The 46,046-nt window shown below is 69.8% G+C and carries 44 protein-coding genes; 19 read left to right on the top strand and 25 right to left on the bottom strand.

Going from position 1 to position 46,046, the window contains the following annotated elements; genetic code table 11:
• Positions 1 to 31 precede the first annotated feature (31 nt).
• Genes EZM51_RS19985 through EZM51_RS19965 form a run of 5 tightly spaced genes read right to left on the bottom strand, consistent with a single transcriptional unit; the run spans position 32 to position 4,729 of the window.
• The gene (locus EZM51_RS19985) at positions 32 to 1,294 is read right to left on the bottom strand and encodes an ABC transporter substrate-binding protein (protein ID WP_136710068.1); all 1,263 of its coding nucleotides are present in this window, start codon (positions 1,292 to 1,294) and stop codon (positions 32 to 34) included.
• A complete protein-coding gene (locus tag EZM51_RS19980; RefSeq protein WP_136710067.1) occupies positions 1,291 to 2,364 on the bottom strand; it encodes a branched-chain amino acid ABC transporter permease in 1,074 nt (357 codons plus the stop codon). Before EZM51_RS19980 ends, EZM51_RS19985 begins: the two co-directional genes overlap by 4 nt.
• A complete protein-coding gene (locus tag EZM51_RS19975) occupies positions 2,364 to 3,245 on the bottom strand; it encodes a branched-chain amino acid ABC transporter permease (RefSeq protein WP_136710066.1) in 882 nt (293 codons plus the stop codon). The genes EZM51_RS19980 and EZM51_RS19975 overlap by 1 nt, the downstream gene beginning before the upstream one ends.
• 4 nt (positions 3,246 to 3,249) lie before the next feature.
• Positions 3,250 to 3,960, bottom strand: a complete 711-nt coding sequence (locus EZM51_RS19970; protein WP_136710065.1) for an ABC transporter ATP-binding protein — start codon at positions 3,958 to 3,960, stop codon at positions 3,250 to 3,252.
• A complete protein-coding gene (locus EZM51_RS19965; protein WP_136710064.1) occupies positions 3,947 to 4,729 on the bottom strand; it encodes an ABC transporter ATP-binding protein in 783 nt (260 codons plus the stop codon). The genes EZM51_RS19970 and EZM51_RS19965 overlap by 14 nt, the downstream gene beginning before the upstream one ends.
• 335 nt (positions 4,730 to 5,064) lie before the next feature.
• Here EZM51_RS19965 and EZM51_RS19960 point away from each other — a divergent pair, with 335 nt between their 5' ends.
• Positions 5,065 to 5,943: an IclR family transcriptional regulator gene (locus tag EZM51_RS19960; RefSeq protein ID WP_136710063.1), complete on the top strand. Its 879-nt coding sequence runs from the start codon at positions 5,065 to 5,067 to the stop codon at positions 5,941 to 5,943.
• A 50-nt stretch (positions 5,944 to 5,993) separates the two neighbouring features.
• Positions 5,994 to 7,112 (top strand): 5-methyltetrahydropteroyltriglutamate--homocysteine S-methyltransferase, encoded by a 1,119-nt coding sequence (locus EZM51_RS19955; protein ID WP_136710062.1) that lies wholly within the window; start codon positions 5,994 to 5,996, stop codon positions 7,110 to 7,112.
• An 18-nt stretch (positions 7,113 to 7,130) separates the two neighbouring features.
• On the opposite strand, the gene EZM51_RS20750 is transcribed toward EZM51_RS19955, so the two are convergent.
• Entirely contained in the window at positions 7,131 to 7,928 is a 798-nt protein-coding gene (locus EZM51_RS20750; protein ID WP_169054012.1) for a DUF1932 domain-containing protein, read from the bottom strand.
• Between the two features lie 105 nt (positions 7,929 to 8,033).
• On the opposite strand from EZM51_RS20750, the gene EZM51_RS19940 reads away from it, so the two are divergent.
• The gene (locus EZM51_RS19940) at positions 8,034 to 8,732 is read left to right on the top strand and encodes a GntR family transcriptional regulator (protein ID WP_248305756.1); all 699 of its coding nucleotides are present in this window, start codon (positions 8,034 to 8,036) and stop codon (positions 8,730 to 8,732) included.
• Here the strand turns inward: EZM51_RS19940 and folE are convergent.
• On the bottom strand, positions 8,707 to 9,405 hold the full coding sequence (folE, locus tag EZM51_RS19935; protein ID WP_248305755.1) for a GTP cyclohydrolase I: 699 nt from the start codon (positions 9,403 to 9,405) through the stop codon (positions 8,707 to 8,709). The genes EZM51_RS19940 and folE overlap by 26 nt on opposite strands.
• A gap of 120 nt (positions 9,406 to 9,525) precedes the next feature.
• A complete protein-coding gene (locus EZM51_RS19930; protein ID WP_136710060.1) occupies positions 9,526 to 10,929 on the bottom strand; it encodes an aminomethyltransferase family protein in 1,404 nt (467 codons plus the stop codon).
• 160 nt (positions 10,930 to 11,089) lie between these two features.
• Here EZM51_RS19930 and EZM51_RS19925 point away from each other — a divergent pair, with 160 nt between their 5' ends.
• From EZM51_RS19925 to EZM51_RS19900, 7 genes are all read left to right on the top strand, one after another.
• A complete protein-coding gene (locus EZM51_RS19925) occupies positions 11,090 to 11,839 on the top strand; it encodes a PIG-L deacetylase family protein (RefSeq protein WP_211196003.1) in 750 nt (249 codons plus the stop codon).
• Positions 11,836 to 12,540 (top strand): 4-carboxy-4-hydroxy-2-oxoadipate aldolase/oxaloacetate decarboxylase, encoded by a 705-nt coding sequence (locus EZM51_RS19920; protein ID WP_136710058.1) that lies wholly within the window; start codon positions 11,836 to 11,838, stop codon positions 12,538 to 12,540. Before EZM51_RS19925 ends, EZM51_RS19920 begins: the two co-directional genes overlap by 4 nt.
• Entirely contained in the window at positions 12,527 to 13,606 is a 1,080-nt protein-coding gene (locus tag EZM51_RS19915) for a 4-oxalomesaconate tautomerase (RefSeq protein WP_136710057.1), read from the top strand. The genes EZM51_RS19920 and EZM51_RS19915 overlap by 14 nt, the downstream gene beginning before the upstream one ends.
• Before the next feature lie 76 nt (positions 13,607 to 13,682).
• The gene (locus tag EZM51_RS19910; protein WP_136710056.1) at positions 13,683 to 14,636 is read left to right on the top strand and encodes a VOC family protein; all 954 of its coding nucleotides are present in this window, start codon (positions 13,683 to 13,685) and stop codon (positions 14,634 to 14,636) included.
• Between the two features lie 98 nt (positions 14,637 to 14,734).
• On the top strand, positions 14,735 to 15,823 hold the full coding sequence (locus EZM51_RS21295) for an aldehyde dehydrogenase family protein (RefSeq protein ID WP_211196002.1): 1,089 nt from the start codon (positions 14,735 to 14,737) through the stop codon (positions 15,821 to 15,823).
• On the top strand, positions 15,720 to 16,346 hold the full coding sequence (locus EZM51_RS21290; protein WP_282568157.1) for an aldehyde dehydrogenase family protein: 627 nt from the start codon (positions 15,720 to 15,722) through the stop codon (positions 16,344 to 16,346). The genes EZM51_RS21295 and EZM51_RS21290 overlap by 104 nt, the downstream gene beginning before the upstream one ends.
• 41 nt (positions 16,347 to 16,387) lie before the next feature.
• A complete protein-coding gene (locus EZM51_RS19900) occupies positions 16,388 to 17,647 on the top strand; it encodes an MFS transporter (RefSeq protein WP_248305754.1) in 1,260 nt (419 codons plus the stop codon).
• Here EZM51_RS19900 and EZM51_RS19895 read toward each other — a convergent pair.
• From EZM51_RS19895 to EZM51_RS19860, 8 genes are all read right to left on the bottom strand, one after another.
• A complete protein-coding gene (locus EZM51_RS19895) occupies positions 17,644 to 18,534 on the bottom strand; it encodes a sugar phosphate isomerase/epimerase family protein (protein WP_136710055.1) in 891 nt (296 codons plus the stop codon). The genes EZM51_RS19900 and EZM51_RS19895 overlap by 4 nt on opposite strands.
• Before the next feature lie 18 nt (positions 18,535 to 18,552).
• Positions 18,553 to 19,335: an SDR family NAD(P)-dependent oxidoreductase gene (locus tag EZM51_RS19890; RefSeq protein ID WP_136710054.1), complete on the bottom strand. Its 783-nt coding sequence runs from the start codon at positions 19,333 to 19,335 to the stop codon at positions 18,553 to 18,555.
• Positions 19,336 to 19,416: 81 nt separating this feature from the next.
• Positions 19,417 to 20,409, bottom strand: a complete 993-nt coding sequence (locus tag EZM51_RS19885) for a sugar ABC transporter substrate-binding protein (protein WP_136710053.1) — start codon at positions 20,407 to 20,409, stop codon at positions 19,417 to 19,419.
• Positions 20,410 to 20,515: 106 nt separating this feature from the next.
• Positions 20,516 to 21,511, bottom strand: a complete 996-nt coding sequence (locus EZM51_RS19880; RefSeq protein WP_136710052.1) for an ABC transporter permease — start codon at positions 21,509 to 21,511, stop codon at positions 20,516 to 20,518.
• Positions 21,495 to 23,030 carry a sugar ABC transporter ATP-binding protein gene (locus EZM51_RS19875; RefSeq protein WP_136710051.1) on the bottom strand — a complete coding sequence of 512 codons (1,536 nt, stop codon included), beginning with the start codon at positions 23,028 to 23,030 and terminating at the stop codon, positions 21,495 to 21,497. The genes EZM51_RS19880 and EZM51_RS19875 overlap by 17 nt, the downstream gene beginning before the upstream one ends.
• Entirely contained in the window at positions 23,027 to 24,091 is a 1,065-nt protein-coding gene (locus EZM51_RS19870; protein WP_136710050.1) for an alcohol dehydrogenase catalytic domain-containing protein, read from the bottom strand. The genes EZM51_RS19875 and EZM51_RS19870 overlap by 4 nt, the downstream gene beginning before the upstream one ends.
• Before the next feature lie 31 nt (positions 24,092 to 24,122).
• Positions 24,123 to 25,088 carry a transketolase C-terminal domain-containing protein gene (locus tag EZM51_RS19865; protein ID WP_136710049.1) on the bottom strand — a complete coding sequence of 322 codons (966 nt, stop codon included), beginning with the start codon at positions 25,086 to 25,088 and terminating at the stop codon, positions 24,123 to 24,125.
• Complete coding sequence (locus EZM51_RS19860) at positions 25,088 to 25,966, bottom strand: transketolase (protein ID WP_136710048.1); 879 nt, start codon at positions 25,964 to 25,966, stop codon at positions 25,088 to 25,090. The genes EZM51_RS19865 and EZM51_RS19860 overlap by 1 nt, the downstream gene beginning before the upstream one ends.
• 242 nt (positions 25,967 to 26,208) lie before the next feature.
• Here EZM51_RS19860 and EZM51_RS19855 point away from each other — a divergent pair, with 242 nt between their 5' ends.
• From EZM51_RS19855 to EZM51_RS19830, 6 genes are all read left to right on the top strand, one after another.
• Complete coding sequence (locus EZM51_RS19855) at positions 26,209 to 27,696, top strand: aldehyde dehydrogenase family protein (protein ID WP_211196000.1); 1,488 nt, start codon at positions 26,209 to 26,211, stop codon at positions 27,694 to 27,696.
• Positions 27,697 to 27,807: 111 nt separating this feature from the next.
• Positions 27,808 to 28,341, top strand: coding sequence for a MarR family winged helix-turn-helix transcriptional regulator (locus tag EZM51_RS19850; RefSeq protein ID WP_136710046.1), 534 nt, complete (start codon positions 27,808 to 27,810; stop codon positions 28,339 to 28,341).
• A gap of 249 nt (positions 28,342 to 28,590) precedes the next feature.
• Positions 28,591 to 29,397 (top strand): methylenetetrahydrofolate reductase, encoded by an 807-nt coding sequence (locus EZM51_RS19845; protein ID WP_136710070.1) that lies wholly within the window; start codon positions 28,591 to 28,593, stop codon positions 29,395 to 29,397.
• 10 nt (positions 29,398 to 29,407) lie between these two features.
• Positions 29,408 to 30,280: a formyltetrahydrofolate deformylase gene (purU, locus tag EZM51_RS19840; protein WP_136710045.1), complete on the top strand. Its 873-nt coding sequence runs from the start codon at positions 29,408 to 29,410 to the stop codon at positions 30,278 to 30,280.
• Between the two features lie 82 nt (positions 30,281 to 30,362).
• Positions 30,363 to 31,781, top strand: a complete 1,419-nt coding sequence (locus tag EZM51_RS19835) for an aminomethyl transferase family protein (protein ID WP_248305753.1) — start codon at positions 30,363 to 30,365, stop codon at positions 31,779 to 31,781.
• Between the two features lie 81 nt (positions 31,782 to 31,862).
• Positions 31,863 to 32,498, top strand: a complete 636-nt coding sequence (locus tag EZM51_RS19830; protein WP_136710043.1) for a PadR family transcriptional regulator — start codon at positions 31,863 to 31,865, stop codon at positions 32,496 to 32,498.
• 122 nt (positions 32,499 to 32,620) lie between these two features.
• Here EZM51_RS19830 and EZM51_RS19825 read toward each other — a convergent pair whose 3' ends face one another.
• Both EZM51_RS19825 and EZM51_RS19820 read right to left on the bottom strand, forming a co-directional pair.
• On the bottom strand, positions 32,621 to 34,417 hold the full coding sequence (locus EZM51_RS19825) for an acyl-CoA dehydrogenase (protein WP_136710042.1): 1,797 nt from the start codon (positions 34,415 to 34,417) through the stop codon (positions 32,621 to 32,623).
• 224 nt (positions 34,418 to 34,641) lie between these two features.
• Positions 34,642 to 35,463 carry an NAD(P)-dependent oxidoreductase gene (locus EZM51_RS19820; RefSeq protein WP_136710041.1) on the bottom strand — a complete coding sequence of 274 codons (822 nt, stop codon included), beginning with the start codon at positions 35,461 to 35,463 and terminating at the stop codon, positions 34,642 to 34,644.
• A 418-nt stretch (positions 35,464 to 35,881) separates the two neighbouring features.
• Here EZM51_RS19820 and EZM51_RS19815 point away from each other — a divergent pair, with 418 nt between their 5' ends.
• Positions 35,882 to 37,072 carry a hypothetical protein gene (locus EZM51_RS19815; protein ID WP_136710040.1) on the top strand — a complete coding sequence of 397 codons (1,191 nt, stop codon included), beginning with the start codon at positions 35,882 to 35,884 and terminating at the stop codon, positions 37,070 to 37,072.
• 83 nt (positions 37,073 to 37,155) lie between these two features.
• On the top strand, positions 37,156 to 37,614 hold the full coding sequence (locus tag EZM51_RS19810; RefSeq protein WP_136710039.1) for a DUF4190 domain-containing protein: 459 nt from the start codon (positions 37,156 to 37,158) through the stop codon (positions 37,612 to 37,614).
• Positions 37,615 to 37,788: 174 nt separating this feature from the next.
• Here EZM51_RS19810 and EZM51_RS19805 read toward each other — a convergent pair whose 3' ends face one another.
• From EZM51_RS19805 to EZM51_RS19790, 4 genes are all read right to left on the bottom strand, one after another.
• Positions 37,789 to 38,307 (bottom strand): hypothetical protein, encoded by a 519-nt coding sequence (locus EZM51_RS19805; protein WP_136710038.1) that lies wholly within the window; start codon positions 38,305 to 38,307, stop codon positions 37,789 to 37,791.
• A 63-nt stretch (positions 38,308 to 38,370) separates the two neighbouring features.
• On the bottom strand, positions 38,371 to 39,375 hold the full coding sequence (locus EZM51_RS19800; RefSeq protein WP_136710037.1) for a DUF2510 domain-containing protein: 1,005 nt from the start codon (positions 39,373 to 39,375) through the stop codon (positions 38,371 to 38,373).
• A 231-nt stretch (positions 39,376 to 39,606) separates the two neighbouring features.
• On the bottom strand, positions 39,607 to 40,410 hold the full coding sequence (gene ppk2, locus EZM51_RS19795) for a polyphosphate kinase 2 (RefSeq protein ID WP_136710069.1): 804 nt from the start codon (positions 40,408 to 40,410) through the stop codon (positions 39,607 to 39,609).
• Between the two features lie 35 nt (positions 40,411 to 40,445).
• Complete coding sequence (locus tag EZM51_RS19790) at positions 40,446 to 41,498, bottom strand: hypothetical protein (protein WP_136710036.1); 1,053 nt, start codon at positions 41,496 to 41,498, stop codon at positions 40,446 to 40,448.
• 194 nt (positions 41,499 to 41,692) lie between these two features.
• Here EZM51_RS19790 and EZM51_RS19785 point away from each other — a divergent pair, with 194 nt between their 5' ends.
• Entirely contained in the window at positions 41,693 to 42,394 is a 702-nt protein-coding gene (locus EZM51_RS19785; protein WP_136710035.1) for a hypothetical protein, read from the top strand.
• Between the two features lie 79 nt (positions 42,395 to 42,473).
• On the opposite strand, the gene EZM51_RS19780 is transcribed toward EZM51_RS19785, so the two are convergent.
• The 3 genes from EZM51_RS19780 to EZM51_RS19770 all read right to left on the bottom strand — a co-directional run.
• Positions 42,474 to 43,787, bottom strand: coding sequence for a hypothetical protein (locus tag EZM51_RS19780; protein WP_169054011.1), 1,314 nt, complete (start codon positions 43,785 to 43,787; stop codon positions 42,474 to 42,476).
• A gap of 125 nt (positions 43,788 to 43,912) precedes the next feature.
• Positions 43,913 to 45,439, bottom strand: a complete 1,527-nt coding sequence (locus EZM51_RS19775; protein ID WP_169054010.1) for a plasmid pRiA4b ORF-3 family protein — start codon at positions 45,437 to 45,439, stop codon at positions 43,913 to 43,915.
• Between the two features lie 112 nt (positions 45,440 to 45,551).
• Positions 45,552 to 46,046: HNH endonuclease signature motif containing protein (locus EZM51_RS19770; RefSeq protein WP_136710032.1), on the bottom strand; the 495-nt coding region annotated here is incomplete at its 5' end.

The raw sequence follows: 46,046 nt of genomic DNA, 5'->3' as shown, positions 1-46,046 counted from the left end.
ACCCTGCCCACTTGACAAACGAAGCTACATATCAGCCGAAGGTCTCGGCCGGGGCGTAACCCGTGCCGTTGTACTTCTGCACGATCACCGTCGAGACGGCCGGCTGCCCGTCTTCCGTGGTGTTCACCACGGTGCCCTCGAGCATCAGCGGCGCCTGGAAGTCGGAGATGTCGCGCAGCGCCTCCATGAAGCTGTCGCGCGTCGGCTCCTCCATGTTCTGGAACGCCTGCTCGAGCGTCGCCCCGATCATGTAGCTCCACATGCAGTGCGGGAACGCGGGCATGTCGGGGTAGTTCGCGTACTCCTTGAGGTCGGAGAGGAACTTCACGACATCCTCGTCCTCGGCGAAGGCCGGGCTCTGCGGGGCCTTCGAGAACGACACCGAGTAGACGCCCGGGAATGCCGTCGCCCCACCGGGCTCCAGGATCGCGACCGGGCTCGAGGTGTTCGACGGCAGGAACCAGCTCGGGAGCCAGCCGATCTGCTGCGCCTTCTGCAGCGACGAGATCACCAGCGGGGTGATCGACATCGCGTTGAAGAAGACGTCGGCACCGGTCGCGGCGAGCTCCGTGAGCTGCGCGTCGACCGACGTGTCGGTCGCCTCGTAGGTCAGCTCTCCGACGACCTCGATGTTGTCGGCGCCCTCGATGGCCTCCTTGAAGCCCTCGACGTAGCCGGCGCCGTAGTCGTCGTTCTGCGACAGGATCGCGACCTTGTGGTCGGCGTCGGACGCGGCGAGCAACTCACCGAAGGCGGCACCCTCGTTCTGGTAGATCGGCACGAACCCGAGCTGCCAGGGGCTCTCCTCCTGGTCGCTGAACAGCGGGTCGCCCGTCATGATGAGCACCTGCGGGAACTCCTCGTCGATCGCCGCCTCGCGCCAGGCGCGGTTGGTCGGCGTGCCGAGTCCGGATGTCGCGGCGAAGACGTCGTCGGAGACCATCTGCTGGAAGTTGGCGAGCGCCTTCTGCGGGTCGTACGTGTCGTCGTAGGTGTTGATCTCGACCGTGCGGGTCACGCCGTCGCCGAACTCGATGCCGCCGTCGGCGTTCACCGCGCCCATGTAGGCCTCGAGGCCCGCCACGGTGCAGGTTCCGGGACCGGCCGTCGGGCCGCTGAGCGGGGTCGACACGCCGAGCGTGATCGACTCGTCGGTGATGCCGGGGCTCGCCGCGGCACCATCGCCGCCGTCGCCGCCACCGCCGCGTGTGGTGCAACCCGAGACGGCGAGCGCGACGATCGAGGCCATTGCCACGATGCCGACGACGCCACCTGCCTTCTTTCGAATGTTCATGGTCGAATCTGCCTCTCTGTGTTTTCGGGTCCCTCCTGCGCGGCGTCCGCGGGCGGAGGCTCTGCAGGAGTGGTCTGCGGGGAATCTCCCTGCGGTGAGCGGGTCGTGCGTCGGCGGGTGAGCCGGCGGATGACCCGCGGGAGGCTGACGAGCCCCCCTGGCAGCAGGAACAGCACCGCGAGCAGGATCACGCCCTGGCTGATCGCGGTGAAGCTCGGGTCGATCGCGTTCGTGAGCTGCGGCACGAGCACGTAGTAGGCGCCGCCGATGAGCGATCCCGCGATGCTGCCGGCACCCCCGATCACCATGGCGATGACGAGGCCGATGGAGTGGGGGAAGCTGAGCGTCTCGGGCGACGTGTACTGCACGGCGACGAGGTAGAGGAAGCCGCTCGCGCCGCCGAAGATCGAGGCGATCGTGAAGGCGAGCACCTTGTAGCGGTACGGCGAGATGCCCATCGACGACGCCACGGCCTCGTTCTCGCGCACGATGGTGAAGGCACGGCCGTACTTCCCGCGCACCAGGTTGCGGGCGAGGATGAACGCCGCGGCGGCCACCACGAGCACGATGTAGTACTGCCACTGGTCGTTGTAGAGGCCCGTCCAGTCGGGTGCGCTCGAGAACCTCGCGGACGTGCCCTGCGATCCGCCGGTGAAGTCGGACAGGCGCTTCGCCAGTGGCACGCCGACGATCGGGAGCGCGATGGTGACCATGGCGATCGCGAGCCCGCCGAGCCGCGCCGCTGCGAGCGCGATGAGCAGGCCGACCACCCCGGGCACCACCAGGGACGCGATGAACACCACGAGGATGTTCCAATCCTGGTTGACGCCGTACGCGGCGACGTAGGCGCCGAGGCCGACGAAGAAGATCTGCCCGAGGTTCACCTGGCCGGCGTAGCCCATGATGAGGTTCAGCCCGAGCACGGCCACCGCGTAGACGCCGATGCGGATGAGGGTCTGGTTGGCGAAGACGGGGAGCACCAGGGGCGCATAGAGGAGGAGCGCCGCCACCACGACGACGAGGCCGAGCTGCACCCACCGGTTGCGCATGAGGGTCGAGAACCTGTTCATCAGACGCGCACCACGACCTTCCGCCCGAACAGGCCTTGAGGACGGACGACGAGGATCACGAAGATCAGGATGAACGGCACCGCGATCTTCAGGTCGTGCCCGATGAACGGCACGTAGACGGCGGCGAGGTTCTCGAGGATGCCGATCATCCAGGCCGCGACGACGGTGCCGAGCGGGCTCGAGAGGCCGCCGAGGATGACCGCGGCCAGCGCGTAGACCAGCGCCGTGTCCATCATGCCCGGGGTGAGGGTGAGCTGCGGCGCCACGAGCGAGCCGGCGATCGCGCCGAGGCCGGCGGCGAGACCCCAGCCGACCATCAGCAGCCGTCCGACCGGGAGGCCCGAGAAGGCCGCCGATGACGGGTTGTCGGCCACCGCGCGCAGGGCGAGCCCGAGCTTGGTGCGGAGGAAGAGCAGTTGGAGCACGATCATGATCGCGACGATCGTCAGCGTCGTGGCGATCGAGCGGACGCTCACGACCGCGCCGAGGATCTCGACGCTCGACAGCGGGAACAGCGACGGGAATTGGCGGTTGTTGTACCCCCACAGCCACGCTGCGATGCCCGTGATGAGCGTCAGCAGGCCGATGGTCACGACGACGGCGGTGTCGGGGTCGCCGCGCTCGAATCGGCGCATCAGGAAGCGCTCCACCACGGCGCCCATGACGAACGAGATCACGACGGCCAGGAGGATGGAGAGCAGCACGGGCAGTCCCGCCTGCGTGAACGCGTAGGCGATGTACGCGGACAGCACCGCCATGGCGCCCTGGGCGAAGTTGATGAGCCCGGTCGCCTGATTCACGAGCACGATGGCGAGGGCGAGGGCGGCGTAGATCGATCCGGTCGAGAGACCGTCGACGACGAGTTGGATGAAGGTATCCACGGTCTCAGCCCCCCAGGTAGGCGCGTCGGATCTCGTCCATGCCCTTGAGCTCGTCGGCCGAGCCGGTCAGGACGTTGCGTCCCGTCTCGAGGACGGTCGCCGTGTCGACGAGGGTGAAGGCGAGGTTGGCGTTCTGCTCGACGACGAGCATCGCGATGCCCGACTCCTGCCGGAGCCGTCGGATGGCCGCGTACACCGCCTTGGCCGTGCTCGGCGCGAGGCCGAGCGACGCCTCGTCGAGCAACAGGAGGCGGGGCTTCGCCATGAACGCCCGGCCGACGGCGAGCATCTGCTGCTCGCCGCCCGACAGTGCGGCGGCCCGGGAGTTGATGCGGTCCTTCAGCTGCGGGAAGAGGTCGAGGCAGTAGTCGAGGTCGGTCGCGATCGCCTTGCGATCCTTGCGCAGGTACGCCCCGACCCGCAGGTTCTCGCGCACGCTCAACTGCGCGAGGGTGCCGCGTCCTTCGGGAACGTGCGCGATGCCGAGCGAGGCGACCTTGTCGGGACGCGAGCCGCGGATGTTGCGTCCGTCGAACGTGATGCGGCCGCCGGTGCGCACCGTGCCGCTGATCGCGCGGAGCGTGGTGGTCTTGCCGGCGCCGTTCGCGCCGAGGATGCCCACCGCACCCCCCTCGGGAACGCTGAGCGAGACGCCCTCGAGCACCCGCACCGGTCCGTACGAGGCCGTCACGTCGGTGAGCTCAAGCAGCGTCATCGGCGGCGTCCTTTCCGATGTAGGCCTCGATGACGCGCCGGTCGGACTGCGCCTCGGCCGCGGTGCCCTCCATGAGCTTCGCGCCGTGATCGAGCACGACGACGCGCTCGGTGAGGGCCGAGATGAGGCCCATGTGGTGTTCCACGATCACGACCGTGATGTCCTCCTCGGTGCGGATGCGCCGCACGGTCTCGATGAGGTGCTCGACCTCGGCGTGCGAGAGGCCGGCCGCGGGCTCGTCGAGCAGCAGCAGCGCCGGCTTCATGAGCAGCGCGCGGCACAGCTCGACGCCCTTGTGCAGGCCGTGCGAGAGCTCGTCGGCGGGAAGGTGGGCGGCCCAGCCGAGGCCGGCGCGCTCGAGCAGCTCGAGGGCCTCGGCACGGATGTCGCGCTCGGAGCGGCCGGTGAACGGCAGGCGCAGCGACCACGAGGCGGGGTCGCCCGGCAGGCGGGTGTGCCCGCCGAGGAGCACGTTCTGCAGCACGGTCGCCTCGAGCTGGAGGGCCGGATGCTGGAAGGTGCGGGCCAGGCCGAGGCGGGCGAGACGAGACGGCGCGAGGCCGACGACCTCGGTGCCGTCGATCGTGATCGATCCGGCGCTCGGCTTGTAGTGCCCGCTGATGCAGTTGAACAGCGAGGTCTTGCCGGCGCCGTTCGGGCCGACGAGCCCGAAGATCACGCCGGGCTCGACGTCGAAGCTGACCTCTTGGAGCACCCGGACGCCGCCGAAGTGGAGGCTCACGTCGTGGAGGCTCAGGCGTGCGGCCATCCTGCACCTTCCTGTCGCATCATTGCTCGGGACTGACGCGATCGTTCACGACCGCACGAAACCGACGCTACGGATCGAGAACGAGATTGTCAACGATTTTGGAAACGAGAATCGGCGATGATATCGAATCGAGACCATCACGTGGCGGAAACTGCTCTTGACAGATGCGCCTCACCGTGCGGCGTCGCGCCCGGGCTTTCTGCGTCCGCCGTGCGGCCGAGATCCCACCGTACGTCCGCGCCCGAGGGATCCGTCCCGGAGTTCCGTTGAACGGAAAGAGCCGCGGTATCATGGAGGACGCGAACGGGCGTTGATCGACCGAGGGGAGTCCTGCGATGGCGCGCGCATCCAATGGCGAGTCGGTGCTCAGCAAGCACCTTCGGGTGCTCGGCGCGTTCGAGGCATCCGAGCCGTTCCTGACCCTCTCGGCGATCTCGGAACGCGCGGGACTCGCGCTCTCGACCACGCACCGCCTCGTCTCCGAGCTCGAGCGCGAGGGCCTGCTCGAGCGGATGCCCGACCTCACCTACCGGCTCGGCGTGCGGCTCTGGGAGCTGGCGTGCCGCACCCCCGGCGCCCTGGGCCTTCGCGAGATCGCGCGTCCGTGGCTGCAGCAGGTGCACGCGCGCGTGCGCCAGCACGTGCAGCTCGCGGTGCTGAGCGGCACCGAGGTGGTCTTCCTCGATCGGCTCTCGGCCCGCGACGCCGTGATCAACGCGACGCTCATCGGGGGTCGCCTCCCCCTGAACGTCTCGTCCAGCGGACTCGTGCTGCTCGCGCACGCCGGGCCCGAGCTGCTGGAACAGGTGCTCAGCACCCCGCTCGCGCGCTACAACGACGACACCATCCAGACACCGGAGCAACTCCGCGAGGCGCTCCGCCGGGTGCGCGCCGACGGCTGGGCGGTCACCGACGGGCACATCCACGCGGAATCGCGAGGCATCGCCGTTCCGGTGCACGGCGCCCATCAGGACGTCATCGCGGCGCTCTCGGTCGTCGTGCCGAACGACGGCACCTCCGCGCTCGGCCACGTGGAGCTGCTCGCCCACGCCGCCCGCGAGATCTCGGGCGCCATGCGGGCCGCGTACCTGCCGACGGGGCATCCCGCGGCCACGCCCGGCGGGCGGTTCCGCCCGCTGGTCGCGTCGTCGGTGCGGTCGATGGAGTACCTCGAGTCGCTGTCGCCGGCCGGTGCCGGTTCGCACGAGCCGTAATCCGGCGCAACCCCGCTCGACTTCGGAGGACGGCGGATTAGGGTTGGGTCATGTCTGTGAACCCTCCGTTCCGCGCCGACATCGTCGGCAGCTTCCTCCGTCCCGAGGAGGTCAAGGACGCCAGAGCGCGTCACGCCGCCGGGGATCTCGATGCCGCCGGCCTCCGAGCGGTCGAGGACGCCGCCATCGAGCGGCTCGTCGAGCGCGAGGCCGCCGCCGGCCTGAAGCTCGCGACCGACGGCGAGTTCCGGCGGTCGTGGTGGCACTTCGACTTCTTCGGCATGCTCGACGGCGTGAACGTCGTCGAGATCGACCACGGCATCCAGTTCCAGGGCGTGCAGACCCGTCCGCGCGGGCTGCACATCGACGGGCCGGTCGGGTTCCCGGCCGACCACCCCATGCTCGAGCACTTCCGGTTTCTCAAGCCCGTGGCCGAGCGGGCCGGGGTCGTGCCGAAGTTCAGCATCCCCGCGCCGACCGTGCTCGACTTCCGCCTCGAGCGCGACGCCCTCGAGGGCTCGCAGTACTCCGGCCACGAGGACATCTTCGAGGACCTCGCGCGCACCTACCGTGAGGCCGTGCAGGCGTTCTACGACGCCGGATGCCGCTACCTCCAGTTCGACGACACCGCGTGGGCGTACCTCTGTTCGGAGGAGGAGCTCGCCAAGGCGGCGGATCGCGGCATCCGCACCGATCACCTCGCGGAGCGCTATGCGGCGCTCATCAACGCCTCGCTGCGCGACAAGCCCGACGACATGGTGATCACCACGCACGTCTGCCGCGGCAACTTCCGCTCGACCTGGATCTCGTCGGGCGGCTATGAGCCGGTCGCCGAGCAGTTGCTGGGGGAGTGCGACTTCGACGGCTACTTCCTCGAGTACGACAGCGAGCGGGCCGGCGGCTTCGAGCCGCTTCGCTTCCTCCCCGAGGGCGACAAGGTCGTCGAGCTCGGGCTGATCACCACCAAGACCGGCACCCTCGAGGACCACGACGAGATCCGTCGCCGGATCGACGAGGCCGCCGCGATCGTCCCGATCGCGCAGCTCGCGCTCAGCCCGCAGTGCGGGTTCGCCTCGACCGAGGAGGGCAACGTGCTCACCGAGGACGAGCAGTGGGCGAAGATCGAGGCCGTGGTCGCCCTGGCGAACGAGGTGTGGGCCGACGCGTAGGGATGGGGCGTCCGGCCGCTACGAGGGGTCGGATGCCGCGGGGCCCGCGTCGGGCTCGCCGGCGAGCGCGTGCAGCCACTCGATGGCGCCGTCGGTCATCGGGTGGGCCGCGCCGAGCGCCTCGAGGAACGCGAGCGCGTCGCGCATCTCGGCCTCGCGTCGCACGGCGTGCACCGGGGTTCCCTCGAGCAGTCGCCGCACGAGGGCGTGGCCCGACGGCCCGAGCTCCGAGGCGATCTGGTCGATGACCCAGTCCTCGGCGCCGATCGCGCGGGCCGCCGTGACGCTCTCGAAGACGAGGGCGGCGAGCCCCTTCATGAAGACGCTGCGAAGGAGCTTGAGCCCGCCGGCGTCGCCGGCCTCGGCGCCGACGAGGGTCGTCGGCACCTGCAGGCCGTCGAGGAGCGACTGCAGCCGCGCGGCGCCCGTGCCGCTCAACGCGAGCGGGGTCGCGAGGCGTGCACGCGGCACCGGGGCAAGGATCGCGACGTCGACGAACGGGATTCCCCGTGCGGCCGCGCGCTCCGCGAGCCGGCGCTTCTCGCTGGGCTCGACGGTGTTCATGTCGGCGTAGACGCTCCCCGAGACCAGCTCGGGAAGGGCCGAATCGAGGGCGGATGCCGCGGAGACCCCGCCCACCAGGCTCAGCACGACGTCGGCACCGCGAACGGCCTCGGGTGTGCCGGATGCCAGCGTGACACCGGGCGGCGCGGTGGTCGCGACGGGGTCGGCCGCCGTGACCACGGAGCCCCGCTCGGCGAGGTCGGCGGCGTAGATCCGGCCCGCTTCCCCAAGACCCAGCACGGCGACGCGCACAGTGGAACTCCCTTGACCGGCTGTTGCTCGTAATATTGTAGACAATAGTGGTTGGCGCCCAGGCCCGATTCCGAGGTCCGGCGATTCGGGAGAGAGTGTGTGCGCATGTCGATGACGGTCCAGGAATCTCCGGCCGCGGGGGTGAGCGATGCGACCGGCGCGGCCGCGAACGACGCCGCCGGCTCCGCCGACGCGCGCGTGACCGACCTGATCCGCGACGCGATCATCCGCGGCGAGTACGCGCCGAACCAGCGGCTCATCGAAGCCGACCTCAGCTCGACGTTCTCGGCGAGCCGGGCGACGGTGCGCACGGCGCTGCTGGAGCTCGCGAGCGAGGGGCTCGTGGAGCGCCTTCCGAACCGTGGCTCGCGTGTTCGTGCCATCTCCCTCGACGAGGCCATCGAGATCATCGAGGTGCGCATGGGGGTCGAGGGACTGTGCGCCGCCAAGGCGGCCCTCAACCTCACGGACGAGGATGCCGCCGCCCTCGAGCGCCTCCGCGACGACATGTCCGAATCGGTCGCGGAGGGCGACCTCATGGAGTACTCGCGCCTGAACCAATACCTCGACCTGCGCATCCGCGAGCTCAGCCGCCACGCCACCGCATCCGACGTGCTCGCCCGGCTGCACGCCCAGAGCGTGCGCCACCAGTTCAAGCTGTCGTCGCGGCTGCAGCGGGCGAAGGTCTCGGTGCTCCAGCACGCCGAGATCATCGACGCCGTCGTCGCGCGGGACCCCGACCGTGCCGAACGGGCCGTGCGCAGTCACCTCAGCAGCGTCATCGACGCGTTGCGCGAACTCTGATCCTAGGGTTGCGTGAGCCCGGCGCCCGTCGTGCGGCGCCGGTGAGCACGTCGCCGCCGGGTGTCGGCATGCCCGCGGCATCCGTGATCCGCCCACCGGTGTGCGACTCCCGGCCGGTCACGGGGATGAGGCGCAGTGCCTCGTCGCGCCGGGCGGCATCGCGGTAGAGGCCCCGGCTCGCCATCGTGACGGCCCGGGCGTCGGCCTGCAGGGCGCCGCGGTCGCTGAGGCATCCGTGCGACGCCTCGACCACCACCAGGACGCCGCGGGCATCGAGGGCCGATTCGACCGCGTCGGCGAGCTGCCCGGTGAGGCGCTCCTGCACCTGCAGGCGCGCCGCCAGCACGTCGAGCACGTGCGCGAACGACCCGAACCCGGCCACCTTCTCGTCGGGCGCGTAGACGACGTGCGCCGTGCCTCGGAAGGGGAGGAGGTGGTGCTCGCACATCGAACGGAACGAGAGGCGCGACACCACGATGGCCTCACCGTCGGCGATGCCCTCGCCCGGAAGGGCCCGGATGAGGCCGGCGGCGTCGACCTCCGACCCCGACAGCAGCTCGGCGAAGCTCTCGGCGACCCGTCGCGGCGTGTCGGCGAGCTCGGGACGGTCGGGGTCCTCGCCCAGCGCGAGGAGCAGATCTCGCACCGCCCGGCGCGCAGCATCTGGATTCACGGTCTGCCTCCACGGTGACGGTCGGATGTCTCGGCGGGTGTCCTCGTGCATCGAGGTATCGAACCAGCGGCCCCTGCCGACGAATCGGCAGGGGCGGCAGGAGTCGGGCGTTGTCGGCGCTCAGGCGACGCCGGCGGTGCGCCAGCCGCCGTGGTACTCGGTGCGCGCGGTCACCGCGTAGGGCACCGGGCTCACCACGGCACGCACGGAGAACTGCTCGTGCGGCTCGACCGTGGTCTTCCTGCTGCCGCCGTCGGGCTCGCCCCAGATGACGCGCACCTCGGTGCCGATCTCGACGTTCGGGTCGACGGTCGCGAGCGAGAGTCCGCGGCGCTCGTTCGCCGTGACGCCCGTGAAGAGCGAGAGGCCCACGACGGTGCCGTCGGCGTCGACGACGGAGTCGTAGTTCGACGAGCCGTAGTTCGCGTTCGGCAGGTCGAAGAACTGGGCGCCCGGGCGGTCGCGGTCGAGGAAGGAGGTCCAGATCGCGGCGAGGTCCTCGTCGTTCCACGCGAGGGTGACCTTCTTGCGCTGCTGCGAGGCGTCGATCTGCTCGAGCGCGTCACGGCCGATGAAGTCGTGGTCGAACTTCACGAACGAGCCGTAGCCGAGCTCCCACGGGTTGAGGTAGTAGTCCTCGATGTTCTGCGACACGAACGAACCCGCGAGCGCGTTGATCGCCTCGTAGCTGTTCGCGGGGAGCCACTCGCGGTAGGCGCGCTCGGCCTCGCTCGAGTAGACGGCCGGCAGCGGCGACGGGATCCAGCCCGACTCGAGGGTGTTCGACGAGTAGGCACGCGAGCCGCAGGGCTCGATGCCGAACTCGGCGCCGGCCTCGAGCACGGCGTCGCGGATCTTGCCGTGCTGCTCGTAGGGACCCCAGATCTCGAGGCCGGGGGCGCCCGCCATGCCGTGGCGGAGCGTGCGCACCTGCTCGCCGGCGATGGTGAGGTAGCCCATGTGGAAGAACTTCACCTGCTCGAGGGGGCCGCCGTTGAGCTTCTCGATGATCTGCCACGCGTTCGGGCCCTGGATCTGGAACCGGTAGTACTGGCGGCTGACGGCCTCGCCGTAGGGGCGCGAGGGCGACCGGTCGTCGTAGGTGAACTCGACGTCGTAGCCGCCCGTCTCGGCGTGGAACTGCAGCCAGTTCGCACCGGGGGCCCGGCCGACGTAGACGTACTCGCTCTCGGCCTCGTGGAACAGGATGCCGTCGCCGATCACGCCGCCGTTGGACGCGGTGGGCACGAACTGCTTCGCGGTGTTCACCGGGAAGTTCTGGAAGCCGTTGATGCCGGTCTCGGCGAGGAGCTTGAGGGCGTCGGGGCCCTTCACGAAGAAGTTCACCATGTGGTGCGACTGGTCGTAGAGCACGGCGGTCTCGCGCCAGGCCTTCTGCTCACGGCGCCAGTTCGTGAATTCCGAGGGCACGACGGGGTAGATGTACGTGCCGAGCTGCGAGTTGCGCAGCATCTCGACGACGTTGCCCTTCTCGTCGAGCAGCTCCTGAAGATTGCTGGCCATGTCGTGATCCTCGACTTCCTTGTCCTGCGTCTGTCCGCGATGGTACGGGGGGAATTTCCCTATGTCCAGAGTTATCCGGTCGCCAAGATTGTAGACATAATGTTGACCATTCCGCCAGAGCTGTGATTCACTGATGGCGCATCGAGAGGTTGGAGTCCCTATGGCAGCGAACACCCTTCTGGTCATCAGTGCTCATGCGGGAGACTTCGTGTGGCGGGCCGGCGGCGCGATCGCCGCGGCGACGCAACGTGGCGAACGTGCGGTGATCGCGTGCCTCTCCTACGGCGAACGCGGCGAGTCCGCGAGCCAGTGGCTGCAGGGCAAGAGCCTCGACGAGATCAAGCAGATCCGCCGTGACGAGGCCGAAGCGGCCGCCGCCGAGCTCGGCGCCGAGATCGAGTTCCTCGACCTCGGCGACTACCCGCTGCGCGAGAGCCCAGAGGCGGTCGCGAAGCTCGTCGACGTGTACCGGCGCGTGCAGCCCACGGTCGTGCTCACGCACACGCTCACCGACCCGTACAACGGCGACCACCCCGCGGCGGCGCGCATGGCGCTCGAGGCGCGCGTGCTCGCCCAGGCGATCGGCGTGGCGAACGCCGACGGCTCATTCCCCTCCAAGGACGACATCATCGGGGCGCCTCCCGTCTTCTTCTTCGAGCCGCACCAGCCGGAGCAGTGCGACTTCAAGCCCGACGTGCTGCTCGACATCACCGAGGCGTTCCCGCTCAAGCGCAAGGCGATGGAGTGCCTGCCGGCCCAGAAGCACATGTGGTCGTACTACACCGACCTCGCCGTGCGCCGCGGCGTGCAGGTGAAGCGCAACGCCGGCCCGAACCTCGGCCTGCCGCACGAGACGATGGGCGAGGCCTACATGCGGTTCTTCCCGCAGGTGACGAGCGTGCTCGGATGACCGGCATCGTCGTCACCGACATCCGGCGGGCCGACCGCGACGTCGTCGACGCGCTCGCCGGGTTCGGTTCGGCCACCGTGCACGAGGCGCTCGGTCGCATCGGCTACGCGGGCCCGCGCATCCGCCCGATCCAGCAGGGTGCCGCCATCGCCGGTTCCGCCGTGACGGTGCAGACCGCGCCCGGCGACAACCTGATGGTGCACGTGGCGATCGAGCAGGCCGGCGACGGCGACGTGATCGTCGTCGTGCCCACGACCGATTCGGCGTACGGGTTCATCGGCGAGCTGATGGCGACCCAGATGCAGGTGCGCGGCGTTCGCGCCTACGTGACCAGCGGCGGCGTGCGCGACACGGCCGAGCTGCGCGAGATGGAATTCCCCGTGTGGACCGCCCACGTCAGCTCGCAGGGCACCGTCAAGGACACCGCCGGCTCGGTGAACGTGCCCGTGATCCTCGGCGACGTGGTCGTGAACCCTGGCGACGTGGTCGTCGCCGACGACGACGGCGTCACCGTCGTGCCGCGCGAGCGAGCGGCCGAGGCCCTCGACGCGGCGCGCGCCCGCACGGCGAAGGAAGCCGCGAACCGCGCGAGGTACGAGGCGGGCGAGATCTCGATGGACGTCAACGGGCTGCGCCCGGTCCTCGATGCGCTGGGCGTGCGCCACCTCACGCAGGCGGAATACGACGATGGTCGCCGCTGACCCGGTGCACGACGGCATCCCGTGCATGCTCATGCGCGGGGGCACCTCCAAGGGCGCGTACTTCCTGGCCGGGGATGTCCCGGCCGACCCGCTCGAGCGCGACGACCTGATGCTGCGCATCATGGGGAGCCCCGACCCGAAGCAGATCGACGGGCTCGGCGGGGCGCATCCGCTCACCAGCAAGGTCGCCGTCGTCTCCCGCTCGGAGGCGCCCGACATCGACGTCGACTACCTGTTCCTGCAGGTGGTCGTCGACCAGCCGACCGTGAGCACCGCCCAGACGTGCGGCAACCTGCTCGCGGGCGTCGGCCCGTTCGCGGTCGAGCGCGGACTCGTGCCCGCGGGCGACCCCACGACGACGGTCCGCATCCGGCTCGTGAACACGGGGGATGTCGCGACGGCCGTCTTCGCGACGCCCGGCGGCCGCCCCGACTACGACGGCGACGCCGCCATCGACGGCGTGCCCGGCACCGCGTGCCCCGTCGACCTCGAGATGGCCGCGGGCGACAAGCCCCTGCTGCCCACGGGGAACGTCGTCGACGAGATCGCCGGGCACCGCGTCACCATGGTCGACAACGGCATGCCGGTCGTGCTGCTGCGTGCCGACGACTTCGGCGTCGACGGCGACGAGTCGCCCGACGAGCTCGAATCGCGCCCCGACCTCCGCCGGGCGGTCGAGGAGATCCGGCTCGAGGCCGGCCGGCTCATGGGCCTCGGCGACGTGACCGACCAGACCGTGCCGAAGATGTTCCTGCTCTCCCCGCCGCGACACGGCGGCGTGGTGGGCACCCGCGGGTTCATCCCGGCCCGCGTGCACTCGTCGATCGGCGTGCTGATGGCGGCATCCGTCGCGGCCGGCGTCGGCATGCCGGGCGCCGTCGGGTCCGAGTTCGCGGCGCTCCCGGAGGAGGGGCGCCCCTTCGACATCGAGCACCCGACCGGCTCGTTCCCCGCTCGCATCCGAGTCGCGCGCGACGACGACGGCGTGTGGCGCGGCACCTCGACCTCGCTTCGCACCGCCCGCAAGATCTTCGACGGCACCGTCTTCGCCAGGCCCCGGCTATGACGCAGGCCCCGGCTATGACGCAGGCCCCGGCTATGACGCCGCACCCGACCCCGTCTCTCAGAGAGGACACCTGAAAATGACCGACTACACCTCGTTCGACGTCGCCCACCTCGGCAACGTCGAGCTGCTGACCCCCACGTTCGACAAGAGCCTCTGGTTCTTCCGCGACCTGCTCGCCATGCGGGTCGTCGCCGAGGAGGGCGACTCGGTCTTCCTCCGCACGTGGGACGAGTACCAGCTCTACACGATCAAGCTCACGGCATCCGACGACGCAGGGGTCGGCCGCACCACCTTCCGCACGACCAGCCAGGAGGCGCTCGAGCGTCGGGTCGCCGCCATCGAGGAGACCGGACTCGGCGAGGGCTGGGTGGACGGCGAGGTCGGGGTCGGCCCGACCTACATGTTCCGCGACCCCGACGGCCACACCATGGGCATCTACTACGAGACCGAGCGGTACGTCGCGACCGACGACAAGCCGGCGCTGAAGAACCAGGCCTCGGCGTTCCCCGGCCGGGGCGTGAACGCGCGCCGACTCGACCACATCAACTACCTCGCGAAGGACGTCGTGGCCAACGGCGAATTCGTCGAGACGGCACTGCGCGGCCGCGAGAGCGAGCGCATCGCGCTCGACGAGGGCGGCTTCGCCGCGTGGTGGTTCCACTTCAACAACAAGTCGTACGACATCGTCTACTCCGACGACTGGCTGAAGCACGGCAACCGCCTGCACCACATCGCCTTCGCCCCCGACACCCGCGAGGACATCCTCAAGGCCGCCGACATCTTCCTCGAGAACGGCATCCACATCGAGTCGGGCCCGCACAAGCACGCCATCAACCAGACCTTCTTCCTCTACGTCTGGGAGCCGGGCGGCAACCGCATCGAGTTCGCCAACGCCGGCGCCCGACTGCTGCTGGACCCCGACTCGCCCGTCGTGGAGTGGACGGCGGAGGAACGCAAGAAGGGCCAGGCCTGGGGCATGAAGACCATCGAGACGTTCCACACGCACGGGACGCCGATCGTCAAGGAGTGAGCCGTCCGGACGATCTGCCCGAACCGGGTCCGAACCGACGGAACCGTGATGGACTGGATGAAGAGCACAATCCCGAACACAGAGAGGTGGGGAGTCGCATGAGCGACATGGAGAACGCCGTCGTGAGCACGGATGCCGCATCCGGTGCCGCGTCCGACACGGGCACGCAGGCCGGAGGCGCCGTGCAGACGTCGACCAGTGTGAGGACGGGTCTCTACATCGGCGGTGAGGAGCGGTTCACCGACGAGGTGCTGACGGTCGCCGACCCGGGAAAGCCCGGCGTGACGGTCGGTGAGGCCGCGTCCGCGTCCGAGGCGGATGTCGCCGATGCCATCGCCGCAGCCAAGGCCGCGTACCCGGCGTGGTCCGCGTTGACCGCGCAGGAGCGCGCGGCGAAGATGGCCGAGGCGATCGCGGGCATCGCCGACGACCGCGACACCGACGCCGCGATCCTGTCACAGGAGAACGGCAAGATCCGCATGGAGTCCTGGGTCGACGCGCTCGTGTTCGAGATCCGCTGGAACCTCGCGTTGATGCTCGCCGACGAGGTGGATGCGGTCAAGACGCTGCCCGTCGTTCCCGGGAACATTCCGGTGACGACCGAGGTGGCCTACCAGTCGATCGGCCCGGTCACGATCATCGTGCCGTTCAACTGGCCGATCGCGATCCTCGGCGCCTCGCTGCCGCACGCCCTGCTCGCCGGCAACACCGCCATCGTGAAGCCGCCGCCCTCGACGCCGCTGGCGACCACCCGCGTGGTGCAGCGCGTCGCCGAGAAGCTGCCGCCCGGCGTCCTCAACGTCGTGACGGGCAAGGACGCGAACATGTCGGCGCTGATCGCGAGCCAGGATGTGGCCAAGGTCTGCTTCACCGGCAGCGTCAACGGCGGCAAGCGGATGATGGAGATGGCGTCGAAGTCGCTGACCCGGGTGACGCTCGAGCTCGGCGGCAACGACGCGGCGGTGTTCCTCGAGGACGCGATCATCGACGACACGCACCTCGACCGCCTGTACGCCGCGATCTACGACACGNCACCTCGACCGCCTGTACGCCGCGATCTACGACACGACCGGCCAGATCTGCATGAACGCGAAGCGCGTGTACGTGCACCGATCGCGCATGGACGAGCTCGTCGCCGGACTGTCGGCACGCCTCGAGCAGGCGAAGATCGGGTACGGGCTGGATGAGGGCACGACGATGGGTCCGCTGCACCAGTCGGCGCAGAAGGCGTTCGTCGAGGAGATCATCCAGGAGGCGAAGGATGCCGGCGCCGACGTGCGGGAGTTCGGCGAGCTGCCGAGCGACCCCGAGTTGCAGGGCGGCAACTTCCTCCGCCCCGCGATCGTCGTCGATCCCGACCCGTCGCTGCGCGTGGTGACCCAGGAGCAGTTCGGCCCGGTCATCCCGATCATCCCGTTCGACACCGAGGAGGAGGCCGTCGCGGCCGCGAACGACACGTGGGCCGGACTCTGCGGCAGCGTCTGGACCGCGAGCCCTGAGGCCGCGCAGCGGGTCGGGTCGCAGCTGGTCTGCGGCTACGTGTGGGTGAACGACCACGGCGCCACCCGCCTCGACCTGCGTGCCCCGTTCGGCGGCATGAAGCAGTCGGGTTTCGGCCGTGAGCAGGGCATCGAGGGCGTCCGCGCCTTCCAGGACACCCGCTCGATCGCGACCATCGACCCCGAGGCGCTGGCCGCCATGGCCCACTGAGGCGCCTGATCGACAGGCGAGCCGAAGGCCGGAAGGCGCGGGTGCCGGCACCGTCAGCGGTGCGGCATCCGCGCCTTCTCCTCGCCGTCGCGGTGCTCATCATCGCGGCGAACCTGCGCGCCTCGATCGCGGGCGTCGGGCCGCTCCTGGCCCAGATCGCCGACGACCTCGGCACCACCGAGGCGGCGCTCGGCCTGCTCGCGGCGATCCCGCTCATCGCGTTCGCCGTCGTCTCGCCGCTCGCGCACGGACTGAGCACCAGGCTCGGGATGTCGCAGACCGTCCTGTGGTCGCTCGTCGCCCTCGCGGCCGGCACCGTGTGGCGATCGCTGCCCGGATCGGCGGTGAACCTCTGGGTCGGCACCGTGCTGATCGGGGCATCCCTCGCCGTCGTGAACGTGCTGCTGCCCGCCGTCATCCGACGCGACTTCCCCGACCGCCTCGCGGGCATGACCGGGTTGTTCACGGCGTTCCTCGCCGGCACCGGCGCCCTGGCCTCGGGCGTCGTCGTGCCGATCTCCCACGTCGTCGTCGACGGGGACGAGATCGGATGGCGCTGGGCGCTCGTCTGGTCGGGCTCGCTCGTGACGCTGGCGATCGCCGCCTGGGGCGCGCACCTCGCCACCCGGCGCGGTGCCGCCGACCGCGAGCGGGAACGAGGCCGGACTCCGGTCGACCCGTCGGAGCCCGTGTCCGGTCGCGCCGGCATGTGGGGCGACCCGGTCGCCTGGCTGGTGCTCGCCTACATGGGCTTCCAGGCGATGTGGTTCTACATGCTGGTCACCTGGCTCGCCCCCTTCGCGCTCACGCTCGGGCGCTCCGAGGTGGTCGCCGGCATCGACGTGATGCTGCTGCAGATCTGCTCGCTCATCGGCTCGCTCGTCGTCCCGTTCCTGCTCCGGGCGCCCCGGCTCGCGCGGTGGACTCCCGCGCTCATCCCGTTGGTCGGCACGGTCGGCGTCGTCGGCCTCGTCACGGTGCCCGACGTGTTCGTCGGATGGGTCATCCTCTGCGGACTCGGCAGCGGCGCCTCGCTCTCCATGACCTTCACGCTGTTCGGGCTGCGCGCCCGCTCGGCCGTCGCCGCGGGCCGGCTCTCGGGCATGGCGCAGTCGGGCGGCTACGCGATCGCGGCGGTCGGCCCGATCGCGTTCGGCGGGCTGCTGACCCTGACGGGCGGATGGCTCGTGCCGTTCCTCCTCGTGGTGCTCACGCTGCTGGCGCAGGCCCTGGTCGGCGTGTTCGTCGGGCGCGACCGGCACGCGGAGGCCGGCGCACGCCCGGAGCGCGTGGCGGGTTAGGCGCGGCTCGCGGTGCGGCCGGCCGCACCGGCCGCCCACCCCGCGTCGATCACGTGCAGCGCGTCGACGGCGAGCGCGAGTCCGTCGTCGTAGGGCGTGCGCCAGATGGCGAGCATGTCGGCGACCGGCGCGTCGAGCACCGACCGCGAGAAGGCTTCGACGCCCCAGCGTCCGCGGTACCCGTCGTCGAGCGCCTGCCGCACGACCCCGGCGACGTCGACCGCGCCCGATGAGAGCGCGCCGCGGCCCGACTGGCCGAGCTCGAGGTACCCGAGCTTCGGCAGCGCGGTGCGGATCGCCGCACCGAGGTCGGCCTCCTCGACGGCCATGTGGAACGTGTCGAGGTGGATCCGCAGGTGGTCGGAACCGCTGGCGGCGACGAACTCCATCGCCTGCGCGGCGGTGTTGACGACCGCGGTCTCGTACCGGTTGAGCACCTCGAACGTCATGGTGACGCCGCGCTCGTGGGCTTCGTCGGCGACCCGCCCGACCTCGGCGGCGGCGCGCTCGAACGCGTCGCGCGCGACCGGCGCCGTCGGGCCGCCGAACGGGCCGTACGGCACGCCGTTCATCTGGTCGCCGCCGAGCGCGACCGTGAGGTCGAGGGCGGCGCGCAGCATCGCGGCGCCGGCGGCCCGCACCTCGGGGTCGGCCGACGAGACATCCGCGTCGGGCATCTGGCCGGCGATCGTGATGGGCGCGAGTCCCCGCTCGGCGAACGCCCGGGCGAGGGCCGCGGCATCCGTGGCCTCCGGATCGAGCGGCGGCAGCACGACGCGGCGGTACCCGACGGCAGCCAGGGCGTCGAGCGCGGCGCCGAGACGAGCGGGGGCGGCATCCGCCACCACCACGTTGAGATGGCAGGCGACGTCGAGATCGGCGTTCACGGATGTCTCCCTCGGTCGCTAGAAGACGGGCAGGTCGAGTCGCTGCTTGAAGACGGAATAGCCGTCGTCGACGTGCACGACCGTGCCGTTGATCGCGTTGGCCTCATCGGAGGCGAGGAACGCGACGACGTCGGCGATCTCCGACGGGGCCGTCATCGTGTTGCGCAGCTGCTCGGAGGCGAAGGTCGCCTTCAGCTCGTCGCTGAACTGGTTGATGATCGCGGTGCCGACCCGGCCCGGCGTGATGGCGACGGCGCGGATGCCGTACTCGGCGAGCTCGTACGCGGCCGACCGGGTGAACGAGATGACCGCGGCCTTCGCCGCGCTGTACGTGAACGACAGCTCGGCGGCCTGCTCGCCGTAGATCGACGAGGTGCTGATGATGACGCCGGGGGTGCCCTGGGCGCGGAACTGGCGTCCGGCGGCGAGGATGCCGTAGTAGACGCCGTCCTGGTCGACCCGGATCATCGGTTCGTAGTCGATGGCGGGGTCGTGCTCGAGCAGGGGCTTGCCGCCCGCGATGCCGGCGTTGTTGAAGATCACGTCGAGCCTGCCGAACACCTCGACGGCGCGGGCCACCATGGCCTCCACCTGCCCGAAGTCCGACACGTCGACCTCGGTCGCCGCCGCCGCGCCGGGGAACCCGAGCGACTCCACCTCGGCGACCACGCGCTGCGCACCCGCCAGGTCGCGGTCGGCGATGAGCACCTTCGCGCCCTCGCGGACGAACTTCAGGACGGTCGCCTGACCGATTCCGCTGGCGCCGCCCGTGATGATGGCGACTTTGCCTTCCAAACGCATGAGTTGACTTCCTTCTGAGGTTGACGGTCAGCGCGGTGGGGCGGGAGGTCCCCGCCCCACCGCGAGGGGACTCGAGTCGGACTACTCCAACTTGTCCGACGGCGTGATGTCCGCCGCGTTCTCAGCCGTGACCAGGGTGGTCGCCGCCGCCTCGAAGTTCTCGTCGGGGAGCGTGCCGTCCTCCTGGTAGGCCACCATGGCCGCGATCACCTGGTCGAGGATCGACGGCCACGGCTGCTCGACGGTCGCCAGCATCGCTCCGCCGGCCTGGATCTGCGCGATGGCCTCGCTCACGGCGTCGACGCCGGTCACCTTGCCGGCCTCGCCCGCTTCGGTGATCGCCTGTGCGGCACCGAGCGCCGCGTCGTCCCAGCCGGCCCACACGCCGTCCAGGGCGCCCGGGTTCGCCGACATGAAGTCGGCGACGAACGCCAGTGTCTCGGTGCGGCCGGTCGCGGGCGACTGGACCTTCTGCATGTCGCCGCCGGCGATGGTGGCGCCGGCCTCCTCCAGCGCCTCCACCGCGAGGGCGGAACGCATCCGGATTCCCGCGTGCGGGTCGTGGCCGATGACCATGACCGTCTTGCCGTCGAGGCCGCCGAGCGCCTCGTCGAGCGCTCCGACGGTCTGGTCGACGATGCCCTGCTGGTCGGTCGTGACGTTGAGGACGTACGCGTCGGTCGGCTCGGTGCCGGCGTCCATCGCGAACATCGGAATCTCGGCATCCCGCGCGGCGGTCACGATCGACTGGATCGACGCCACATCGGTGTAGCCGTTGAAGATCGCGTCGGCGCCCTGGCCGATCGCGCTCTCCACCGCCGGGTTCATCTTCTGGAAGTCGAAGTCGCCCTGGATCATGGTCAGATCCCAGCCGAGCTCGTCGGCCTTGGCCTCGACGGCCTTGACCCACCACGCGCCGACCGGCGTCTGGTTGCCCGACGTGAACGCGATGACACGGAACGTCCCGTCGTCGCCGCCGTTGTCGCCGCCGGTGCCGCCACCGGTCGTGCATCCGGTCAGTGCTAGAGCTGCAGCCGCGGCGAGCACCACCGTCGCCCTGAATGTCTTTCGCATGAGTAACTCCCTTGTTGTGATTGCGGTGTTGCGGTGTTGCGGTGTTGTGAGTGCGGTATTCGGGTGGCCCGGGTGGGTGCACCGCCCGGGTGATCGTGGGCGAGAGCTATCTCTCGCGCGTCTTGAGGGATGACAGCGTCACCGCGGCGATGATGATCAATCCGGTGACGACCTGCTGGACGTACGAGTTGACGCCCAGGATGTTGAGGCCGTTGCTCATCACGCCGATGATCGCGACGCCCACCAGGGTGCCGATGATGTTCGCCGCGCCCGACCGGACGACGGTCATTCCCAGGAACACGGCGGCGACCGAGAACAACAGGTTGTCCTCACCCTGCACGGCGCTCGCGCTGCCCAGTCGTGCCGCCAGCAGGATTCCGCCGATGGCGGCGACCAGCCCCGCCACGGTGAATGCCAGCAGTCGGGCGAGTCGCACGTTGACGCCCGAGAGCCTCGAGACCTCGGCGTTGCCGCCGGTGGCGTACCACCGGCGCCCGAGCGTCGTGTACTTGAGGAGCGCCCACAGGATCAGGGAGATGCCCGTGGCGATGAAGACCGGCAGTGGGATCTGCAGGAACCGCCCCTGGCCGAGGTTGTTGAACTCCTCGGGCATCTTGAACAGGGTCGTGCCTTCGGTCACGAGGAACGCGAGCCCGGTCACGGAGGTCAGCGTCGCCAGGGTGGCCACGAAGGCCGACAGGTTGAGATAGGCGACGAGCACGCCGTTCACGAGGCCGACGAGCACCCCGACCGCGAGTCCGACGAGGATCGCCGCGGGCACGGGAGTGCCGCCCAGCATCATGGACGATGCCACCGCGCCGGCGAGGGCCGACGTCGCCGCGACCGAGAGGTCGAAGTCGCCGACGACCATGACGATCGTCTGGGCTCCCGAGATGATCGCCAGGATGGCCACCTGGTACAGGATGTTCCTCACGTTCGTGAACCCGAGGAAGACGTCGGGGCGCATCGCGAAGAAGAAGACGATCAGGGCGATCAGGGCGAGCACCGTGCCGGACGCCAGGAGCGTCTGCCCCACCGAACGGCGAGGAATCGCTCGAACGTCGGTGGGATCCTCCAGCCCGGGGTTACGCGTCGTGGTCATCGGTCTCAGCCTTTCCGTAGCAGTACGCCAGCAGCATTTCTTCGTCCGCCTCGTCGGCGCGAACCTCGCCCGAGATCCGCCCCTCGTGCATGATGAGCACCCGGTCGCTCATGCCGATGAGCTCCGGAAGCTCGGAGCTGACGGCGACGACCGTCGTGCCCCCGGCGGCGAGCTCGCGGATCAACCGGTAGATCTCCGCCTTCGTGCCGACGTCGATGCCTCGCGTCGGTTCGTCCATGAGCAGGATCTTCGGCTTCCGGGCCAGCATCTTGGCCAGCACGACCTTCTGCTGGTTGCCGCCGGAGAGCTCACCCACCGGCTGCCGTTGGCTCCGCGCCTTGATCTTCAGGTCGGCCATGCCCTTGCGGACGATGTCGGTGATGCGCGCGCCGTCGACCACGCCGAACGAGCTGACGGCCGGGATGTTCGCCAGCGCGATGTTGTCGCGGATCGTCGCCCCGAGGATGACGCCCTGGGTCCGACGCTCCTCCGGCACGAGCGCGATCCCGGCATCGAGTGCCCGACCCACGCCCGGTGAGTGCGGAAGCGTCGTGTCGCCGACCGTGATGGTCCCGGCGGTGTGCTTCTGGGCTCCGGACAGGATCCGCAGGAGCTCGCTGCGACCGGAGCCGGCCAGGCCGCCGATGCCGAGCACCTCACCCGTGTGCGCCGTGAACGAGACGTCCTTGACGCGCCGACCGTCGAGGTTCGCCACCTCGAGGGCCACCTCGGTCGTGACGGTGGTCCGGTCGGGGTACAGTTCGCCCGCCGAGCGGCCGACCATGCTGGAGATCACCTCGTCGATGTGGGAATCGGCGACGTCCTTCGTGACGATGGTCTCGCCGTTGCGCATGACCGTGAGGCGATCGCAGAGCTCGAACACCTCCTCGAGACGATGCGATACGTAGAGGATCGCGACGCCTTCATCGCGCAGGCTCCGGAGCACCGTGAACAGCTCGCTGATCTCCGTGTCGGTCAGCGATGCGGTCGGCTCGTCGAGGATGAGCACGCGAGCGTCGGTGGCCAGTGCACGAGCGAACGCGACCATGGTCTGCTGCACCGGCGACAGTTCTCCGGCGAGCCTGCTCAGCGAGATCTTCTGATGGATGCGGTTCAGCTGTTCCCGAGCGCGACGACGCAGGGCGCGCCACTGCACGACCCCGCCACGCGAGGGGATCTGCTCGCCGAGCAGGATGTTCTCGGCGACGCTGATCGTCGGGACGATGGACAGTTCCTGGTACAGGGCGACGATTCCGGCGCGGTTGGCGACGCGCACGTTGGGGAACTCCACTTCTTCGCCGTCCCGCCAGAGGGTTCCGGAATCGGGCGCATAGACGCCGGTGAGCACCTTGATCAGGGTCGACTTGCCGGCGCCGTTCTCGCCGAGCAGGGCGTGGATCTCGCCGGGCCGCACCGACAGCTGGGCGCCGTTCAGCGCGTGCACGCCATCGAAGCGCTTGACGATGTCGCGAGCTTCCAGCGCGGGGACCACGGTGGTGGTCTGGTCGGTCACCGTCATGATGCGCTCCCCTCCAGGTCGTTGCAGCGAATGACGACCTTCGGATGCGCCCCGCTCACGTGCACGGCGAAGGCCTCGGCAGCGTCCTCCAGGTCGAAGACGGTCTGCGTGAGCTCGTCCACGTCGAGGTGCGGCAGGACCTGCAGCGCGCGCGGGAATGTGTACGGCGAGATGAAGACGCCGGTGAGCGTCAGCTCCTTCAGGTACAGGAAGTCCGAGAGATTGAGCGGCATCTCGAAGTCGGCCGGGTACATGGCGCCGTAGACGACGGTGCCGCCCCTGGCCGCGAGGTCGAGCAGCCCGCGAACGGCACGGGTCGAACCGGATGCGTCGATCACGACGTCGTACCCGAGGCCGCCCGTGATCTCGGCCGCTCGTGCGTCCTGGTCCTCGCCGATCGGGTCGATCGCGAACTCCGCGCCGTGGCGCAGCGCCATCTCGCGTCGCTCGGCGATCGGCTCGATCATCGTGAGCGAGGTCGCGCCGTGCATGCGCATGACCTGCAGGGCGAGCTGCCCGATGGGACCGCCGCCGCAGACGGCGACGCGGTCGCCCACCCTGATGTTCGTCTTGTCGGCGATGCGCACGGCGACCGAGGTCGGTTCAAGGAGGCATCCCCTCAGGAGCGACACGTCATCGGGGAGCCGGTAGACCTGCGACTCGTGCCAGGTGACGGTCTCGGCCATGCCCGGCCGGTTGTACTCCTGGATGTACTCGCAGAACTGCTGCCGGCCGTCACGGCATGCCCGGCAGGTGCCGCAGAAGCGCAGGAAGTTGCCGGCGACCCGGTCGCCCACCCGCAGGCCGTTGCGGTGCGCGGCCTCGCCGAGCGCCTCGATCACGCCCGAGACCTCGTGGCCGAGCCCGATCGGCACGTCGGTGCCGAAGAAGCCCTCGGCCAGGTGCGGGTCGGACCCGCAGATGGCGGCGTAGGCCACGCGGACGCGGACGTCCTCGGGCCCGAGCGGCTGCTCGGGGAAGTCGACCACGCCGATCTGGCCGCGCGCGTCCTCGTCGGGATCGCGGAGGCTGCCGATCTTCGTGACGGCGACTGTTCTCATGGGTCTCTCCGTTGAGCTCGTGGGGCGTGGGTCAGGACTGGGCGGCGATGACCCGGCGGGTCGCCGCGATGGTGGCGTCGAGGCCGTAGCCGTGCTTGTCGCGCAGCTCCTCGTCCTCGCCGAAGCCCGCGTAGACCTGGGGGATGCCGAGCCGCTCGAAGGCCGTGAGGTGGATGCCGCGGTCGGCGAGCACGTCGGCGATGCGCGAGGCGAGCCCGCCGTAGGCGAGGTGGTCCTCCAGCACGACGAACCGGCCGTCGGTCTCCTCGGCGCACTGCGCGATGAGGTCCTCGTCGATCGGCTTCAGCGTGAACATGTCCACGACCCGCACCGACCGGCCGTCCTTCGCGAGCTCGTCGGCGGCCTGCAGCGCCTGGGCGACGACCGTGCCGTGCGTGAAGATCGTGGCATCCGTGCCCTCGCGTGCGACGATGCCCTTGCCGATGCGGACCTCGTGCTCACCGGGCTCGTAGAGCACCATGTCCTTCTTGCCGACGGCGAGGCGGATGTAGATCGGACCCCGCATCGACATCGACTGCCGGAGGATCTCGCCCACCATCAGCGGGTCGCCGATGGAGGTGACCGTCATGTTGGTGAGGGAGCACATGATCGCGAGATCCTCGACCGCGTAGTGGGTGGAGCCGCCGTTGCCGACCAGTCCGCCGTGCGTGCCGATGATCTTCACGGGCAGGTTCGGATAGCAGACGTCCGTGCGCACCTGCTCGAGCGCGCGCATGCTGAGGAAGGGCAGCATGCCCGAGACGACCGGGATGTTCCCGTCGTAGGCGAGCCCTGCGGCGATGCCGACGCAGACCTGCTCGGCGAGGCCGACGTCGAGGAAGCGGTCGGGGTACGTGTCGCGGAACTCCACGAGCGTCGCGCCGATGTCGGGCGTGAGCACCCACAGGTTCTCGTGCTCCGCGCCGAGCTCGGCGAGCGTGGTTCCGATGACGGAGCGAGCCGACAGCATCTCTCCGAACGTGAACGTGACCGGCATCAGACCGTCTCCTTCTTCCGGTTTGCTTCGAGCGAGGCCATCGCTCGCTCGAGGTCGGCGGCACCGAGCGAGCCGGCGTGCCAGGCCAGGTTGTGCTCCATGAAGTCGACGCCCTTGCCCTTGACCGTCTCCGCGATGACGACCGTCGGTCGGTCGGAGTCGGTCGCCGGGAGCGCATCGATCGCGGCCACGAGCTTCGCCATGTCGTGGCCGTCGGTCTCGATGACGTTCCAGCCGAACGCGCGCCACTTGTCGGCGTAGGGCTCGAACACGACCCGCTCCTCGGCGAAGCTCGTCATGAGCTGGCGGTTTCGGTCGATGAAGGCCACGAGGTTGCCGAGCTCGTTGCTGCGCGCCGCCATCGCGGCCTCCCACACCGAGCCTTCGCCGGTCTCCCCGTCGCCCAGGAGGCAGACCACGCGGTGGTCCTCACCGCGGTGCCGGGCGCCGAGTGCCATGCCGACGGCGAGGGGCAGGCCGTGCCCGAGGGAGCCGGTCGAGGCCTCGACGCCGGGCAGCTGCACCTTGCACGGGTGCATGCCGTAGGCGCTGTCGAGCTTGCCGTACGTCTCGACGATGCCGTCGTAGGAGAAGAACCCGCGGATCGCCATGGTGATGTACATGCAGACGGCGGCGTGTCCCTTGCTGAGCACGAACCGGTCGCGCTCGGGGTTCGCGATGTCCGACGGGTCGACCTCGAGGCCGTAGTGGAAGAGGGCCGTGAAGATGTCCGCCGCCGACAGGTCGCCGCCGATGTGCACGGCGCCCTCGTAGGTGCCGCACAGGTGCAGGAGCTTCGACCGCAGCTCGAATGCCAGGTCCTCCAGCTCTTCGACGCTCGGTCGGTCCTCCGCGGACCTCAGGCTCGTTCGTGCCATCGCATGCCTCCTCGTTGACTCACGCGCCGAGGGTCGATGGCTTCACAACTCGTGTCGTCATCGACGCTCGTTCTCCGATCGCACCGATCCGTTCTCGGGGCGACTGCGAGCGACGTTAGCACGAACCCATTTACAAGTAAACAAGAATGCACGTAAACTCGTTTACTGTCGTACCCGGGTGCTTCCGGCATCCGGTTCAGGCAACACACACAGAGAGGTGGGTGTTCGGGATGACCGACACAATGAGTACCCAGACCGAGATCCGTACCGGATTGTTCATCGGTGGTGAGGAGCGGCAGACCGCCGAACGGCTCACGATCGTGGATCCGGCCAAGCCGGGCGTGGTCGTGGGTGAGGCGGCGTCCGCGTCGCCGCAGGACGTCGAAGACGCCGTCGTGGCTGCGAAGGCGGCCTATCCGGCGTGGTCGGCGATGAGGGCGACCGAGCGGGCGGCGATGATGGCCGAGGCCATCGCGGGAATCGCCGACGAGCGGGACACGGATGCCGCGGTCCTCTCGCAGGAGAACGGCAAGATCCGTTTCGAGGGCTTCATCGACGCGCTCGTCTTCGAGATCCGCTGGAACCTCGCGTTGATGCTCGCCGACGAGGTCGATCAGGGCAAGACGCTCCCCGTCGTTCCCGGGCACATTCCGGTGACGACCGAGGTGGCCTACCAGTCGATCGGCCCGGTCACGATCATCGTGCCGTTCAACTGGCCGATCGCGATCCTCGGCGCCTCGCTGCCGCACGCCCTGCTGGCCGGCAATACGGCCATCGTGAAGCCGCCGCCCTCGGCGCCCCTCGCCACGACGCGCGTCGTGCAGCGCGTGGCCGAGAAGCTCCCGCCGGGCGTGCTCAATGTCGTGACGGGTCGCGACGAGAACATGTCGGCGCTCATCCAGAACGCCGATATCGCGAAGGTCTGCTTCACCGGCTCGGTGAACGGCGGCAAGCGGATGATGGAGATGGCGTCGAAGTCGCTGACCCGGGTGACGCTCGAGCTCGGCGGCAACGACGCGGCGGTGTTCCTCGAGGACGCCGTCATCGACGACACGCACCTCGACCGGCTCTTCGCGGCGGTCTACGACACCACCGGCCAGATCTGCATGAACGCGAAGCGCGTGTACGTGCACCGATCGCGCATGGACGAGCTCGTCGCCGGACTGGAGGAGCGGCTGAACAAGGTCGTCCTCGGGCACGGGCTGGATGAGGGCACGACCATGGGTCCGCTGCACCAGCCCGCCCAGAAGGCGTTCGTCGAGGAGATCATCCAGGAGGCGAAGGATGCCGGCGCCGACGTGCGCGAGTACGGCGAGCTGCCCGGCGGGGACCTGGCGGGCGGCAACTTCCTCCGCCCCGCGATCGTCGTCGACCCCGACCCGTCGCTGCGCGTGGTGACCCAGGAGCAGTTCGGCCCGGTCATCCCGATCATCCCGTTCGACACCGAGGAGGAAGCCGTCGCGGCCGCGAACGACACCTGGGCCGGACTCTGCGGCAGCGTCTGGACCGCCGACCCGGCGGCCGCGCAGCGGGTCGGGTCGCAGCTGGTCTGCGGCTACGTGTGGGTGAACGACCACGGCGCCACCCGCCTCGACCTGCGTGCCCCGTTCGGCGGCATGAAGCAGTCGGGTTTCGGGCGTGAGCAGGGCATCGAGGGCATTCGCGCGTTCCAGGACACCCGCTCGATCGCGACCATCGACCCCGAGGCGCTGGCCGCCATGGCCCACTGAGGGCGTACCGATACGGGATCCGGCCCCGATCACGGGGCCGGATCTCCGTGTCTGGGACACTCGACATGATGTCGTGGTGATGGATGCCGCGGCCGACCCGGAAGGAACGCCATGAGCGACACCGAGCAGCGGGCGCGTGCGGCCGTGCCGCCCGACGCCGTGACGGAGCCGCTGCCTCACCTCATCGACCCCGACAACTTCACGCCGCGACTGCTCGCGCTGCTCTCGAACGCGCTCGTGTGGCGCGAGTCGCACGAGCTGCGCCGGCGGTTCGGATTCGGCACCAACGACTGGCGGATCATCTCGGCGATCGCGTTCCGACCCGGCGTCTCGGCGACCGAGGTCTCGGAGTTCCTCGGCCTCAACAAGGCCGTGATCTCCAAGGCCGTCACCAAGCTCGTCGACCACAAGTTGGTCCTGCTCGTCGACGGACCGCGCGGCTCGCGCCCCATGTACCTCACGCGCGCGGGTGCCGAGATGCACGACGCGATGATGCCGATCTCCATGCGCGGGCAGGAGATCATCCTCGCCGACCTCGCGCCCGACGACATCGAGCGGCTCAACACCCTGCTGCGACGGATGCTCGAGAAGACCCGCGAGCTGCAGATCCTCGAGAACGGGATCCACGCCGACGGCACCCCCTGACGAGGCGCCGCGGACCGAGGTCGCGCCGCGGACTCGGGTCGCGCCGCGGACCGTTCTCGTCATCGAGCCTTCCATCCGGTGGAACACCTTTCGGATACCTATCGACATTCCCTATCGACATAGGTATAGTAGCTCCTGTACGCAACGATGCGCCGCTGAGAGTGGAAAGGACCTCGATCAGTGACCAGAACCACATCCGCGCCCAATCGCGCGGCATCACTCGAACTCGTGAACGACTTCTCGTTGGAGATGACCGGCAAGGACGTGCCCGGACTCATCGAGGCGAAAGACAGCATCCCGGCCGGCACGAAGATCAACGTGACGTTCCTCGGCAACGAGGACCTCGACATGCGGGTCGCGGCGGCGAAGGCCGTGAAGGAGCTCGGGTTCGTGCCCGTGCCGCACATCTCCGCGCGGCGCCTGCAGTCGCAGGGGCAGCTCGAGGAGTTCCTCGAGCGCCTGCAGGAGGTCGGCGCCACCGAGCACGTGTTCGCCGTCGGTGGCGACCCGGCCAAGCCCGAAGGGCCCTATCCCGACTCGCTGTCGGTGATCCGCAGTGGCATCCTGCAGAAGTACGGCGTGCGCGAGGTGTCAATCGCGGGGTATCCCGAGGGGCATCCCGACATCTCCGACGACGTCCTGTGGCGTCATCTGGAAGACAAGTCCGCCGCCTTGAAGGAGCAGGGCCTGGATGCGGTCATCCTCACCCAGTTCGCATTCGACACCGAGCCCGTGATGGCCTGGATCCGCGAGGTGCGCGCCAAGGGCATCGACACGCAGATCCGCATCGGCACGCCCGGCCCGGCCGGCGTCAAGCGGCTCCTCGCCTTCGCGCGTCGCTTCGGCGTCGGGGCGAACGCGATGATCGTGAAGAAGTACGGCTTCTCGCTCACGAACCTGATGGGCACCGCCGGACCCGACCGCTTCGTCACCGACCTCGCGGCCCTGCTCGCCGAGGAGCCCACCTCAGGACGGGTCGGACTGCACTTCTACACGTTCGGCGGACTGCTCGCGACCTCGAACTGGGCGCGCGAGTTCACTGCCGCCCAGTCGTGAGGTCCCGGTCATGACCCTGCACATCCAACCGCAGCGGAATCAGGCGTGCCTGATCGTCCACGGCCCCGACCAGCCCGGCATCGTCGCCGCCGTCGCCGCCCTCGTCACCCGGAACAAGGGCAACATCATCACGCTCGACCAGTACACCGACGACCCGGGCGGTGGCGCGTTCTTCCAGCGGGTGGTGTTCCACCGCGACGACTTCCCGGTCGCCGCGCCCGAGATCGAGGCCGACCTCGAGAAGACCCTGACCCCGCTCGGGCTGGAGTGGAAGCTCACCGACCAGTCCATCCCGAAGCGCATGGCGATCCTCGCGTCGACGTCCGACCACTGCCTGCTCGAGCTGCTCTGGCGACACCGTCGCGGCGAGCTGCCGGTGACCATCCCCATGGTCATCTCGAACCACACGAACACCGCCGAGGACGTGCGCTCGTTCGGCATCCCGTTCTTCCACATCCCGTCGCAGGGACCCGACAAGTCCGAGGCCGAGGCCGAGATCCTCAAGCTCCTGCAGGGCAACGTCGACTTCGTGGTGCTGGCCCGGTACATGCAGATCCTCTCCGACGGGTTCCTCGAGAAGGTCGGCGTGCCGGTGATCAACATCCACCACTCGTTCCTGCCCGCCTTCATCGGTGCCGCACCGTACAAGAAGGCGCACGAGCGCGGCGTCAAACTGATCGGTGCGACCTCGCACTACGTGACGAAGGACCTCGACGAGGGGCCCATCATCGAGCAGGACGTCGCCCGGGTGACGCACGCGCACTCCGCCGCCGACCTCGCCAAGCGAGGTGCCTACGTCGAGCGGGCGGTGCTCTCCCGCGCCGTCGAATGGCACGCCCAGGACCGCGTCATCCGACACGGCAACCACACCATCGTCTTCTAGCTGACGGATGCCTCGGCCCGAGGCATCCGGCACAGGAGAACCGAGATCCCAGCAAGAAAGCAAGAACAGAGAGGTTCACATCGTGGCACCCAAGAATCTGCAGGAAGTCCTCGACGCGTCGGGAGGCGCCGTCGACCTGCTCCGCAACTCGCAGATCGGCTCGTACATCTACCCGGTCGTGCCGGCCGATTTCCAGAACTGGATCAAGGAACAGAAGGCGTGGCGTGAGACCGCCGTGCTCTACGACCAGTCGCACCACATGGACAACCTGTTTCTCAAGGGGTCCGACGCCATCAAGCTGATCGAGGCGACCGCCATCAACTCGGTCGCGAACTTCCCGGTCGACAAGGCGAAGCAGTACGTGCCCACGACCGCGTCGGGCCACGTCATCGGCGACGGCATCCTCTTCCGCGAGGCCGAGGACGAGTACGTGTACGTCGGCCGGGCGCCGGCGGCGAACTGGCTGCTCTTCCACGGCGAGACCGGCGGCTACCAGAACCTCGACATCACCGTCGACCGCCGCTCGCCGTCGCGTCCCTACGGCCACGCGGTCACCCGCCAGTACTACCGCTTCCAGATCCAGGGCCCGAACGCGTGGCAGGTCATCGAGAAGCTCAACGGCGGGCCGCTCGAGCAGCTGAAGTTCTTCAACATGTCGACCATGACGATCGACGGCACCACCGTGCGCACGCTCCGCCACGGCATGGCCGGCGCGCCGGGCCTCGAGATCTGGGGCCCCTACGCCGACCACGACCGCATCGCCAACGCGATCGTCGAGGCGGGCGCCGAGTTCGGGCTCGTGCCGGTGGGTTCGCGGGCCTACCCGTCGAACACCCTCGAGTCGGGCTGGATCCCGTCGCCGCTGCCGGCCATCTACACCGGCGAGGAGGAGCGCGCGTACCGCGAGTGGCTCCCCGCCGACGGCTACGAGGCGACCGGCACCCTCGCCGGCTCGTTCGTGTCGGAGAACATCGAGGACTACTACCTCACCCCGTGGGAGCTCGGCTACGGCTCGTTCGTGAAGTTCGACCACGACTTCATCGGACGCGACGCGCTCGAGAAGGTCGACCCGGCGTCGCAGCGCAAGAAGGTCACGCTCGCGTGGAACGCCGAGGACCTCGGCAAGGTGTGGACGTCGCTGCTGGACGTCGACGGGCCGAACTACAAGTTCTTCGACCTGCCGCTCGCGAACTACGGTTCGGCGAACTACGACTCGGTCGTCGACGCCGACGGCACCGTCGTCGGGTTCTCGATGTTCACCGGCTACAGCGCGAACGAGCGCCGCGGCCTGTCGCTCGCGACCGTCGACGCGAACGTGCCCGAGGGCACCGAGCTCAGGGTCGTCTGGGGCGAGCCCAACGGCGGCAGCAAGAAGGCCGCCGTGGAGCCGCACGAGCAGACCGAGGTCCGCGCCGTCGTGAGCCCCGTGCCGTACTCGACGGTCGCCCGTGCCACCTACCACGGTGGATGGCGCACCAACTACCAGGACCAGCCTGCGTGAGGTTGGTACTCTGAGCCCGAGGGGGTCCGGGCCTCGCCCGGGCCTCCTCGACCCACATCCCCCGGTCCGAGGAGCGAGCACATGAGCCTGCGAAACGCCCTGCTGGCGCTGCTGCGCGTCGGGCCGCTCTCAGGCTACGACCTGCAGAAGCAGTTCTCGTTGTCGGTCGGGCACGTGTGGCATGCGCCCGACTCGCAGATCTACCCCGAGCTGCGCAAGATGGAGGCCGCCGGGCTCATCGAGGGAGAAGAGCAGGTACGCGGCGAGCGTGGCACGCGGCGGGTCTATCACGTGACGGATGCCGGTGACCGCGCCTTCCTCGGCTGGATGGAGGCTCCGCTCGACTACTCGCGCGTGCGCGATCCCGCGCACCTGAAGGCGGCGTACCTGGAGGCGACGACCCCCGACGCGGCGCGCGAGTTCCTCCGCTCGCACATCGCGGCGTGGGAGAGCGAGCTCGAGCAGTGGGAGGGCGAGTTGCGGCGCATCGACGCCGTCGACAACCCCATGCTCATCCGGCGACTCGCGGCCAAGCCCGCCGAGGAGCACGAGCGGACGATCGCGTTCAAGCGGTTCGCCTACGAGGGCCTGGTCGACCGCGCGCGCGGCGAGATCGCGTGGGCCGAGCGCGGACTCGAGCTCGTCGACGACCTCTCGGCACCCGACGGCACCTGGAGTGCCGGTCCGGTGGCCTCGTCGGGGTCGGGCACCGAGTAGACCTCGCGGGGTTCGAGACGGCGCCGGCGCGCCTCCTCGACCGGCGGGCAGAACGAAGCGGTCGCCCACGCCGCCGATGGCAGCGTGAGCGACCGGATCGATCGACTCGCTGAGCCGGGAGCTCAGACGCGAGCCCCGCGGCGCGCGGCGTCGGCGAGTGCGTCGGCGTCGAGCGCGAACAGGTCGCGCGTCCCGGCCGTCGTCGCCCCGACCAGGCCGGACGCCTGGGGCAGCAGCTGCTCGGCGTAGAACCGGGCCAGCGGCAGCTGCGACGCGGCGATCGGGTCGTCGTCGAGCCCGCGCGCAGCGAGCGCCGACTTCGCCATCAGCCATCCGCCGACGACAAGACCCCAGATGCGCAGGTACGGCGACGAGCCCGCGAGCATCGAGTTCGGGTCGGCGGCGCCGGTGCGAAGCATCCACACCGTCGTCTGCTCGAGCGTGTCGAGCTGCGCCGTCAGCTGCGCACGGATCGACGCGAACTCCTCGCCGGCCGCCTCGAGCTCGGCGTCGAGTTCGCGCATCGTGGCGATGAACTCGAGCGCGGACGCGCCGTCGCGCACCGGCAGCTTGCGGCCCACGAGGTCGGCGGCCTGGATGCCGTTGGTGCCCTCGTAGATCGCGGCGATGCGCACGTCGCGGTAGTGCTGTGCGACGCCGGTCTCCTCGATGAAGCCCATGCCGCCGTGGATCTGCAGCGCGAGCGACGTGAGCTCGTTGCCGAGGTCGGTGCCGAACGCCTTGCAGACGGGGGTGAGCAGACCCACGATCTCGTTCGCGCGCGCGCGGGTCGCGGCATCGGGGTGGTGGGTCGAGAGGTCGACGTATGCGGCGTTCAGCAGCATCATGCGGCGCATCGCGGCGATGTACGACTTCTGCGTCATCAGCATGCGGCGCACGTCGGGGAAGTCGATGATGGGCGAGTCCTCGGTGGCGCCGATCGCGCGACCCTGGATGCGCTCCCGCGCGTAGTCGAGCGACTGCTGGTACGCGCGCTCCGCGACGGCGAGGCCCTGCATGCCGACCGAGAGCCGGGCGCTGTTCATCATGACGAACATGATGCGCATGCCGATGTTCTCCTCGCCGATGAGGTAGCCCGTGGCATCCTCGTACGACAGCACGCACGTGGGCGATCCGTGGATGCCCATCTTGTGCTCGACGCCCACGGTCTTCACGCCGTTGCGCTCGCCGAGCGAGCCGTCCTCGTTCACGAGGAACTTCGGCACGATGAAGATCGAGATGCCCTTCGTGCCGGCCGGCGCGTCGGGGGTGCGAGCGAGCACGAGGTGCACGATCTGCTCGCTCAGGTCGTGGTCGCCGAAGGTGATGAAGATCTTCTGGCCGGTGATGCCGTAGGTGCCGTCGGGCCGCTTCACGGCCTTCGTGGTGAGCGCGCCGACATCGGAGCCGGCGTGCGGCTCGGTGAGGTTCATGGTGCCGGCCCATTCGCCGGTCACCATCTTGGGCAGCCAGGCCTGCTTCTGCTCGTCGCTGCCGTAGTTGAGGAGCGCCTCGATCGCGCCCTGCGTGAGCAGGGGAGCGAGGGCGAACGCCATGTTCGCGGTCGCGGCGAGCTCCTGGAGCGCGAGGCCGACGGTGCGGGGGAATCCGCCGCCGCCGTACTCCTCGGGCAGCGGCACCGAGCCCCAGCCGGCCTCGACGTACGCGGCATAGGCTTCCTTGAAGCCCGTGGCGGTCGTCACGGTGCCGTCGGGGTTCAGGCGCGAGCCCTCGAGGTCGCCGGCGCGGTTCGTCGGGGCGACGATGTCGGCCATGAAGTTGCCGACCTCGTCGATGATGTCGGAAACGGTGTCGAAGTCGGCGTGCTCGAAGCCCGGAAGCCGGGCGATGTCGTCGTAGCCGACGACGTGCTTCAGCGCATAGGTGAGGTCAGCAACAGGCGGACGGAATTCACTCATGTCCGCAGCGTAACTGCGGGGCCTGACGGTGGGCGGGGAACTGTGCGGGTTCCACGATGTCGTTCACGTCGCACGCGGGGCGGTTTGTGTCATCCCACAACGGAGATGGATGTCCCGTCGGCGCCCGACCGGGTGATGCCGACCCGCTTGCCGCCTCGGTCTTCCGACCCGCTCGCGGCCACCGCCCCGACAGCGACGCGGGATCCCTGGCTTCGTACGTGCGATCACCAGGTTCCGCCCACCGGATGCGCGGCGTCGGTGAACGATCCGCCGAGGAGGACCTCGGGATCGGGCCATGCCGGGGCGACGCCGTCGCGCCGAGTGCGGAAGGACACGGCGTCATCGACAGGGTGGTAGCCGATCTCGTGCCCGGCTTCGAGCGGCAGCCAGCGCGGCGCGTTGTCGGAGACGCCCCACACGACATGGTGCCGGCCGTCGTCGAGCGCGACGGCGGCCTCGACGAGTCGGGCGGCGTCGCCCGGCGACAGCCACAAGGCAATGGTGCGCCCGTCACCCGGTTCCTCGTCGAACGTGCAGATGCGCGCGCTCACGATCGACATGCCGAACCGATCCGCGTAGAGGCTGCCGAGCGCCTCGACCGCGGCCTTGCTCATGCCGTAGTAGGTGTCGGGGCGCGGCGGGAGCACGGTCGCCGAGTGCGCCTCGGAGACCGGGGTGAAGCCCACGGCGTGGGCGGAGCTCGCGAGCAGCACCCGCTGCACGCCGTTGGCGCGGGCCGCCTCGAGCACGTTGTGCGTGCCGTCGATGTTGACGCGCAGAATATCCCGCCACGGTCGTTCCGAAGCCAGCCCCGCGAGGTGCACGACGGCGGTCGCACCGCGCATAGCGGCGGTCAGGCCGTCCGGATCCTCGATGGAGACACGGTGCCAGGTGACGTAATCTTCTCGCGGCGCGTCGGGGATCTCCAAGTCGAGCAGTCGTAGCATCCGGCCCGGTCGCCGCAGCAGGGGGACGATGCTGCGGCCGATGCGCCCCGCGGCGCCGCTGATCACCACCGTTTCGCGCGGCGTCCAGTCGGTCGGCATCGTCGGCACCCTTCGGTATCCTGCGAACGGATGCACCAGAGACTATCGGTGCCTCCCGATGCAGCAGATGGTCGATGTGTTACGCCGTCAACGCGATCGCCGCGACCGGATCCGCGACGATCGGAGCATGGCCGACCTCGACCTGCTCGAGGCGGCCGACCCCGCCGCCGCGGTCGCCGACGGCGTGCTGCCGCCGCCGCACGCGATCGTCGGCTGACGCGGTGTCGTTGTCCTCCCTGACCTCGGGCGGTCGGGGCGTTCCGGCGATGGCGGGGCGGCACCGTCTCGATCGGCGTCGACGGCCGTACCATCGGAGTACGTCCCATGCAGTCCCGCTGCATCCGTCGCGGGCCCGACCGAGACGGATCCGCCCGAACCCGACCGCCCCCAACGGCGCCACCGCACACTTGGAGCCCGGTTGACCAGCCCACCCGCCGACGAGCACCCGACCGGCTTCGGTGCGCCCTCGGCGGAACTCGAGCGGCGGGTCGAGCGCGGCGACGGCGCGGCCGGTGGGGCGACCGGCGGGGCGCATGCGCTGCCGTTGGAGGTTCCGCCGGTCGAGGAGCCGGGGAATCCGGTGCACGATCGCGTGCGGTACTACCTGTGCTGCCTGGAGCCGAGCGGGGATTTCGACGAGGTCATCGTCGCCGTGACGGATGCCGGGCGACGGCGCTACTTCGCGACCCGTGATGGCGAGCGGCTCGCCGAGGTCGACGAGGATTCGTTCGTGCAGCGCAGCGAGGGCGGCGCCCGTTCGCTGCTCGAGCTCGACGAGCGCGAAGTCGGCGAGCTCGAGGCCGAGTTGCAGTTCGTACGCCCGGTGCGCGGCCGCGATCCGATCGCGGAGGTGGCGGATGCCGCGACGGATGCCCCGGCGGACGGAGATGGGACAGGCGACGACGTGACCGAGGGCGACATGACCGAAGACGAGACCGAGGGTGTCCTGACCGAGCCGACGCCGGAGGTCGGTCGCGTCGATGATCCGGCCGGATGGGCCGTCGATGAGGAGTCGATGATGGAGGAGTTCGAGGCGGAGATGACGATCACGACGAGCGAGACGGTGGATCCGGGCGAGCCCATCGACGAGGCGCTCCACGAACCGGCCGTGGTCGGGGCATCCGTCGCCTTCACCGCGGCGGCCACGGCGGTGCAGTTGTCGGCGAGTGACGCGATCGCGCAGGTGTCGCTCGCGAAGGGGATCGCGTTCATCGCGCACCGTGGCCGACTCGACCGGAGCGGTGCGCCGTACATCGACCACCCGGGCCGCATCGCGGAGCGGTTCGACCCGGTCACCGAGACCGTCGAGGCCGCGTCGGCCTGGTTGCACGACGTGTTGGAGGACTCGCCCGTCACCGCGCAGGAGCTGTTCGAGGCCGGGGTGATGCCCCACATCATCGAGGTGGTGCAGCTGCTCACGCGCACCCCCGACACCTCTCCCGAGGAGTACTACGCGCGCATCCGTCGCAGCCCGATCGCCCGCCGCGTGAAGCTCGCCGACATCGACGACAACACCGCGCGGTGGCGGCTGCGTCGCCTCGAGTACGAGACCCAGCTGCGCCTCGTGGAGAAGTACCGCGTGGCGCGGCAGGCGCTCGGCGCGGACTGAATCACCTCCTCGCCCTCACCCTCGCTCCCCTCCCTCAACGCACCGCACGCACCCGCGCACCTCCCCCGCACCGAGAGGCCCCGATGACCGACCAGCCGAATCCCTACCAATCGAATCCGTACCAGCCGAATCCCTACCAGCCCGCCGTTTCCGCCGGCTGGCACCTCGAGTCCGCGACCAATCGCTATCGCTGGTGGGACGGCTCGAACTGGGGCGTCTACTACGACCAGATGCCGGCGGGCTATGCCGCGCCGGCCCCGCAGGGGGCGGTGTTCGGCGCCGGTGCCGGCGCCGGCACGAACGGGTTCGCCGTCGCCGCGCTCGTGCTCGGCATCTGGGGCTTCCTCACCACGTGGATCCCGCTGTTCATCGGGCTGTTCCTGGGCGGGGTGCCCGACGTCCTCGCCATCGTGTTCGGCATCATCGGCATCGTCCGGGCCAACGCGAGTGGGGGCCGCGGGCTCGCCATGTCGGTCGTCGGTCTCGTGCTCGGCGGCCTCGCGTTCGTCTCGATCTTCCTCGGCGCGGGCACCATCTGGTAGCGACCGGTTTCGCGTGCGGCCGCCGACCGGCGGCCGCCGACCACGAGCAGCCGCGTGCGCGTCACGCGGCGACGTGTCCTCGCCCTCGCTCATGTCAGTTTCGCCGCACATGCGGCCGATTCGACACGACCCAGCCGCGACACGCGTTCGGTGAACGGTCGCGGCGGCCCGGAGTCAGAAGCTCAACGCGTCCCAGAGGTCGCGCAGCCGGAACTTCGGCTTCGGCGGGCGGTTCGCGTCGAACGCGTCCTCGACGATGAACATCACGTCGAGCCGCCACCGCGGCGGTACCGATCGCAGCGCGGCCTCGAGCTCATCGAGGTCGCCGATCGACGCCCACGAGATGCGCTGCAGCTCGACCGCCGGCACGGGCCGATTGCGGTACGACGCCTCCTCGACGAGCCCGCCGGCGACGAGTTCACGCGCGTATGCGCCGAGCGCCTCCATTTCCTCGTCCATCCAGTCGGAGTACCGGTCGCGCGCACCCTCGGGCATCCGTTCGACCATCGCCTGCACGCGATCGGCGACCGCCGTCTCGCGCCACGCGACGGGCTCCTCGTGCAGTTCGCCGTCCTCATCGGTCCACATGATCTCCCTTTCCGCACTCGCCTGCACGCGCAGCCCCTCCGCGATGACGGATGTCGCGGGCCGGCGCAGCCCGATCGATTCGACGGCGGCGACGTGCTGGTCCACGACAGGTTCTCCGACACGCTCTCGTGAGGCGCCAGTGACCGCGTGCTCGCTCGTTGGCTCCGACTATTGATCCGTAGTGAAGATCGCGTCTTCGTAGTCCCAGTTCGGGGCGATCTGCATGGTCAGTGAGTTGGGGTCGGCGACGGACCAGGCTTCCTTCCAGGTCACGAACTGCCCAGGCAGGATGACCGTCGTCGGACTGATGCCGATGTCACCGGCTGGGTTGCCCGAATCGAAGATCTGGCTGCCCTCCTGGCCGCCGGACGAGAGTCTGGTGTACGGCAGAGGTTCGAGGTTCTCGCTCGAGTTGTTGGTGATCGTGATCGTGAAGACGACATTGTTCGGCAGGTCGGCGCCGGCAGCGAACTCGGTCGGCGTGAATCCTTCCGGTGTCGAAACGGTCAGTTCGACGTTGTCTTCCCAAACCATCGTGTCGCCGAAGGCGAGGTTCCCGACAGGTGCCGGTGCGGGATCGTCCGCAGGAGCAGGCTCGTCCGCCTCCTCGGATACTGACGTCTGCCCGACAGCACCGCCGACCTCTCCGAACGCGTCGTCGAACGACATCGCAACGACCGTGAAGAAGACGACGAATCCGACAATCGTCCCGACGATCGACACGGCGAGAGCTGTGATGGCGGGCCACTTCTTGCCCTTGAGAAAAAGCGCAACGAGTGAGAGCACGAACGCGATCGGAAGGAGCACCCAGCCGACGATCAAGGCGCCAGGAATGCAGGCGAAGATGAACCCGATCACCGCGACAGCGAGCGCGATGACGCCGAGCAGGTGCGGCTTGGCGTCAGAGGCCCCCGGAGCCGCTGCGAACGTTGCATCGCTCTGCGCCGTGGCGGTGGCGGACGGCGAAACGTAGAGCTGTGTCGGCGCGGCGGACGTTGTTCCCCCGGACGCAGACAGTGCCGCGGCGTGCTCCGCCTGCGAGGCCACCGCTTCCTTCCCCGCGTCAGCAGAGGCGGGCGCGGTGTTTTCGGCCCATGCGTTTCCGTCCCAGTACCGGCGCGAACCGGATCCATCGTCGTACCAACCAGCCGGAGGCATGTTCGGGCCACTCATGCTCTTGATCGTGGCAGAGCTACGCGCGCAGATTCGTGGACGGGTGGGCCCCAAAAGAGGGCACAGCTACCGGTCCGGTGAGTCGTGGGGCGGACTGCTCGACCTCGCGAACGAGGTGCCCGAGGGATGGAGCCGGGGCAGGGTCCCGAGTAGCGGCAGTCCAGCCGTCGACGCATCCGGGCTCGGACGCAGCTCGCAGATCAGCGCTGAGGTCGGCCGCCGCCGCGCCCCCTACCCGTCCGCCGCGTGCCGCTTCATCAACTCCCCGGCATGGTCCGGCACCGAGTTCGTCCATGCCCGAGGGGGCCGCTCGTACCCGCCCGCAGCCGGCCGCGGCGGGATCTCGATCGGCTCCGGCTCGACCTTCTCCCACGGCACCATCGTCAGCAGGTGCGCGATCATGTTGATCCGCGACGCGCGCTTGTCGTCGCTCTCCACCTCGTACCAGGGTGCCTCTGCGATGTCCGTGTGCAGCATCATGGTGTCCTTCGCGCGGGAGTACTCCTCCCACTTCGTGATGGAGCTCAGGTCGGTCCCGCTGAACTTCCACCGCCGCATCGGGTCCTCGAGCCGCGACCGGAATCGCTCCTCCTGCACGACATCCGACACGCTGAACCAGTACTTCAACAGGATGATGCCGTCTTCCACGAGCATCCGCTCGAAGACCGGCGCCTGGCGCAGGAATCGCTGGTACTCCTCGTTCGTGCAGTACCCCATGACCCGTTCGACGCCGGCGCGGTTGTACCAGGAGCGATCGAAGAGCACGATCTCGCCCGCTGCGGGCAGGTGCGGCACGTACCGTTGGAAGTACCACCGGGTCTTGTCGCGCGCGCTCGGCGTCGGCAGCGCCACGATGCGCGTGACCCGCGGGTTCAGGTACTCCGTGGCCCGCTTGATCGTGGAACCCTTGCCGGCGGCATCCCGCCCCTCGAAGATCACCACGACCCGCGCGCCCGACTGCTGCACCCACGCCTGCATGTCGACGAGCTTCGCCTGCAGCGCTACCAATTCTCGTTCGTACAGGGCCTTCGGCATCCGTCGTGTCACCTGCCACCCCCTTGGAGGGAAGCCTAGAGCGGTTGACCGCCCTCGGGCCGCGTTCGAGCCGGTTGTCGAGTACGAGCGGCGACGATCGGAGACTCGGCGCCGTGCGCGCGCCGAGCCGGCCCGCGCACGATTCCGTGCCCGATCGGGCCGACTCCGCATCCGGGAAGTTGCGCACCGGATAGCGTCGCACTGAGGAGGGCGGTCGGCCCGACCATGGTCGCCCCGACCGCGTGTGGATGCGGCATCGCAGGATCGGTGATGAGGAACCCGACGACGCCGGGCGGGGCATCGGGCGGAGCCGACCGGCGGATGCGGCGGCGCCGACGATCGGGGACGACCCGGCTCGCGGGCGCGCCCCGATGACGCTCGCCGACGTGCAGCGGGTCGCCGGCAACCGTGCCGTCGCCGAGTTCGTCGCGTCGGGTACCGTGTCGGACGGCGCCGCGGCGGCCGGGGTCGTCCGCGTGCAGCGCCAGCCGGCGCCGACGACCGCGCCCACCCGGCAACCGGCCCAGCAGCAGCCCCAGCAACCGACGCAGACGACCACCCAGCAGTCGGCGCAGCCGCCGACCACCCAACCCGCGCCGGCCGCGGCGCAGCAGGCGCAGCCGGCCGCCGCTCCCCTCGACGTCGACACGACCGACGTCCCGTACCCGCCCGCGCGCCCGAGCATCCAGGTCACCCGCGGCACGCCCGTCATCGTGCCGGGCGCCGCGCCGCCCGCCGCGGAGACCGCGCCCGTGCACGGCATCGACACGACGGTCGAGTTCTGGGGCGTCGCCGGTGTCGCGCCGTACGTCGACCAGCTCGTCGACGGCTGGCGCACACGGCGTGCTGCAGAGGGGCAGACGATCGACGTGGCGGCGACGCGAGCCTCCTTCGTCACGGATTTCGACGAGACGATGCAGGGCTGGTTCAAGCGCAGCAGCTTCGGCGTCGCGTGGTCGGGCGTCGAGGCGGCGGCGCTGCGCAAGCTCAACGCCGAGCGCCGGAAGCTCGTGCGGACGGTCGCACGCAAGCGGATCGTCGAGAACCGCAAGCGACGCGCCCTCACGCCCGCCGAACGGGACGCGCATGTCGAGGCTGGGCTCGTCGTGTTCCGGAAGTTCCTCGTCGACCGCATCGTCTCGCACCTCACCGAGGGTGCCTGGGGCTGGATGGTGGAGCGACGTGAGCACCTCGATTTCGTCACGGTGCCGCAGCGCGGCGTGCGCGCGCTTCGCGCGGCCTCGCCCCCGGGGCGCTCCCGAATGTCGATGCCGTCGCTCTCGTGCGCGCCCGACTCGCCGCACGCAACAAATCGCTCACCGAGGCCGAGCGGAATCGGGCGATCTCCCGGGCGGAGTCGGCGTTGCGACGGCGCACCCGCGACCCGAACGCGACCCTCGACGCGGCGGGCCAGGAGCAGGCGATCGTCGCCGCCGAGGTGCGCAAGTTCGGCGGCCAGAGGGCCGTCGGCGCCGCCGTGCGCGCGGAGGCGATCGAGATCGAGGAACGCGGCTGGGTCGACGTGCACGAACGCGACGCGAACGGCCGGCCCGCCTGGGGGCCGGTGTGGAATGCCAGGAGCCTCGGGGTCATGCCGATGACGGCCGTGTTCGTGCTGTGGCTCATCGACCAGTACGGCACCGGCTTCACGGCGAGCAACTACGCGGGGCACGGCGGCGGGAGCTTCTCGGGCCGCGGACGCTCGCTCGATCTCACGATCCCGCAGCGCCGCTCCGACGGATTCTTCGACGCCACCCAGGCGATCTCGTTCGCACTCGCGATCGACCGGGCGGCGACGGCGATCGGCGCCGAGTGGCGGGTGCTCTACGACGACTTCTCGGTCGCCAGGGCGGTGAACGAACGGCTCGGTCAGCGCCGCATCGTCGAGGTGGCCAACACGACCCGCAACCGGGCCGGCGACGTGACGAACATCAACTGGCACGGCCCGCTCGTGAACCACTTCCACCTCGACCTCGGATTCTGACGGGCACTGCGACACGACTCCTGACGCGGCGCTGCATGTCCGTCCGGCGACGGGCGGTGCGCATCCGCCCTGACGATCCTCAACTCCGAAGCATCGCGAGCCCGAAGGCGCGCGCAGCCGCATGGATGCCGCGACCGTCGTCGTCGATGAGGCCCATCGTGCTGAGCATCCGCTTGACGAGGTTCAGGTCGGCGTCGTCGGGGCGACCTCGACCGTTGCGACGGTGTGCCTCGTCGAACGCGAAACGTCGCACGTCGGGCAGGTCGCGATCGCCGCGTACGAGGTCGATCGCGAGTTCCGCGATGTCGGACTGCGGATCGTACGCGGCCGAGTACCCCGCACCGATGAGCCGCTCGGCCAAGTCGGTCCAGAGCGCTTCTGGATCGTCGAGCAGGCGGTCGCGGACGGACGCGAGGGTGAGCAGCCGCCCCTTCTGCACGCGGGCGAGTCGGAGCATCCTGAGGTCTTCGCCCAGAGGTGGGCACGATGCGAGTTCGACCCCGCCGGATGCCGCGGCGGCGCGAAGGAGGTCGCGGATCGGCGCCGTCGCGGTCGCCATGTACTCGGGATCGGCCGGCTCGGGCGGGAGCCCGCCGAGTTCGACGAGATCGATGCGGAGGGCTCGCCGCGCGGCGTCGCTCGCCCCGGTGACGGCGGCCTCGAGTGCTCGCCAGCGACGGTCGGACGGGCCGTGGAAGGCGTCGGTGGATGCCCCGAAGGCCAGGTCGAACTCGTTGGCCATCGCCTCGTGCCACGCCGGATCCCCGAGCTCGCCGTACGCGGCCTCGGTGCCGACGCGCGGCACGAGGCCGGAGCCGCCGAGCAGGGCGACCCGCGGCACCGATGATCGTGAGGATGCGGCATCCCGACCGGTAACCGCGATGCGATGCCGCCAGCTGGGACCCGTCTCGCCGCGCTCGCCGTCGAGTCCGAGCTGCCGGTACTCGAACTCGAGGTGCCCGTCGAACCGGTCGGTGACCTCCCCGATGGTCCACTCGCGACGACAGGCCGGCCCATGCTCGGGCTCACGCCAGTCGTCGTCGTGCCAGTACGGGCGTTCGTGGCCGGAGTGTCCGTACTGATACGGCTGAGGATCGTAGGCCCCGTAGTGGCGTTCGGAGCCGCCGTGGTGGCGTTCGGAACCGGAACGTGCGGGTGTGAGCGCGCCGCAACCCAGCACGTCGGCCTCGCGCCCCCACCACGGCGTGTGCGAGGTGCCGAAGCGCCAGGTCCCGGTGCCCGTCCAGCCGAAGGCCAGCAGGATCGCCTCGGCGAGGGCCGACAGGCCGAGGGTCGGATCGAGGATGAGGGAGCGCCAGGTGGGCTCGTCGACACCGTCGAGGTCGATGCGGAGGGTGAGGTGTTCGCGCGTCGCGCTGGTTCGCCGGGACATGGCAACATCGTTGCCGCGTAGCGGTCCGGATCCGCCGCGCTCGGCGGATCTGTGCGGTGTCGACCGCCTCGGCGGGCTGTTGAGGACGTCTGGAGCCGTTCGCCCGTCGCCGAGCGAGTCGACGCTCAGCGCACCCCGAGCATCGCTCGCGCGAACGCGCGCCCGTCGGGGGTCGGTGGCGGGTCGGTCCGCCGGAGTAGGCGTGGCCGCTCCGCGCCGAACACGCCGAGGTCGAGGAGGACCCGCCACGTGTCGCGCACGAGTTCGATGCCGTCGCCCGCGTCGAGCGGCATCCCGTTCGACTGCGACCATCCGAGCACGTCGAGTCCCGATGCGACGTATCCGCCCAGCCGCTGCAGCGAGCAGTCACCGCCGCACGCGACGTCGACGGCGACCAGCAGCGCTGCGAGGCGCTCGGCATCCGACCGGTGACGTTCGACGGCCGCGGTGGCCAGATACCGCCACAGCGCGACGGGGTCGTTCCGCAGCCGCGTGCCCGCGGTGGTGCGGAGGAGCCGACCCTTCATGACCCGCACGAGCCCGAATCGCCGCGCCGACTCCCGCAGCGACCGGATCGGCGTCGTGTTGTCTTCGCGGGTCGCGGTGCCGAACCAGTCGTCGAGCCAGCCGAGCTCGGTCATGCCTTCGAGCACGACCGCGGGCGGCATCCAGCCCGCCTTCGTGAGCGTGAGCCCGTCGGGCCCGATGCGGTCGAGCAGCCAGACGTACGGGCGCACCATCCGGGCCGCGACATCCGCATCGATCTGCACCGGTTCGAGCGCGCCCGACGTTCGCAGCCGGCGTCGCAGTTCGGCGCGCAGGGGCGAGGGAAGCTGCTCGAGCAGCCCGACGATCGGAGCATCGGGTGCAACGGGGTCGTCATCGTCGCCGAGCACGAGTCCAGAGACGTCGCTCGCGACCTCGAACCGCAGCGCGAGCTCGCGGTCGACGGCGTCGCGGTCGAACGCCGCAGGGTCGAAGGCGGGAGCGGATGTCTCGGGCCGGGATGCCCCGGGCCTGGATGCCTCGGGCGCGGATGTCTCGGGCCAGGCCGTCCCGGTGACCCACGCGCGCACCTCGTGGTGGTCGGGCGCGGTGGGGTCGGCGAGCGTGTCGAGCAGCTCCGCGTACCCGTGGACGCCACCGGAATCCTCGAGGGGGCCGCGCCGCTCGCCCGCCACGAGTTCGACGCGGCGGGCCCACGGCGGCGTCGAGGCTCCGGGCGCGTCGACGACCTCACGCTCGATCAGGTCGATGCGGTGCCACCACGAGTCGCCGAAGTCGTACCAGTAGAAGAACGGTCCATCGAACCGGTCGAAGACGGATGCGACATCAGCCTCGTGCTCGTCGATGAGCTCCTCGACGCGGCCACCGAAGGCGAGACCGTCGTGTGCATCGGCGAGTTGGTCGGCCGGCATCCATCGGCGCGGCGGCCGACCGATCTGCGGAATGCCGTGCCGCCCGGAGAACGGTTCATCGTCGCCGAACTCGTGCAGGTGCACGTCGCGCCATCCCATGGCGATCTGGATCGCGCCGTGCAGTTCATCGAGCCGCAGCGACCCGTCGACGTCGAGGGTGCGCCAGATCTCGGGCTCGGTGTCGAGCAGAGTGATGCGGAGCCGGAACCGTTCGCGGCCGGACGAAGGTGGCATGGGAGGCATCCCAGCATTTTCGCAGGCCGAATCACGGGGTCGGGTACTTATCCGGACTCGTGGGTTCGGATATCTCCAGCGATCGGGGGCTCACATTCGTGCGAACCGAGGCTCATGCGGCCGATCGGGTGGTGGGCGGCGCGAATCGGGCTCGTCCGCCGGGTCGGGGGGTTCGTTGGGGGTCGATGTGTGGTGGTGGGATGAACCAGACGTCGGTGCGGGTGGCGTGGATGTCCCATCCCTCGCGATGTATTCGGTGGTGGCAGAACGAGCAGAGCATGACCCCGTTGGCGAGGTCGGTGGGGCCGGTGTCGCGTTCCCACCAGTCGATGTGGTGGGCGTCGACGTAGGCGATGTTCTGACCGCAGGACGCGCAGCCGCCGTCGCGTTCGGCGAGGGCGAGTCGTTGCGCCTTGCTGAACAGCCGGGCGGCCCTTCCGAGGTCGAGGGGGAGGCTGTCGCCGCCGAAGACGGCGGGGATGAGTTCGGCGTCGGCGGACATGCGGCGGGCGGTGGCGGCGGAGATGGGTTGGTCGATGCCGTCGATGCGGGCGTGCCCGAGCCCGGTGATGAGGGTGTCGTGGTCGAGGCGGACCACGACCGTGGT

It is taken from the genome of Agromyces sp. H66, assembly GCF_004959775.1.
Taxonomy (GTDB): domain Bacteria; phylum Actinomycetota; class Actinomycetes; order Actinomycetales; family Microbacteriaceae; genus Agromyces.
The sequence above is the reverse complement of the archived record's forward strand: the minus strand, read 5'-3'. Positions and strand labels throughout refer to the sequence as shown.

Coding starts and splice junctions, on each gene's coding strand:
- EZM51_RS19810 (WP_136710039.1), top strand. CDS start 37,156: ATGACCGACCAGCCGAATCCCTACCAATCGAATCCGTACCAGCCGAAT.
- EZM51_RS19775 (WP_169054010.1), bottom strand. CDS start 45,439: ATGCCACCTTCGTCCGGCCGCGAACGGTTCCGGCTCCGCATCACTCTG.
- EZM51_RS19825 (WP_136710042.1), bottom strand. CDS start 34,417: ATGAGTGAATTCCGTCCGCCTGTTGCTGACCTCACCTATGCGCTGAAG.
- purU (WP_136710045.1), top strand. CDS start 29,408: ATGACCCTGCACATCCAACCGCAGCGGAATCAGGCGTGCCTGATCGTC.
- EZM51_RS19910 (WP_136710056.1), top strand. CDS start 13,683: ATGACCGACTACACCTCGTTCGACGTCGCCCACCTCGGCAACGTCGAG.
- EZM51_RS19790 (WP_136710036.1), bottom strand. CDS start 41,498: ATGCGCGTCCCGTTCGGCGGGCGTGAGGGCGCGTCGCTTGCGGTTCTC.
- EZM51_RS19865 (WP_136710049.1), bottom strand. CDS start 25,088: ATGCCGGTCACGTTCACGTTCGGAGAGATGCTGTCGGCTCGCTCCGTC.
- EZM51_RS19915 (WP_136710057.1), top strand. CDS start 12,527: ATGGTCGCCGCTGACCCGGTGCACGACGGCATCCCGTGCATGCTCATG.
- EZM51_RS19855 (WP_211196000.1), top strand. CDS start 26,209: ATGAGTACCCAGACCGAGATCCGTACCGGATTGTTCATCGGTGGTGAG.
- EZM51_RS19845 (WP_136710070.1), top strand. CDS start 28,591: ATGACCGGCAAGGACGTGCCCGGACTCATCGAGGCGAAAGACAGCATC.
- EZM51_RS19940 (WP_248305756.1), top strand. CDS start 8,034: ATGTCGATGACGGTCCAGGAATCTCCGGCCGCGGGGGTGAGCGATGCG.
- EZM51_RS19960 (WP_136710063.1), top strand. CDS start 5,065: ATGGCGCGCGCATCCAATGGCGAGTCGGTGCTCAGCAAGCACCTTCGG.
- EZM51_RS19800 (WP_136710037.1), bottom strand. CDS start 39,375: ATGAGTGGCCCGAACATGCCTCCGGCTGGTTGGTACGACGATGGATCC.
- EZM51_RS19985 (WP_136710068.1), bottom strand. CDS start 1,294: ATGAACATTCGAAAGAAGGCAGGTGGCGTCGTCGGCATCGTGGCAATG.
- EZM51_RS19850 (WP_136710046.1), top strand. CDS start 27,808: ATGAGCGACACCGAGCAGCGGGCGCGTGCGGCCGTGCCGCCCGACGCC.
- EZM51_RS19880 (WP_136710052.1), bottom strand. CDS start 21,511: ATGACCACGACGCGTAACCCCGGGCTGGAGGATCCCACCGACGTTCGA.
- EZM51_RS19930 (WP_136710060.1), bottom strand. CDS start 10,929: ATGGCCAGCAATCTTCAGGAGCTGCTCGACGAGAAGGGCAACGTCGTC.
- EZM51_RS19890 (WP_136710054.1), bottom strand. CDS start 19,335: ATGCGTTTGGAAGGCAAAGTCGCCATCATCACGGGCGGCGCCAGCGGA.
- EZM51_RS19965 (WP_136710064.1), bottom strand. CDS start 4,729: ATGGCCGCACGCCTGAGCCTCCACGACGTGAGCCTCCACTTCGGCGGC.
- EZM51_RS19925 (WP_211196003.1), top strand. CDS start 11,090: ATGGCAGCGAACACCCTTCTGGTCATCAGTGCTCATGCGGGAGACTTC.
- EZM51_RS19920 (WP_136710058.1), top strand. CDS start 11,836: ATGACCGGCATCGTCGTCACCGACATCCGGCGGGCCGACCGCGACGTC.
- EZM51_RS19860 (WP_136710048.1), bottom strand. CDS start 25,966: ATGGCACGAACGAGCCTGAGGTCCGCGGAGGACCGACCGAGCGTCGAA.
- EZM51_RS19955 (WP_136710062.1), top strand. CDS start 5,994: ATGTCTGTGAACCCTCCGTTCCGCGCCGACATCGTCGGCAGCTTCCTC.
- EZM51_RS19885 (WP_136710053.1), bottom strand. CDS start 20,409: ATGCGAAAGACATTCAGGGCGACGGTGGTGCTCGCCGCGGCTGCAGCT.
- EZM51_RS19870 (WP_136710050.1), bottom strand. CDS start 24,091: ATGAGAACAGTCGCCGTCACGAAGATCGGCAGCCTCCGCGATCCCGAC.
- EZM51_RS19830 (WP_136710043.1), top strand. CDS start 31,863: ATGAGCCTGCGAAACGCCCTGCTGGCGCTGCTGCGCGTCGGGCCGCTC.
- EZM51_RS19970 (WP_136710065.1), bottom strand. CDS start 3,960: ATGACGCTGCTTGAGCTCACCGACGTGACGGCCTCGTACGGACCGGTG.
- ppk2 (WP_136710069.1), bottom strand. CDS start 40,410: ATGCCGAAGGCCCTGTACGAACGAGAATTGGTAGCGCTGCAGGCGAAG.
- EZM51_RS19875 (WP_136710051.1), bottom strand. CDS start 23,030: ATGACGGTGACCGACCAGACCACCACCGTGGTCCCCGCGCTGGAAGCT.
- EZM51_RS19980 (WP_136710067.1), bottom strand. CDS start 2,364: ATGAACAGGTTCTCGACCCTCATGCGCAACCGGTGGGTGCAGCTCGGC.
- EZM51_RS19780 (WP_169054011.1), bottom strand. CDS start 43,787: ATGTCCCGGCGAACCAGCGCGACGCGCGAACACCTCACCCTCCGCATC.
- EZM51_RS21290 (WP_282568157.1), top strand. CDS start 15,720: ATGAACGCGAAGCGCGTGTACGTGCACCGATCGCGCATGGACGAGCTC.
- EZM51_RS19820 (WP_136710041.1), bottom strand. CDS start 35,463: ATGCCGACCGACTGGACGCCGCGCGAAACGGTGGTGATCAGCGGCGCC.